The sequence below is a fragment of the Micromonospora sp. NPDC005707 genome, from assembly GCF_040631005.1.
Taxonomy (GTDB): domain Bacteria; phylum Actinomycetota; class Actinomycetes; order Mycobacteriales; family Micromonosporaceae; genus Micromonospora.
Genome location: NZ_JBEXYR010000008.1, coordinates 168,091 through 223,118, shown reverse-complemented (window position 1 = coordinate 223,118; position 55,028 = coordinate 168,091). Strand labels below are relative to the sequence as shown.

Below are 55,028 nucleotides of genomic sequence, written 5' to 3'. Positions count from 1 at the left end.
CGGGTGCCGCCGAGGTGGATCAGCATGGCGTCGATGTCCGGGAACCGTTCGGGGATCTGCGCGAGCTGCGGGCGGCGCAGCGTGTCCCCGGTGACGTAGAGCCGGAAGCGGCGCTCGCCGGCGTGTTCCAGGTCGAGCAGGGTGCCCATCACGTCGGGCAACAGCCGGTCCAACGCGCCGGGCCCGTGCTGGCCGGGCAGCGCGGTCAGCCGCAACGTCTCGTCGCCGCGGTGCAGCTCGTACGAGCGCCAGGTGGGCAGCCCCTCCGCCGCCTGGAACCCCCAGCGGCGCACCTTCCGTTCCGCCTGCGGTGTGGTGACGATCGGCAGGGCCCGGTCCAGCCCGCGCCGGGCCACCCGGTCGAAGTGGTCACCGTGCAGATGGGACAGGACCACGGCGTCCAACATGGGCAGTTCGGGAATCGTCAGCGCCGGGTCGGTGCTCCGCTTCGACCACAGCCCCCTGCCCAGGTAGGCCCGCTGGCCCCGGTGCAGGAAATTCGGGTCGGTGAGCAGGGTGAACCCGCCGATCCGCAACACGGTTGTCGCCGTACCGACGAAGGTCACCTCAGGCGTCATGCTCTTCGCCGTACCCCTGATCAGCCTCGCCATGCGGGCGGGCGTCGCGTTGGGGCAGGCGGTCGACCAGCCGGGTCAGGGCGCCGTTGGCGAAGGTGGCCCCGAGCGCCGAACCGGCGGCGATGCTCCAGCCCACCGGCCCGAGCGGGGTGCAGCCGAAGAACTGGCTGACCCCGGGGGTCTGCACCACGGCGACCAGGGCGCCGATCGAGGCGGCGGTGGAGGCCAGCACGGCGGGGCTGGTGCCGCCGGCCAGCACGGTCTGGCCGAGCTGGGTGCCGACGAGCGAGGCGAGCGCGACCGTGCCGGCCCGGCGCTCCCGGCCGGTCCACCGGGCGAGCGTCCAGCCGGCGGTCGCGCCCAGCGTGGTGGCGCCGGCCCGGAGCGCGATCTCCCGGGTCAGCGTCTCGCCGAGCGACGTGTCGGGCCCCTCCCGCAGCAGGTGGTCGGCCCCGTCGGAGGCGGGTGGACGGACCGCGATGGCCAGCGCCGGCACGAGATCGGTGAGCAGGTTGACCAGGAGCAGTTGCCGGCCGGTGAGCGCCGACCGTCCGGTGCCGGCGGCGGTCAGCACGCTGAACGCGATCTCACCGAGGTTGCCGCCGACCAGGATGCTCAGCGCGTGGCGGACCGACGACCACATGGCCCGTCCCTCCACAAGGGTGGCGATGATCGTCTCCAGCCGGTCGTCGGTGACCACCAGGTCGGCGGCGGCGCGGGCCGCCGGGGTGCCCCGCTGGCCGAGCGCGATGCCCACGTCGGCGAGGCGGATGGCCGGGGCGTCGTTGGCGCCGTCGCCGGTCATCGCCACCGTCCGGCCCCGGTGCTGCAACGCCTGGATGATCCGCACCTTGTGCGCCGGGGTGCAGCGGGCCACCACGTCCGTTGCCATGAGCCGTTCCGCGAGGGCCTCGTCGTCGAGCCGGTCCAGCTCGGTGGCGGTGACGACGCGCTGCTCGCCGTGGTCGGGGCTGATGGTGGCGGCGATCGCCTCGGCGGTGGCCGGGTGGTCCCCAGTGATCATCACGGTGTGCACGCCGGCCTGCCGGATCCGCCGCACCGCGGGCGCGGCGCTGTCCCGCACCCCGTCGGCGATGGCCAGGAAGCCGACGAAGACCAGCCCGTCGACCTGCTCGTCCGTCACCGACTCGACCCCCACCCGGCACTCGGCCACGGCCAGGATCCGGTGCCCGGCGCCGGCCCGCTCGGCCAGCATGGCCTGCAGCGCGTCCCGGCCGGCCGGGTCCAGCGGCATGTCACCCCCGGCGGTGCGCCGGGCCGCGCAGCGCGGCAGCACCGACTCGGGCGCGCCCTTCACGCTGAGCAGCAGCCCGTCCGTGGTCCGGCCGACGGTGGCGTGGTAGCCCCGGGACGGCTCGAACGGCAGCCCGCCCACCGCGGCCCAGTCCGGCGCGCCGGTCTGCTCCACGACGTCGGCGGTGCCCGCGCCGCGGCGTACCGCGCGGTCGGTCTGCTGGGGCAGCTCGTCCGGGTCGGCCGCCGCCGGGGTGGCCCGCAGCGCCGCGGCCAGGGTCAGCCGCAGCGGGCCGTCCAGCCGGTCCGGCGGGGCGTACTGGTCGTCTCCGCCGCCCACTCCGGCCAGCAGCAGCTTCCCCTCGGTGAGGGTGCCGGTCTTGTCGAAGCAGAGCACGTCGACCCGGCCCAACGCCTCGATGGTCCGCGGGTTGCGCACCAACGCGCCGTGCTCGGCCAGCCGCCGCGCCGCCGCGAGCTGCGCGGCGCTGACGAGGAACGGCAGTCCCTCGGGCACCGAGGCCACGGCCAGGTTCGCGGCGGTCGCCGCCGTCTCGACCAGGGGTACGCCCCGGAGCAGCCCCGCCCCGGCCACCGCGACGGCCGAGCCGGCGGCCAGCGGCAGGGCGGCGCTGGTCAGCTTCCCGAGCCGGGTCTCCACCCCGCTGGCCGGGGGCGCCTGCCGGGCCAGGGCGAGGCTGCGCCCCGCCTCGGTCTCCTCGCCGGTGGCCACCACCACGGCGGTGCCGTGGCCGGCGGCGACCGTGGTGCCCTCGTAGAGCATCGAGTGCCGCTCGGCGACCGCGGCGGCCACCACCGGTTCGACGCTCTTGCCCACGGGCAGCGACTCGCCGGTCAGGGACGACTCGTCGGCCTCCAGCCCGTCGCTGGTCAGCACCCGGCAGTCGGCCGGGACGGCGTCGCCGGAACCCAGCGTGACCACGTCCCCGGCGACCAGCTCCTCGGCGGCCACCACCCGCTCCGCGCCGTCGCGCAGCACCCGGGCGGTCACCGCCGAGCGGGACAGCAGCGAGGCCAGGGATCGTTCGGTGTTGCGCTGGTGCACCGCCCCGATCAGCGCGGAGCCGCCCACCACGCCGCCGACCAGGGCGGCGTCGACCAGCGAACCGAACGTCGCGGAGAGCACGGCCCCGGCGGCGAGCACCGGGGTGAGCGGGTTCGACAGCTCGTCCGCGAAGGCACGGAGCAGCCCGGCCGGCCCGTGCCCGTCCCCGGTCACGGCGCGCCGGCGGCGGGCCGCCTCCTCGCCGGCCAGCCCCTCGGCGTGGGTGCCGAGCTGGTCGAGGACGGTCTCCACGGGCATCAGGTGCCAGGCGCTGAGCGCGGGCACCGGCGTACGGGTCCGGTCCGGCAGCCGCTGGGCCCGCCAGACGCCGTGGGCGAAGGCGAGGGCGGCGGCGCCGTTCACCGCGGCGAGGGTCGGGCGGGGCAGCCGTTCCCGGTCGGCGGTGAACGCGCCGAGCGCACCCAGCCCGGTGCCGGCCATCGCGATCCGGATGTTCTGCGCGGTCATCCGCCGGGCCACCCCGGTCGCGTCGATGAGCAGGGCGGGGATCCGCAGGTCGTCGCCCACCAGCAGGTGAGCGCCCCAGGGCGGCAGGTCCTCCGGCGCGGAGACACCCAGGCCGCAGTCGGCGGCGCCCAGCGCGGCCCGGTCGCCGGAAACCACCATCACCACGGCGCCCTCGCGTTGCAGGTCGCGGACCGAGTCGGCGAGCCGGGCGCCGCCGGGCACGAGGGCGTCGGCGAAGTCGTACCGGCCGTCGTCGTCCCCGGCAACCACGAGCCGCAGGCCGGCTTGGCGGGCGGCGGTCGCCAGGGCGTCGACCCCGGGTACGGGCTCCGGCTCGACCCGCAGCACGGCGGCGAGCCGGCCGCCCTCGGCCAGCCCGAGCAGCCGGCCGCCGTCCTCGCGCAGCCGCGCGCTGTCCGGGGTGTCCCCGGGGTCGTCGGCGTCCAGCCGGTCCAGCGGGCCGAGCCGCCAGCCGTCGGCGTTGTGCACGGCCTCCGGGGCGGCCGGGTCGAACAGGGCGAACGCCCGGCCGGCCACCTGACCGGTGTCCGCGCCGGGCAGCGGCGCCAGGTCGGCCAGCACGCCCCGGTCGGAGCCGAGGACGGCGGCGTCCAGCAGCACCGTGTCGATCCGGTCCAGCTGGCGCAGAACGCTGCGGTCCATGGCGATCACGCCCCGCCGGGCGAGCATCCGGCCGAGCTGGGCGGCGTACCCCTCGCGGCCGCTGCCCGGCGCCTTGGGCAGTGACGACAGGGCCAGCGCGGCGGCACGCTTCCCGCCGGCCACCGGCAGCGCCGCCGCCCCGGCCGCCGCGCCCCCGGCGAGCATCCGGCTCACGTAGCGCTCGACCGGGCCGTCCGGGACCGGGCGGGGCCGCTCGCCGTCCGGCACCCGGGCGACCGCGCGGTCCGGATCACCGGTCAGCCTCGGCTCGGCCTTCGCCCACACGGCGAGCTGGGCGCGCGCCTCGCCCCACTGCACCACCCGCTGCGCGCCGTCGAGCACTATCCCGGCCCAGCCGCCCGTGAGCCCCTGGACCACCGCCTCGGCGAGCGGGAAGAGCACCTCGGCGCGGGGGTCGGCGCGCAGGCCCCGGTCGGCGAGCGCGTGCAGCTTCGGGTGCAGGTCGACCGCGGCGAGGAAACCGGCCGCCTCGCCGGGGACCGGGGTGAACGGCAGGATCCGGGTGGCCGCCGAGATGGTCAGGCCCAGCGCGTCCGAGGCCAGCGCGCCCATCGTGCGGGCCGTGCGCGGTCCCTCCTCGGGCGGATGCGGCGGCGGGATGTCCGGGTCCGGCTCGTGCGGGCAGACCCGCTCGGTCCGCGCCACGGTGGCGATCAGGTCGCGGAGCTTCGGTTCCGGCTGCTCGACCGCCACGATCACCCGGCCCGACGGCGCGTTGACCCGGGCCCAGGCCACGCCGGGCAGCGCCTCCAGCGCCGCCTCGACCTGCCGGGCCAGCCGGTCCCCGCCGTCCTGGCAGACGCCGTGCACCTCGATGTGGTGCCGGCCGTCGCGCGACCAGACCCGGCGCCGGGTCAGCCCGGCGAGGCGGGCCAGCCGGGCGACCCCCGCGCCCACCGTTCCCGCCGCGTCGGCGACGCTGTCCGGCACGACGTTCCTGGCGGTTCCCGGCAGGGCGGATCCGACGGTACGGGCGGTGTCCGGCACGGCGGTGGCGACGGTGCGCGCGACCCGGGCCACGGCGTCCGGCACGGCGACCGGCGACAGCAGGAGGCCGGCGACGCGGCCCAGCGAGGTCATCGAGGCGTACGGCCGGGTGGCCGGCCCCGCTCCCCAGTGCTTCCGCTGTGGTAGCCGTACGCCATCTCGCCTCCCCGCACCTCGTCCCGGCGAGCCCGACTTCCCGCCATGGCGTCCGTTATGCCCCTCCGGTGGGGGAAGTTTCCGCACTGCCCGGGGCATGGACGGGGAGGCCCGTGGAATGCCACTCGAAGATCGATGTCGTCGTCGGAGCCGGGGAGGCGCGGATGAGCACGCTGACACGCAACCTCAGCGGGTCGCGGGAAATGATCAAGACGTACTGCCGGCGGGTGGAGATTCCGCTCCTGGGCGAGGTGGCGGTGCCGCCGCCCGACAAACTGGCCTACTACGCGGGGCTGGGCGTGCTCGCCGCGCTCCAGGTCATCGAGTGGCCGCTGGCCATCGTCGTCACGGCCGGGCACCTCCTGGCCGACCAGCACTACTCGGGACTGGTGAAGGGGGTGGGTGAGGCGCTGGAGTCGGCCTGACGAGACGGGGCTCACCGTTGACCTCAATCCCGGTTGAGGTCCCAAGCTGTAGCCCATGTCGACCGCCACCGCCGCACCGCCCGCACCGCCCGCACACCTCTGGTCGCCGCGGCTGCGGGCGATGACCGTGGGCAGCGTCGCCCTGGTGTCGCTGCTCGCCTTCGAGTCGCTCGCGGTGGGCACCGCCATGCCGACGGTCGCCCGCACCCTGGACGGGCTCGGCCTCTACGCGCTCGCCTTCGGCGGCCCGTTCGCCTCCGGGGTGGTCGCGATGGTCGCCTCCGGCATCTGGTGCGACGCCCGGGGGCCGCGCCCGGCCATGTGGCACGGGGTGGCGTGGTTCGTGGCGGGCCTGGTGGTGGCGGGCGCCGCGCCCACCATGGAGGTACTGGTCGTTGGGCGAGTCGTGCAGGGCTTCGGCTCCGGGCTGCTCTCCGTCGCGCTCTACGTGATCGTGGGGCAGGCGTACCCGGAGGAGTTGCGGCGGCGGGTGTTCGCCGCGTTCGCCGCGGCCTGGGTCGTCCCGTCGCTGGTCGGCCCGGCGCTGGCCGGGCTGATCGTCGAGCACCTGGGCTGGCGCTGGGTGTTCCTCGCCGTGCCGGCGGTGGCGCTGCCGGCGGTGCTGCTGGTCCAGCCGGGGCTGCGGGCCCTGGGCGCGGCCGTGCCGACCCGGCCGCCGGCCGGTGCGCTGGCCCGGATCGGCTGGGCCTGCGGGGCGGGGGTGAGCGCCGCACTGCTGCACTACGGGGGGCAGCAGCGCGGCGCGCTCGCCGCCGGGCTGATCGGCGCGGCGCTGGTCGGGCTGCTGGTCTGCGTACCGCGGCTGCTGCCGGCGGGATTCCTGCGGGCCGCGCGGGGGCTCCCGACCGTGATCGGCCTGCGTGGCCTGGCCTCGGCGGCGTTCGCCGGGGCGGAGGTGGTGATCCCGCTGATGTTGTCCCGGGAGCGGGGCTTCTCGCCGACCGCGGCCGGGCTGGTGCTGACTGTCGGCGCGCTCTCCTGGTCGGTGGGCTCCTGGATCCAGGGCCGGATCGCCGCGCCCCGGTCCGCCGCCACCCTGCCCCGGGTCGGGCTGGCCTGCATCGCCGTCGGCACGGCCGGCGTCACGCTGGCCCTCCTGCCGGCCGTGCCGGTGGCGCTCGCGGTGCTCGCCTGGGCGGTCGCCGGCCTCGGCATGGGACTGCTCTACCCGTCCCTGTCGGTGCTCACCCTGGACCTGTCGGCCCCGGCCGAGCAGGGCCGGAACAGCTCGGCGCTGCAACTGGGCGACTCGCTCGCCGCCGCCACCGTGCTGGCGCTGACCGGGGCCGTGCTGGCCGCCGGCTCGGCGCCGGGCCCGGCGAGCTACGCGACGACGCTGGCCGTGGCGGCCGGCTGCGGGCTGCTCGGTGTGCTGCTCGCCGGCCGGGTGGTGCTCGCCCGCCGGTGATCCGGGCAAAGCGGCCCGGGCCGGCTGACGGGCCGGGAGGATGGGCGGGCGATGAACTTCCTGACCATCCTGCCGTTGGCCGTGGTGATGGTGGCCGGGACGCAGGTGGTCGCGGCGGTGCTCCTCGCGTCGGCCGAGCGGCCTCGGGCCGCCTCGCTCGGGTACCTGGCCGGGGCGGGAGCGGTGGTCCTCACCGGGGTGACGCTGAGCTGGCTGCTCACCAGACTGCTGCGCGGTCCGGAGGCGAGGGCGGAGAGCGACGTCGTCCGGTTCGAACGGACCGCGAGCCGGATCGACTGGGTGGTGCTGGCGCTGCTGGTCGTCCTCGCGGTGATCGTCTACCTGCGCCGGCACCAGACCCGCCCACCCCGCTGGATGGACCGGCTCCGGCGGGCCGGGCCCGGATACGCCCTGCGGCTCGGGGTGGTGCTCGTCGCCACCGCCCCGACCGACGACCTCACCATGGCGGCCGTCGGCGCCAGCGTCGCCCGGCACGACCTGGCGTGGTGGCACCTGCTGCCGTTCGTCCTGCTGACTCTCGGGCTGCTCGCCGTGCCCCTGCTCATCCTGCTGCTGGCCCGCGGGCGGGCCGCGACGGCGCTGCCCCGGCTCCGGGCCTGGACCGACCGGCACGGCTGGGTGGTCAGCGAGGTGGTGATCGCGTTCTTCGCGCTGGTGACCGTGCTCGACCTGCTGGAGTCCAGCCGCCGGGGGTGAGCCGCCGGGGGGTGCCGCCGGGGTGACCTGCCGCACAGCCGGTCACCTCCGGTCGGGCGTCACCGTCGAGGAAGGAGCGAGCGGCGTGGCGAGGGGAGAACGAGATGCGGGTGCTGGTGACCGGGGCGAGCGGACGGCTCGGGCGGGTGGCGCTGCCCCGGCTGCGCGACGAGGGGCACACCGTCCGCGCCGTGAGCCGGCAGCCCCGGAGCGACGCCGGAGTGGAGTGGGTGGCGGCCGACCTCGCCACCGGTGAAGGGCTGGCCGCGGCGGTCGACGGGGTCGATGCGGTGCTGCACCTGGCCTCCTCACCGAACCGGCGCACGCACGAGATCGACGTGCTGGGCACCCGCCGGCTGGTGCTGGCCGCCGGACACGCCGGGGTGGGCCACCTGGCCTACGTCTCGATCGTCGGCGTCGACCGGGTGCCGCTCGGCTACTACCGGCACAAGCTCGAGGCCGAGCAGGTGGTGGCCGCCGGACCGGTGCCGTGGAGCGTCCTGCGGGCGACCCAGTTCCCGGAGTTCCTGGAGGAGTTGCTGCGGGCCGCGAGCCGGCTCGGCCCGGTGCTCGGGGACCGGAAGGTGCTCGCCCAGCCGGTCGACCCCGGCGAGGTGGCGGGACGGCTCGCCGCGATGCTGACCGCCGGTCCGTCGGGCCGGATCGAGGAGTTCGGCGGCCCGGAGGTGCTCCGCTACGACGAGGCGGTCCGCGCCTGGCAGGCGGCCCGGCGGTCCCGCCGCCCGCTGCTGCCGGTGCGGATCCCGGGGCGGCTGGGCCGGGAGTTGCGCGCCGGCGGGCTCACCACCACCGCCACCCCGACCGGCACCCGCACCTGGGCCGACCACCTCGCGGACACGTACGGGGGATCCACCCGGAGATGAAACCTCTTGCGGTTCCGGGCCGCCCTACCGTGGCCGCATGCTGGTCTTCCTCACCACCGTGATCCTGTACGTCTTCGGCTTCGTCTTCCTCTACGGCGTGATCCGGCTCGGGGTCCGGCACGGCATCGAGGACGTGGAGACCCACCGCGTCAACCAGTTGCGGGCCGAGGAGCTGGCGGCCCACCAGGACCGCACGTTCGCCCGCGAGAACGCCTTCCTCACCGGCAGCTGACCCGCGGCCGGTCCAGGATTCGGGCCGGCCGGCACGTCGGTCAGCGGAGCCGTCCGCCGGGTGCGAGGATCGCACCCGTGATGGGGACGCTGAAGACCGAGCCCGCCCGTACCCGCCCGGACCTGCTGGCCGCGCCGGTGGCCGCCGCGATCGAGCGGTGGCCGGACGAGGCTCCCGTGGACGTGGACGACGTGCTGGTCGCCCCGATCGACGCCGAGCTGGCCGACACGGCGGCGTTCTGCGCGGCGTACGAGGTGGGGTTGGACGAGTCGGCCAACTGCGTGGTGGTCGCCGGCAAGCGGGGCGGCGAGACGCGCTACGCGGCCTGCATCGTGCTCGCCACCACCCGGGCCGACGTGAACGGCGTGGTCCGCCGGCTGCTCGACGTGCGGAAGGCGAGCTTCGCGCCGATGGCCGAGGCGGTCGAGCTGACCGGGATGGAGTACGGCGGGATCACCCCGATCGGGCTCCCCGAGGACTGGCCGATCCTGGTCGACTCGCGCGTGATCGCCATGCCGCACGTGATCATCGGGTCGGGCGTACGGCACAGCAAGATCGCGTTGCCCGGGCCGGCGCTCGGCGCGCTGCCCGGGGCAACGGTGGTGGAGGACCTGGCCCGACCGGCCTAGGCCGTCACCCGCATCGATCTTGTTCCACGTGAAACATCACGCTGAGGCCTCGCGCTGCGCCACCTCGTGGAGGGCGGCCAGCAGGGTCTCCGGCTCCTGGGCGCCGGTCACGGCGTACTTCCCGGCGAGCACGAAGGTCGGCACGCTGGAGACGCCGAGCTGGTGCGCGGCGCTCAGGTCGGCGGCCACCTCCCGGCGGCCGAGGTTCGACTCCAGGTACTCGCGCGCCTCGGTCTCGTCCAGGCCGACCTCGCCGGCCAGCTTGACCAGCGCGTCGGTCGACCCGACGTCGACACCGTCCTGGAAGTGCGCCCGGTAGAGCCGCTCGACCACCTCGGCGGCCCGGCCCCGCTCGGTGGCGAACCGGACCAGCCGGTGCGCCTCGAAGGTGTTCGCGGCCACCGCGCGGTCGAAGTGCATGTCGATCCCGGCGCCCTTGGCGACCTGGGTGACGTGGGTGGCCATGCCCTCGGCCTTGTCCCGGCCGCCGAACTTCGCGCCCAGCGCCTCGATGAGCGGCTTCGGCTCGGTCACCGGCGTCGGGTCGAGCTGGAACGGCCGGAACCGGATGCTCACCTCGCCGTCGTACCGCTCCAGAGCCTGCTCCAGACGGCGCTTGCCGATCCAGCACCAGGGGCAGACGACGTCGGCGTAGATCTCGATCTCCATGACCAGCGACAACCCGTCGATCAGGAGATCTGTTCCCGCACCTGGCGCTTCAGCCGGGCCAGGATGGCGGTGCCGCCGCGGATCCGCAGCGGGCTGATCGCCTGGGCCAGGCCCATCCGCTGGTAGAGGTCGTCCGGCACGGCCAGCACGTCCTCGGCGCTCGCCCCGGCCAGCCCCTCGGCGAGGATGCCGGCGAACGCCCGCGTCGTCGGCGCCTCCGGCGGGCAGTCGAAGATGGTGCTCACCGTCTTGTCCGGGTTGACCTCGGCGCGCAGGAAGAAAGCGGTCTGGCACTCCGGGACCTGCTCCAGGTCGCCCCGGTCCACGCCCTCGGGCAGCGGCGGGATCACGTCGGAGAACTCCAGCAGCATCTCCAGCACCACGTCGCGTGGGGCGGCCGCGAACTCGTCGACGATCTCGGCCAGCTTGCTCGGCATCTCGGACATGACCGCCAGGCTACCGCCGTGGACCCGGCGCCCTCCGGGGTCGGCCGGGAGGGCACCGGGTCGGGCGGGTCACATGTTCGGGGCGGCCTCACTGATGTCGCTCAGGGCGGAGTTCGGGTCGAGCTGCATGGCCAGGTCGCCGAGGGAGACGATGCCGACCAGCTTGCGGTCGCTGTCGCAGACCAGCACCCGCCGGATGTTGCGCTCGCGCATCAGCGCGGCCGCCTCGCCCGCCGTGCAGTGCTGCTCGATCATCACCACCTCGCGGGTGACGATCGCACCGATCGTGGTGCTGCCCGGGTCGGCCCGCTCGGCCACCGCCCGCACCACGATGTCGCGGTCGGTCAGCATGCCGGCCAGGGTGGCTCCGTCGGTGACCACGACATCGCCGATGTCCGACTCCTTCATCACCCTGGCCGCCTCGTCCAGGGGAGTCTCCGCGGGCAGGTAGACCACCTGCTTGGTCATCACGTCACTGACCCGGTACATGAGAGCCTCCGAAACACCTTGGTCGATCCGTCTGCGGTACCCCGTGGCGCGTCCGCTACACCCGGTCGCGGCGCGCCCCACGCGCCTCGTCGAGCAGGCGCTCGACCAGGCCGTCCACCGGCAACTCGATCCGCTCGCCGGAGGCCCGGTCGCGCAGCTCGACGTACCCCTCGGCCAGCCGGCGGCCGACCACGACGGCGCGCGGGATGCCGATCAGCTCGGCGTCGGTGAACTTCACCCCGGCCGAGACGTGGGTGCGGTCGTCGACCAGCACCCGCAGGCCGGCCGCGGAGAGGCGCCCGCCGAGCTCCAGCGCCGCGTCGAGCTGCGGACCCTTCCCGGCCGCCACGAGGTGTACGTCGCACGGCGCGACCTCGGCCGGCCACACCAGCCCCCGGTCGTCGTGGTGCTGCTCGGCCACCGACGCGACGGCCCGTGAGACGCCGATGCCGTAGCAGCCCATGGTCGGCCGGACCGGCTTGCCCTCCGGGCCGAGCACGTCGACCGCGAAGGCGTCGGTGAACCGGCGGCCGAGCTGGAAGATGTGCCCCACCTCGATGCCCCGCCGCATGGTCAGCTCGCCGTCGCCGCAGGCCGGGCAGGGGTCGCCCGGGCGCACCTCGGCCGCCTCGATGGTGCCGTCCGGCACGAAGTCCCGCCCGCACACCACGTCGGTGGCGTGCCGGCCCGGCTCGTTCGCCCCGGTCAACCAGGCGGTGCCGGTGACCACGCGCGGGTCGACCAGGTAGCGGACCCCGTGCTTGGCCAGGATCTGCGGCCCGAGGTAGCCGCGGACCAGCTCCGGATGCGCCGCCCAGTCCTCGAAGACCGCCACCGTGGCCGGGTGCAGCGCCGCCTCGACCCGCTTCAGGTCCACCTCGCGGTCCCCGGGCAGCCCAATCACCAGCAGATCCGCCTGCTCGGCGCCGGGCCGGCGCACGGCCAGCACGACGTTCTTCAAGGTGTCGGCGGCGGTCCAGTCGGTCCGGCCGGCGAGCGCGCGGGCGTTCGCCAGGTCGACCAGCGACGCGATGGTCGGCGTCTCCGGGGTGTCGTGCACCGCCACGGCCGGGTGGGCCTCGGGGTCGCCGGCCGCCGGCGCGCGGGTCACCACGGCCTCCGTGTTGGCCGCGTAGTCGCAGGCGGTGCAGCCGACATAGGTGTCCTCGCCCACCGGCGTGGCGGCCAGGAACTCCTCCGACGCCGAGCCCCCCATGGCCCCGGACATCGCGTGCACCACGGTGAAATCCAGCCCGAGCCGGGTGAAGATCCGCTGGTACGCGTCGCGGTGCCGGTCGTACGCCTTCTGGAGCCCGGCCTCGTCCAGGTCGAACGAGTAGGCGTCCTTCATGAGGAACTCGCGCCCGCGCAGCAGGCCCGCCCGCGGCCGGGCCTCGTCGCGGAACTTGGTCTGGATCTGGAACAGCGTCACCGGGAAATCCCGGTAGGAGCTGAACAGGTCCTTCACCAGCAGCGCGGCCATCTCCTCGTGGGTCGGGGCGAGCAGGTGCTCGGCGCCCTTCCGGTCCTCGAGGGTGAAGATGTCGTCGCCGTACTCCGCCCACCGCCCGCTGGTCCGGTACGGCTCGGCCGGGAGCAGCGCCGGGAAGTGCACCTCCTGGTCGCCGATCGCCGCCATCTCCGCGCGGACGATCTCGGTGACCCGGTCCAGCACCAGCTTGCCCAGCGGCAGCCAGGTGTAGCCGCCCGGTGCGGCGCGACGGACGTAGCCGGCGCGGAGCAGCAGCCGGTGGCTCGGCACCTCCGCGTCGGCCGGGTCCTCGCGCAGGGTCCGGAGCAGCAGGGTCGACATGCGCAGCAGCATTGAGGCAGCGTACGGCGGCGGGGATCGGCAGGCGATCATATTCGCCGCCGTGTGGGTAGTAGAGGGGTATGGATGAGAGGCCCCGGCTGACGATGACGACGACCGTGCTGGACGCGCCCGACGCGCGGCAACTGGCCGGCTTCTACGAACGGCTGCTCGGGTGGGCACGGGAAGAGGACGAGCCGGACTGGGTCGTCCTGGCCGCATCCGGGGGCGGCGCCGGGCTGGCGTTCCAGACCGAGCCCGCGTACGTGCGCCCGGTCTGGCCCGCGGGCCCCGGCGAGCCGCAGATGATGGCGCACCTCGACATCAAGGTCGACGACCTCGACGCGGCGTCGGCGTACGCGGTGTCCCTGGGCGCCACGGTCGCGGACTTCCAACCCCAGGACGACGTCCGGGTGCACCTGGACCCGGCCGGCCACCCGTTCTGCCTGTACCTCTGAACCGCGGCGAACGGCCTACGCTGCCGTCATGACCACGACGCCGTCGGCCCGCGCGGTCAGCCAGTACGCGACGACGACCGGCAACCTCACGGCCCGGATCGCGCTGCACGACCACGGCACGAACCCGCAGGGCTGGTTCGCCTGGCTCGACGAGCGGTTGCCGCTGGCCGGCGACGTCCTCGAAGTGGGCGCCGGCACGGGGAAGCTGTGGAGTCAGGTGGACCACCGCGGGCGCGGGCTCCGGCTCACCCTCACCGACTTCTCGGCGGCGATGTGCGTGCGGTTACGCGACGTCCCCGGTGCCCGGGTCGAACGGTGCGACGCCAGCCGGCTGCCGTTCGCCGACGCCAGCTTCGACACCGTCGTCGCCAACCACATGCTCTACCACCTGGACGATCCGGCCGCCGCGCTGCGCGAGTTCGCCCGGGTCCTCCGCCCCGGCGGCCGGCTCGCCGCCGCCCTCAACGGCAGTGACCACCTCGCGGAACTCAACGCCCTCGCGGTGGCCGTCGGCCGCCCCGATCTGGCGCTCGGCTTCCACCAGAACGACGTCACAGCCGAGACCGGACCGGGGTACGTGGCTCGCACCTTCACCGGCGTCACGGTCGAGCGCTATCCGTGCGACCTGGACGTGCCCACCGTGGAGCCCGTCCTCGCCTACCTCGCCAGCATGGCCGAGGAGCCACTAACGCCCGCGCAGCGGTCAGCCGCGGGCGACCTGGTCCAGGCCCGGATCGACGCCGAAGGCAGCTTCCGCGTGCGCAAGCACACGGTGCTGATCACCGCCTCTCGATCTGGCTGATAGCAGCGCGGGCTTCCGATCGGTGCGGCGCCGCCGAGTGGAACGCCATGGAGGTCACCGGCGCGTTTTGACCTCCATGGCGCTCCACCGACGGACGATCGCCCGTCCCGGCGCGCTCGGGCCGGTGGTCCGCCCCTCAGGCGGTCCCGGTCAGCGGAGAACGGTGATCGCCCGGTCCGCGACGACGTGCTTCCAGGGCACGATCACCACGACCCCGTCGCGCTCCATGACCTTGGCCGACTCGCCCTCGAAGCCGGCCGAGAGCGGCCCCTCCGCCACCACGCTGACCTTGCCGGTGGCCGGGTCGATGCGGACCAGGCGCGGCGGGAGCTTCTTCCGGTCGCCGGCCTCCCAGGCGAGCACGCCCTGCTCGTCCTGGCGGATCAGCTGGACCTTGCTGCCGCTGTGGCCGGAGGAGATCCAGCGCTTCTTGCCGGTGGCCAGGTCGATCGCGACGATCTGGTTGGCCGACCGCCCGGTGCCCGGCACCGGCTTGGGGAAGGTCGGGTAGTAGAGGGTGTCGTCGCTGACGAGGCACTCGTAGATCGCCGGACCGTCGATCGCGTTGGACCGGTTCGGCGGCACGTCCCACAGCTCGACGCCGTCGATCGGGTCGGTGAAGGAGGCCACCTCCTTGCCGGTCCGCGGGTCCCGGATCGTGTACGCGTCATGCCCGAGCCCCGGCAGGCCCACCGGCGGCTGCACGCCCAGCACACCGTCGATGAGCTTCGACTCGGGCAGCCGCTGCCGCCAGCGCACCTTGCCGGTGGCCGGGTCGAGGGCATCCACCTCGCCGCCGCGCGGACAGCCGTAGGTGACCACCACCAGCTCGTCGGCGGCCCGCATGTCCTTGAACCCGCAGTCCCGCCCCGGCAGCAGCTTCTTGCCGGTGGTGCGCCAGAGCTGTTTCCCGCTGGCGAGCGACAGCCCGATCATGGTGTCCTCGGAGCGGACGATCACCTGCTGACCGGCGACCGACAGGTCCGGCGCGGTCAGGGTGTCGCGCCCCTCGATGACCGGCGCGGGGAACCTGGCCTGCCAGGTCACCTTGCCGCTGTTCAGGTCGACCCCGGCGACGGTGTTGCAGGACTTGTCGGAGCCGACCGCGACCGCACCCCGCCCGTCGGTCACGGCCTGGGCCGCGACGCAGACCGAGGTTCCGTCGGGCGCGGGGGCACCCCAGGCCTGCCCGCCGTCGGAGAGCCGGTAGGCGAGCACCCCGTCCGCCTGCGCCCGAACCACGTTGTCGCCGACCAGCCAGGCGCCGAACATGTCCTCCTGGTCGAACGCGGTGAGCCCGGTCATGCTCTGCCGCTCGGGGAAGTCCAGCACCCAGGCGGTCTTCAGATCGCCGTCCCCGCCGGAGCCTCCGCCGATCAACCGGGAGACGCCGTAGGCGGTGCCGGCGCCGACGGCCAGCACGGCCACCAGGCCGCCGGCCAGCAGCAGCGCGAGACGTCCGCGCCGCTTGGGCGTCGCCGGGGGGCTACCGCCCGGCCCGGCCCAGCCGCTCGGCGGGTACGCGCCCTGCCCCGCCACCGGGTACGTCGGCTGCCCGGCCGCCGGGTAGGGCGACTGTCCGGCCACCTGATACGGCGGCTGCCCGGCCACCGGGTGCGGCGGCTGGCCGCCCACCGGGTAGGACGCCGGCTGGCCGGTCACCGGGTGCGGCGGCTGCGGCATTCCGGGGTACGGGACCTGTGGCGGTCCGGCCTGCGGCAGGCCCGGATGCGGCACGCTCGGCTGTGGCGGCTGCGGTGCCGTCGACTGCGGAGCCGGCGCAACCGGCGGCGCGAACGGCGCGCCGGGCTGCGGCGGGATCGACGGCTGAGGTGCTGTGGCCGGCTGCTGCGGCCACGGCTGCTGCGGCGCGGCTGGCCAGCCGCCGGATGCCGCGGGCTGGTCCGCGGGGACCTGTGGGTTCGTCATCTCGTTCGCTCCGTTCCCGCTCAGCGCGCCTGGGCCCGCACGTACGCCGCCCAACCCGTCTGGAACTGGGCCAGCGGGACGCCGAGCACCTGCCGGCTGGCCTGGTCGGCGGTGGCGCCCTGGTAGCGGGCGGTCACGAACTGGAACAGCTTCTGCTCGCCGTACTTCTCCGCGAGGTGGGTCATGGCCGCGTGCCCGAGCCAGTAGTGGAAGCTGGTCCGCCCCGAGAGGTCCCAGTCGGCGTTGCCCGGCAGCGTGCCCTCCCAGTCGCCGGAGCGGACGATCGACCGTGCCTGCGGGGTGCGGCCGCTGGACCGCAGCGGCTCACCCCGGTGGGCCAGGTACTCGGCGAAGCCCTCCACGATCCAGTTCTCGATGCCGTCGAAGAAGTCCTGCTTGTCGGCGTCCTCCAGGCTGGCGACCAGGGAGTGGCCCACCTCGTGCCGGAAGATCTCCCGGGGCCCCCGGGTGTTGCCGGCGGCGAAGAACGACCGGTCGGCCACGTCGATCACGATGCGGCTGCCGCCGATGTCAATGTCCTGCTTCCGGTCCGCGGAGATCATGCCGATCGAGACGCCGGCCTCGGTGGTCTTCTCCTTGTTGATCCGGTAGAGCGAGCCCAGGTCCTGCTTGCCCTTGACCAGGCTGATGACGAAGCCCTTCGGGATGTCCGCGGTGACCCCGCCGGCCCGCCACGCGGCGAAGTCGTCGGCCACCGCCGCCTCGGCGGCCGGTGCGTACCGCTTCGCCTCGGCGGCCAGCGCGGCGTCGGTGATGACCAGGGTGTGCGCGGTGCGCTCGACGTGGATCTCGCGCCACTTGTCCCAGGGGCCGGGGTAGTAGACCGTCTTCGAGCTGCCCAGCGCGGCGGGCGCCCCGGTGACCGCGGTGACCTTGAGCGGGGCGCCCTGGCCCTCCCGGACGACGGTCCAGCGGTACCACTCGGCGACCGGGGTGAGGTCGTACCCCTCGAACTGGTGCACGAAGGAGACGTCGAGCTGGAAGCTGACGCCGCGGCCGAAGCTGTCGGTGGTCCGCCCCTGCTGGGCGACGGTGCGGTACTGGCCGACCGCCAGCGGCAGCTTGCCCAGGTTGGCGAAGAGCCGGGTCTGCCCGGCGACCAGGTCCTTGCGGGCCGGGTCGAAGGGGGCCAGGTAGCCCTTCAGGTCCTTGTCGGCGAGGGCCTTGCTGTGCCGGGCCAGCAGCTCGTCCAGCTCCTGCTGGGTGACGGTCACCCCGTTGGCCGCGGCGGCGGCCTTCGGGGCCGCGTCCTCGCCGCGCTCGCTCAGCCCGACGCCCACGCCGATCGCCGTGCCGGCGCAGAGGGTCAGCACCAGCGCCCCGACGCCCAGCCCGATCCAGAGGCCGCGCCGCGACTTCGGCTGCGGCGGCGGGGCCGGCGGGTACGGCCCGAAGCCCGGCTGCCCCGGCCCACCGGGGTACGCCCCGAAGCCCGGCTGGCCCGGCCCGCCCGGCGGCCCGTAGCCGGGCGCGGCGGGGAAGGCCGGCGGTGCGACCGGGTACGCCTGGCCCGGCGGTGGGACCGGGTACGCCTGGCCCGGCGGGTGCGGCTGACCGTCGGCCGGGAAGGCGGCCGGGTGTCCCTGGGTCATGCGTTCCTCGTTCGCGCCGTCGCTGACCAGCCGCAGCGGCGGGTGCCTCCCACCTTCGGACCGGATGACGGGCAACATCATCCCCGGTCCGGCGGACGGATTCTGCCCCGGACCCACCAAGCGGGACATTTGTCCTGATGACTCTGCTCACGCTCGCCGCCGATGACCTCCGCCACGTCCGCGCAGGGGGCGGGCGGCGGGAGCCCGTTCGGTGCGAGACTGGCCGACGCAGCTCTGCCGGGTCAGGCAGCTCTGCCGGGTCGGTCAGAGGGAGGCGCAGTGCGCTGGCGCAACTTCGTGGCGGTGGGCGACAGCTTCACCGAGGGTATGGACGACGCCTACCCGGACGGCACCTACCGGGGCTGGGCCGACCTGGTCGCCACCCGGCTCGCCGCCGAGGCCGGCCCCGACTTCGGTTACGCCAACCTGGCCATCCGGGGCCGGCTGTTCCCGAACATCGTGGCCGAGCAGGTGCCGGCCGCCCTGGCCATGAAGCCCGATCTGATCAGCTTCGCGGCCGGCGGCAACGACGTGCTGCGCCGTACCTTCGATCCGGACGCCTTCGTGCCCCGCTTCGACGAGGTGATCGCCCGGCTGCGCGCCGGAGGCGCCGACGTGGTGCTGTTCCGGTTCGCCGACGTGATGGCCCGGCTGCCCGGCCAGCGGCTGGTGGCCCCCCGGGTGAACCTGCTCAACCGGGTGGTCGGCGAGGTCGCCGAGCGGCACGGTGCCACCCTGGTCGACCTGTACGCCGACGACACCTACCTCAACCCGCTGCTCTGGAGCACCGACCGCCTGCACCTGTCGGCGGCCGGGCACCGGCGGGTGGCCGGGCAGGTGCTCGCCGCGCTCGGCGTGGCGTGTGACGAGGATTGGCTGCTGGTGCCGCCGCATCCGGCGCCCACGCCCTGGCTTGCCGCCCGGGCCGCCGACCTGCGCTGGGCCGGCCGGCACCTGGCCCCGTGGATCAAGCGCCGGCTGACCGGCCGCTCCTCCGGCGACCTCGTCACCGCCAAGCGGCCGGTGCTCGGGCCGATCACTCTCGACTGACGGGTGCGGACCCTGCACGCCGCGCACCTGCTGCGGCTCACCCTCGACGACGAGCCCCGGCCGGGTCACGCCGTGCTGGTGAGCGGCGACCGGGTCGAGGCGGTCGCGCCGCTGGACGAGTTGACCGGGGCGTACCCCGGGGTGCGGCTGCGCCGGTGGGCCGCCGTGCTCGGGCCGGCGCTGGTGCACGACGGGCCGCTGCCGCCCGCGCCGACCCCACGCGAGCGGGTGCACGCCCTGTTCCGGCGGGGAGCCGCCGCGGTGCTCGCCGACCACGTCACCGATCCGGCGCTGCGGGCCGCCGCCGCGCGCAACGAGGTGGCGGTGCTCGCCACCGCCCGGCCGCCGGCGCTGGTGGTCGGCGGCCGGGCCGACCTGGCGGTCTTCGCGGCCGACGGTTCCTGCCTGGCCACGGTGGTCGCCGGCCGGCTGGTGCACCGCCGCGCCTGACCGGTGTTCGCCCCACCACACGGGATGGCCGGTCGCGGTGCGGTGATCCGGCGTACCTTGGGGCTCATGCCTGTGCCGAGCGATCCGAACCCGCACCTCCAGTCCTACGCCGACCCGCAGCGTCTGGTCACCACGGAGTGGCTGGCCGAGCACCTGGGGGACGAGGGCCTCGTGGTGGTCGAGTCCGACGAGGACGTGCTCCTCTACGACACCGGCCACATCCCCGGCGCGGTGAAGGTCGACTGGCACACCGAGCTGAACGACCAGGTGACCCGCGACTACCTGGACGCGAAGAGCTTCGCGGAGCTGTGCGCCGCCAAGGGCATCGGCCGCGGCGACACGGTGGTCTTCTACGGCGACAACTTCAACTGGTGGGCCGCGTACGCGCTCTGGGTGTTCGCGCTCTTCGGCCACGCCGACGTCCGGCTGCTCGACGGTGGCCGGCAGAAGTGGGTGGCCGAGGGACGCGAGATGTCGAAGGACGCGGTGACCCGGCCGCGCGCCGACTACCCGGTGCCGGACCGGAACGACGCGCCGATCCGGGCGTTCCGCGACGAGGTGATGGCGCACGTGACCGCCGGCCGGCCGCTGGTCGACGTGCGGTCGCCGGGTGAGTACACCGGCGAGATGCTGCACATGGCGGCCTACCCGCAGGAGGGCGCGCTGCGCGGCGGGCACATCCCGGGCGCGGTGAGCAAGCCGTGGAAGGCCGCCGCGAACGACGACGGCACCTTCAAGGCGGTGGACGAGCTGCGTGCGATCTACGTCGACCAGCTCGGGCTGAGCCCGTCCGACGACGTGGTGGCCTACTGCCGGATCGGCGAGCGGTCCAGCCACACCTGGTTCGTGCTGCACCACCTGCTCGGGTTCCCGCGGGTCCGCAACTACGACGGCTCGTGGACCGAGTGGGGCAACCTGGTCCGGGCCCCCGTCGTGCAGGGCGAGGAGCCGGGCAGCTTCTCCGGTTAGGCCGGTCGGCCGGTCAGGTAGCGCTGGAGGGTCGGGGCGACCCAGGCGACCACGTCCTCCGGCGTCATCTCCACCACCGGCGGCAGCCGGACGATATAGCGGGTGAAGGCCAGGCCGAGGGTCTGACTGGCCACCAGGCCGGCCCGGCGGGCGGTGGTCGCCGGGTCGGTGCCGAACCCGGCCACCGCCGCGGCGAGCTGGTCGGCGAAGAGCAGGCGCATCCGCTCGGCCGCTCCCGGGTTGGTGCTGGCGGCCCGGAGCAGCGCCGCGAGGGTCTCGTCCCCCTCCCACCGGGCGAGGAAGTGGCGCACCAGCGTCTCGCCGAGCCGGTCCGGCGGCACGGCGGCCAGGTCGGGCAGGCGCAGGTCGAACTCGGCCGCCGCGGCGAACAGCCCTTCCTTGCTGCCGTAGTAGCGCATCACCATGGACGGGTCGATATGCGCGTCGGCGGCGATGGCCCGGATGGTGGCGCGCTCGTAGCCGTCGGCGGCGAAGCGTTCGCGGGCTGCGCGCAGGATGGCTGCGCGGGTGGCGTCCGAGCGGCGGGCGCGGGGTGCCGTGTCGGTCATGCCCACAACTGTAGGCCAACAAGCGTTGACATCGAAACCGACGCGCGCCTACCGTTGTCAACACCTGTTGGCAAACAGTTGTTGGCAACCCTGGAGGTGGGCCATGCTGCCCGAGCGCACCGACGTCCTCGTGGTGGGGGCCGGGCCGACCGGCCTGGCCGTCGCCGCAACCCTGGCCGGGCACGGCGTGACCGCGACCGTGGTGGACCGGCTCGCCACCCCGCCGGTCACCTCGCGGGCGGCCGTGGTGCACGCCGGCACCCTGGAGGTGCTGGACCGGATCGGCGTCGCCGCCCCGCTGGCCGCCCGCGGGCTGCCGTCGACCCGGTTCACCGTCCGCGACCGCGACCGGGTGCTGCTCACCGTCCCCTTCGACCGGTTGCCGTCCCGCTACCCGTACGCGCTGCTCGTCTCCCAGGCCGAGACCGAGGCGGTGCTCGCCGACCGGCTCACCGCCCTCGGCGGCCGGGTGCTCCGGCCGTACGAGCTGACCGGCCTCGACCTCGACGGCGCCGGCGCCACCGCCACGTTCGCGGGCGGCGAGACGGTCCGGGCCCGGTGGGTGGTCGGCGCCGACGGCATGCGCAGCCCGGTCCGCGAACTGGCCGGCATCGACTTCGGCGGGCCGGCCGACCCCGGCGAGTCGTTCCTGCTCGCGGACGTCCGGGTGGACAGCACGCTGCCCCGCGATCAGGTCAACCTCTTCCTGGCCCGGCAGGGTCCACTGGTCTGGGCGCCGCTGCCCGGCGGACTGGTCCGGCTGGTCGCCGCGGTGGCCGACGCGCCGCCCGAGCCGGGGGCGCGGCACTTCCAGGCGCTGCTCGACGAGCGGGGGCCGGCCCGGCGCCCGGACCGGGTCACCGACGTGTGCTGGAGTTCCCGGTTCCGGATCCACCACCGGATCGCCGGCAGCTACCGGTCCGGCCCGGTGCTGCTCGCCGGGGACGCGGCGCACGTGCACAGCCCGGCCGGCGGGCAGGGGATGAACCTCGGGCTGCGCGACGCGATCGCCCTCGGCGACACGCTCGCCGCCGTGCTCGCCGGGGCCCCCGACACGCTCCTCGACGGGTACGCCGCCGCCCGCCGGCCGCTCGCCGAGGAGGTGCTGGGCTTCGCCGCCGGGCTCACCCGGCTCACCGCCGTCCCGCCGGCCGCCCGCCCGCTGCGCGACCTGCTGCTCCGGGCCGCCTCCGGGCTGCACCCGGTCCGGCAGCGGCTCGCCGTGCGGCTCGCCGGGTTCGAGCCGGCCGGCCGGTGACCCGGCTCAGGCGGTCCCGCGCAGCGTTCCCCACGCGCCGGCCGTGACCAGGGCGAACACGACCGCCGCCGCGCCGACCACCGGGCCCACCCCGTACGCCTCGCCGGCGAACCCGGCCAGCGCCGCCCCGAGCGGTGCGGCGGCCAGGCCGACCACGCGCTGCGCCGCGCCGACCCGCCCGAGCAGGTCCCGCGGCACGTGCCCCTGCCCGTACGCGGACCACAGGCTGTTCCAGATCGTGGTGCCCGCCGCGAACACGGCCAGCGCCACGCCCCCGGTCAGCGGGTTGCGGGCCAGGGCGAACCCGGCCAGCGCCACGGTCTGCCCGAGCAGCACCGCGCGCAGCGCGGGCAGCGTGCCGAACCGGGTCGCCACCCGCCCGGCGACCAGCGCCCCGAGCAGCCCACCGACCACCACTCCCGCCGCGAACAGCCCGTAGCCCTGCGGCGGCACCCGCAGCGCCCCGAGGGCGTAGAGCACCAGGACCGCCATCAGACCGCTGATCGCCAGGTTCGACCCGGCCGAGGCGACGGCGATCCCCCACAGCACCCGGTCCCGGCGCACCCACCGCATGCCGGCCCACGCCTCCTGCCACACGCCGGGCCCGGCCGGCCGGGGCGGTGCCGCCGGCAGCGGGCGGAGGGCGAGGACGAGGGCGGCGGCCAGGGCGAAGGTGAGCGCGTCCACGGCGAACGGGAGCGACGCGGCCAGGGCGAAGAGGACGCCGGCCAGCGGGGTGCCGAGGAGCCCGCCGGCCACCGCCGTGCCCGCCTGGAGCCGGCCGTTGGCGGTGGGCAGCGCCGCCGGCGACACCAGCGACGGGAGCAGCGCGAAGGCGGACGCGTCGAAGAGCGTGCCCAGGGTGGCGAGCAGGAACGCCGCGGCGGCCAGCGCGGCGACCCCGGCCCGGCCGGAGGCGACAAGCCCGGCCAGCGCGGCCACCACCACGGCCCGGGCCCCGTCCACCGCCGCCATCGTGCGGCGCCGGTCCCACCGGTCGGCGTACGCGCCGCCGAGCAGCCCGAACAGCAGCGGTGGGAGCTGCCCCGCCACGGTCACCGCGGCGATCGCCCGGGGGTCGCGGGTGAGCGCGGCGGCCAGCAGGGCAAGGGCCGGCGTACGCAGGGCGTCGCCGAACCGGGACGAGACGGCGGCGGACCAGAGCAGCCGGTAGTCCCGGCCGAGCGCGGTGGCGGTAGCGGTCATGCCGAGGGACCCTGCGGCCTGAACCGGGTCGAGGGTCAAGCGGCGGCGGGTGTGAGGCGACCGACGGGTAACCGAGGCTCCACCAGCTTGGGCGCGCGGACTAGGCTGGCCCGGTGGCGGTGGAACAGCAGGCGCGGGGCGCGGCGAACGGCGCGACGGGTGCGGGCCGGCGCCGGTCCCGGCGCGACGAGATCCTGGAGATCGCGGTCGGGCTCTTCGCGGCGCGCGGCTACCACGGTGTGTCGATGGACGACATCGGCGCCGCCGCCGGCGTCACCGGCCCGGCGCTCTACCACCACTTCGCCGGCAAGGAGGCGATGCTGGTCGCCGCGCTGATCCCGGTCAGCGAGGGGCTGCTCGCCGGTGGGAAGGAACGGGCCGCCAACCACCCCGACGACCCGCGCGGCACGCTGGAGTCGCTGATCGACTTCCACGTCGACTTCGCGCTGGCCAACCCGGCGGTGATCGCCCTGCACCTGCACGAGCTGGACCGCCTCCCGGACGAGCCGCGCCGCCGGATCCGCCGGCTCCAGCGGATGTACGTCGAGGAGTGGGTCGTCGTGCTGACCGCCCTGCACCCCGGGCTGCCGGACGGCGAGGCACGGGTGCTCGCGCACGCCGCGTTCGGCCTCATGAACTCCACCCCGTTCCTCGGCGGGGAGGTGGACCGCCGCCGCCGGGCCGAGCTGCTGCGCGGTGCGACGCTGGCCGCGCTCCTCGCCCCCACGGACCCGGCCTGACGCCCGACGTGCCTTAACGTCCGTTAAGCACGCGCGCCGTCCGCGTGTTATGAAGGGGCCCCTGCTATGCAAGAGGCGTCAAGAAGGGACCCTTCCTTGTTCGAATCGCTGTTGGTGGCCAACCGTGGCGAGATCGCGCGCCGGATCATCCGCACCACGAGGAAGCTCGGGATCCGCGCGATCGCGGTGCACTCGGAGGCCGACGCCGGGCTGCCCTTCGTGACCGAGGCCGACGAGGCGGTGTGCGTCGGCCCGGCCAATCCCGCGCTCAGCTACCGCAACGTCGAGGCGATCCTCGCCGCCGCGCGGGACACCGGCGCCCAGGCCATCCACCCCGGCTACGGCTTCCTGTCGGAGAACGCGGACTTCGCCCGTACCGTCGAGGCCGGCGGCCTGATCTGGGTCGGGCCCGGCGCGGACGCGATCACCGCGATGGGCGACAAGATCAACGCCCGGAACCTGATGGCGGCGGCCGGGGTGCCGGTGGCGCCCGGCACCACCGAGCCGGCGGCCGACCTGGCCGCGGCGGTCAGCGCCGCCGCGGAGATCGGCTACCCGGTGATGGTCAAGGCCGCGGCCGGTGGCGGCGGCATGGGCATGGGCGTGGCGACCGACGAGGCCGGGCTGCGCACCGAGTACGACAAGGTCCGCTCGTTCGCCGAGCGGATGTTCGGCGACGGCTCGGTGCTGATCGAGCGGTACTTCCCCCGGGTACGCCACGTCGAGGTGCAGATCCTCGGCCTGGCCGACGGCCGGGTGGTGGCCCTCGGTGAGCGCGAGTGCTCGGTGCAGCGGCGCAACCAGAAGCTGGTCGAGGAGTCCCCGTCCCCGGCGGTCTCGCCCGAGCTGCGTGAGCGGATCCTCGCGGCGGCCGTGCGGGCGGGCGAGGCGGTCAGCTACCGCAACGCGGGCACCGTGGAGTGCCTCCTCGATCCCACCACCGGTGAGTTCTTCTTCCTGGAGATGAACACGCGGCTGCAGGTCGAGCACCCGGTCACCGAGTACGTCTACGGCGTCGACCTGGTCGAGGAGCAGTTGCGGGTGGCGGCCGGCCTGGCACCGACCTTCGACCCGGACGCGCTCGCGCCGCGCGGGCACGCCATCGAGCTGCGGATCAACGCCGAGGACCCGAAGCGCTTCCTGCCCGGCCCGGGCGCGATCAGCACCTGGAACGAGCCCGCCGGCGAGGGCGTACGCGTCGACTCCGGCTACGTCGCCGGCAACACGGTCACCCCGTTCTACGACAGCCTGATGGCCAAGCTGATCGTCAGCGGCGCGATCCGGGACGAAGCGGTCGCGCGGGCGAGGGCGGCGGTGGCCCAGTTCGAGATCGCCGGCCCGAAGAACAACCTCCCGTTCTTCGCCGAGCTGCTGGAGAACCCGGAGTTCCTCTCCGGCGACTACGACACCGGCATCGTCTCCCGCATGCGCTGACCCCGCCGCCCTCTCCGGGTTGATCATGAAGTTAGCGGCGACAAATCGGGCAGAATTTGCCGCTAACTTCATGATCGCCGGCGGGGGCCGGCCGGGTGGGATGCTGGACTTCGACCCATCACGTAACACCGTCACAGTGAGGTGACCCCTTATGGCGGAACTGCCGGACTTCGTCTCCATCCGGGAGGTCGGGCCGCGGGACGGGCTCCAGAACGAGGAGCCGATCCCCACCGACGCCAAGGTGCGGCTGCTCGACGCGCTCTCCGGCACCGGCGTGCGGCGGATCGAGGCCGTCTCGTTCGTGCACCCGAAGGCGATCCCGCAGATGGCCGACGCCGACGAGGTGTGGCAGCGGGCCGCGAAGGCCGACGGGGTGCGCTATTCCGCGCTGGTGCCGAACACCCGCGGCGCGCAGCGCGCCCTCGCCGCCGGCTTCACCGAGATCGAGGTGGTGGTCTCGGCCAGCGACACCCACAACCGACGCAACGTCAACCGGTCCACCGAGGAGTCGCTCGACGACATCGCCGAGCTGATCGACCTGCTGCACGGCGCGGGCGCGACCGCCGAGGTGATCGTGGCGACGAGCTTCGGCTGCCCGTACGAGGGTGACGTCGACCCGAAGCGGGTGGCCGGCATCGTCGACCGGGTCGTCCGGGACGGCGCCGACCGGGTGGCCTTCGGCGACACCACCGGCATGGGGACGCCCCGGCGGGTCCGCGAACTGGTCACCGCGGTCCGCGACCGCAACGCCCACCTGCCGGTGCTCCTGCACTTCCACAACACCCGGGGCACCGCCCTGGCCAACATGCTCACCGCCATGGAGCTGGGCATCACCGAGTTCGACGCCAGCGTGGGCGGCCTCGGCGGCTGCCCGTACGCCCCGGGCGCCAGCGGCAACCTGGCCACCGAGGAGGCCGTGCACATGCTGCACGACATGGGCATCGACACCGGCATCGACCTGGCCGCCCTCATCGAGGCGGCCGAGCTGGCCGAGCACCTGGTCGGCAAGAAGCTCCCGTCCGGCGTCCTCCGCGCCGGCCCCCGCACCCGCCTGACCCCAATCCCCTCCTGACCCCCCCCGACCCTCCGCCCCGCCCCCCACGGGCCAGGGGCGTTGATCATGAAGTTATTGCCACGACACGCCGCGGCGGAGGGCAATAACTTCATGATCACCGGGGCGGCGGGGCGGGGTCGGCGGTGGGCGCCGGGTGTGCGCAAGGCGGGTAGGTCGCCGGAGGGGGCGGGAATGCGCTAGCCTAACGATCGTTCAGGTCGGTCGGTGCGCTCACGAGGCGGCCGGTGGCAATGGGAGTCGGCGTGACGCTCGACGGTGAGGCTTTGGAGCAGCTGCGCAAGCGCGCCCGGGCCGGCGGTGCGGACAAGTACCACGCGGCGAACGCCGCGAAGGGCAAGCTCTTCGCCCGCGAGCGGGTCGCGTACCTGGTCGACGAGGGGTCCTTCGTCGAGGACGGGCTCTACGCCAACGCGATGGCCGAGGGCCTGCCCGCCGACGGCGTCGTCACGGGCACGGCCACCATCGACGGCCGGCCGGTCTGCCTCATGGCGAACGACTCCACGGTGAAGGCCGGCAGCTGGGGCGCCCGGACCGTCGAGAAGATCATCCGGATCATCGAGCGGGCCTATTCGACAAGCGTCCCGATGGTCTACCTGGTCGACTCGGCCGGCGCCCGGATCACCGACCAGGTCGACCTCTTCCCCGGCCGGCGGGGCGCCGGCAAGATCTTCTGGAACCAGGTCCGCGCGTCCGGCGCCATCCCGCAGGTCTGCGCCCTGTTCGGGCCGAGCGCGGCGGGTGGGGCCTACATCCCGGCGTTCTGCGACGTGGTGGCCATGGTCGACGGCAACGCCAGCATGTACCTCGGCTCGGACCGGATGGTCGAGATGGTCACCGGCGAGAAGACCACGCTGGAGGCGATGGGCGGGGCCAAGGTGCACTGCGCCGAGTCCGGCGTGGGTCACTTCCTCTGCAAGACCGAGAACGACGCGCTCGACGTGGTGCGGACCTACCTGTCCTACCTGCCGTCGAACTGGCAGCAGGAGCCGCCGGCCGCCGAGGCCGTGGACGCGCCGGAGAAGGCCGACCTGGCCGCGCTGGTCCCGGCCAGCGAGCGGCAGGCGTTCGACATGCGCCGGTACGTGAAGGGCCTGCTCGACGAGGGCAGCTTCTTCGAGATCCAGGCGCTCTGGGCCAAGGAGCTGACCATCGGCTTCGGCCGGCTGAACGGCGAGGTCGTCGGCGTGGTCGGCAACAACTCGATGTTCAAGGGCGGCGTGCTCTTCGTCGACTCGGCCGACAAGGCGACCCGGTTCGTGCAGCTCTGCGACGCGTTCAACGTGCCGCTGCTGTTCCTGTCCGACGTGCCCGGGTTCATGGTCGGCAGCGCGGTGGAGAAGCAGGGCATCATCCGGCACGGCGCCAAGATGATCACCGCGATCTCCGAGGCGACCGTACCCAAGATCTGTGTGGTGGTCCGCAAGGCGTACGGCGCCGGCCTCTACGCGATGGCCGGCCCCGGTTTCGAGCCGGACGCGACGATCGCGCTGCCCACCGCGAAGATCGCGGTGATGGGGGCGGAGGCCGCGGTCAACGCCGTCTACGCCAACAAGATCGCCGCGATCGAGGACGAGGCCGAGCGGGCCGCGTTCGTCGCCGCGAAGCGCGAGGAGTACGAGCGCGACATCGACATCGTCCGGCTCGCCAGTGAGCTGGTGGTGGACGCCGTCGTCGAGCCGCACGAGCTGCGCGCCGAACTGGTCCGCCGGTTCGCCGCCGCGCGCGGCAAGGAGCGGCACTTCGCGAAGCGCCGGCACGGCGTCACCCCGGTCTGATCCACCCGGACCCGCACCACCCGACCCGGCGCCACGAGCGCTCGGCGGCCCGTCCACAGAGGCATCCCATCAGGAGGATCAGATGGACTTCCGGCTCAGCGAGGAACAAGAGGCGCTGCGGGAGAGCGTGCGGGACTTCGCCCGCGAGGTGGTCGCCCCGGCCATCGCCGAGCACTACGAGCAGCACACCTTCCCGTACGAGATCATCCGCCAGATGGGCAAGATGGGCCTGTTCGGCCTGCCCTTCCCCGAGGAGCACGGCGGCATGGGCGGCGACTACTTCGCGCTCTGCCTGGCCCTGGAGGAGCTGGCCCGGGTCGACTCCAGCGTGGCCATCACCCTGGAGGCGGCGGTCTCGCTCGGCGCGATGCCGATCCACCGCTTCGGCACCGACGAGCAGAAGGCCCGGTGGCTGCCGAAGCTGCTCAGCGGCGAGGCCCTCGCGGGCTTCGGGCTCACCGAGCCGGGCACCGGCTCGGACGCGGGGGGCACGCAGACGAGGGCGGTCCTGGACGGCGACGAGTGGGTGATCAACGGCTCGAAGGCGTTCATCACGAACTCCGGCACCGACATCACAGCGCTGGTCACGGTCACCGCGGTCACCGGCATCCGGCCGGACGGCTCGAAGGAGCTGTCGACCATCATCGTCCCGTCCGGCACGCCGGGCTTCACCGTGGCGCCCGGCTACTCCAAGGTCGGCTGGACCGCCTCCGACACCCACGAGCTGACCTTCGACGACTGCCGGGTGCCGGCGGCGAACCTGCTCGGCGAGCGCGGCCGGGGCTTCGCCCAGTTCCTGCGCATCCTCGACGAGGGGCGCATCGCCATCGCGGCCCTGGCCGTCGGCCTCGCTCAGGGCTGCGTCGACGAGTCGATTCGGTACGCGAAGGAGCGTGAGGCGTTCGGCCAGCCGATCGGCGCGTACCAGGCGATCCAGTTCAAGATCGCCGACATGGAGATGAAGGCGCACACCGCGCGGCTCGCCTACTACGACGCGGCCGCCCGGATGCTGGCCGGCGAGCCGTTCAAGCGGCAGGCGGCCATCGCCAAGCTGCACGCCAGCACCATCGCGGTGGACAACGCCCGCGAGGCCACCCAGATCCACGGTGGCTACGGCTTCATGAACGAGTACCCGGTGGCCCGCTTCTGGCGTGACTCCAAGATCCTGGAGATCGGCGAGGGCACCAGCGAGGTGCAGCGCATGATCATCGCCCGCGATCTCGGCATGTGAGCGGCGCCCGTCCGGGCCGGTCGGGCCCGGGCGGGTCCACCGTCTGTCGGATATCGGCAGTGGACGGTCGGCTGCCCGACGATGGGCTGTGGAGCGTCCGACCCGATCCGTACTCTTCGTGCCCATGACTCCCGATCATGATCGTTCGCGGAGCCCGGGCGGTCGTGTCCCGCTGCCCGACCTGTTGCGCGGGCATCGGCTCGCCGCCGGCCTCACCCAGGCCGAGCTGGCGACCCGGGCCGGCGTCGGTGTGCGGACGGTCCGTGACCTGGAGCGGGGCCGGGCCACCCGGCCCCAGCGCACCACCGTCGATCTGCTGGCGGACGCCCTGGGCCTGACCGGTCCGGCCCGGCAGGCGTTCCTCGCCGCCGCGCGCCCGGCGCAGACCGCCGCGCCCCACCTGCCGGCCGGTGATTCCGACGCCGTGGCGCCCCACCTGCCCGATGCCACCACCGCGCCGCGCCCGGCCGCGCGCCACCTCCCGGTCACCGGCTCCGCCACCACCGATTCGGGTACGCCCATCGCGCTGCCCCAGCCGGTCCCGCTGCTCGGCCGGGACCGGGACGTCGACGAGGTGGCCGCCCTGCTCTCCGAGCATCCGGTGGTGAGCCTGGTCGGGCTGGCCGGCGTGGGCAAGACCGCGCTCGCCCTCAGCGTCGCGTACGCGGCGGCCGCCGACCATCCGGCCGGCGTGACCGGGGTGCTGGTCGGCGAGGGCTCCGACGCCGCCGACGTGCTCGCCGCCTCGGTCGCGGTGCTCGGCGTCAACCGGTTGGCGGACCTTCCCTGCCGGCTCGGCGGCCGGTCCGCGCTGCTGCTGGTGGACGCGGTGGAACGGGCGCCCGGCCCGGTGGCCGAGGCCCTGCGCGCCCTGGTCGCGGCGGCGCCGACGCTGCGGGTGCTGGTCACCGGCCGGCGTCCGGTGGGGCTTCCCGGCGAGCTGGTCCGGCCGGTCGCGCCGCTCGATGTGCCGCCGCTCGGCCAGGAGCCGGCCGATGTGGCGGAGCTGGCCCGCTGGCCCGCGGCGACCCTGTTCATCGCCCGGCTCGCCCAGGCGCGCCGCGAGCCGCCCACCCGGGCCGAACTGCCGGCGCTCGCCGCGCTGGTGCGTCGCCTCGGCGGGCTGCCGCTGGCCATCGAGCTGATGGCCGCGCGCGGCCGGATCCTCGACGTCACCGAGCTGCTCGACCGCTACGGTGACCGGGTCCTCGACCTGGCGGGCGTCCGCCCCGGCTGGGAGGCCGCCGACCCCGCCGCCGGCACGGTGACCCTGCGCGAGGCGGTGGCGACCAGCTACCACCTGCTCGCACCCGCCGAACGGGCGGCGCTGCGCCGGCTCTCCGCCTTCCGCAACCGCTGGTCGGTGGAGCTGGCCGAGGACCTGCTGGCCGACGGCGGGGAGCGGCGGGACGCCGTTCCCCTGCTGGACCGGCTGCGGGAGCTCGGGCTGCTCAGCGTCCGGGGCACCGGCCGGTTGCGGTTCCGGCTCCTGGACGCGGTCCGCGACTTCGCCACCGAGCAGGCCGCCGTCGAGGGGGAACTGACCGGGATCCGCCGCCGGCACGCCGTGGTCGTCGCCGGGCTGGTACGGCGTACCGCCCCGAGCCTGGTCGGCGCCGAACTGCCCGCCGCCGTGCACCTGCTCGACGAGGCGACCAGCGACATCACGGCCGCCCTGGCGCACGCGGCCGAGGACGATCCGGCGACCGCGCTGCTCCTGGCGGCGGCACTGCCCCGGTGGTGGCGGCTGCGCGGGCGGGACGTCTCCGGTCGCCGCTGGCTGCGCCGGCTGCTGGCCGATCCGCGTACCGCGGACGCGTCGCCGGTGCTGCGGGCCTGGGCGCTGCTCGGGTCGGCCCGCCTGGCCGCCGAGCACGGCGCCGGCGGCGTGGAGCTGCCGGCGGCCCGGAACGCGCTGGCGATCTTCCAGGCGGCCGGGGACGTGACCGGGGAGCTGTCGGCCCGGTCGGTGCTCTGCACGCTGCTCAGCGCCGCCGGCACTCAAGGGCAGGCCCGGGAGCAGGCCGAGGCGGCGCTGGAGCTGGCCACCCGGCACGGCCGGATTCGCGAGACGGCCGTCGCCCACCAGCACCTCACCTGGCACGACGTACGCGCGGCGGACCTGGCCGCCGCCCGGCGCCGGCTGGCCACGGTCGACCGGCTGGCCACCCAGTGCGGCGAGCCGCGACTCCGCCTGCTGGCCCGGGCCGACCTGGCCGAGGTGACCCGGCTGGAGGGCCGGTACGTCGACGCGGTGGAGCAGGGCCGGCGGGTGGCGAGCGCGCTCGTCGAGCTGGGCGAGCCGGGGCGGTGGCGCCAGGTGTTCGGCACGGTCGGGCTGGCGCTCGCCCTGGACGGGCGGGCGGCGGAGGCGCTGGAGGTGGTGGCCGAGCTGCGGCCGGCGCGCCGGGTGCCGGGACAGCGCCGGCCGCCGGGCGTGGAGGTCCTCGATCCACCCGGCGAACGCCGGGACGTCCCGCCGGAGGAGGTGGTCTGCGCGCTGATCGAGGGTCATCTCGCGCTGCACCGGGGGGACCGGGAGCTGGCCGTCGAGTGGTTCTCGGCGGCGGCCGAGTCGGCGGGCGGTGGCGGGGAGCGGCGCGACCTGGTCGAGGCGCTGGTGGGGCTGGCGGCGAGCACCGGGGACGTGGCGGTGCTGGACCGGTTGGACCGGGCCTGCCGAGCGACCGGGATCAGGCTGCTGCCGCGGGAGGAGGCGCTGCTCTACGCGCTGGTGGCCCGCCGGGAACGCGCCGGCCGAGGCGACTGAACCGGGCGGGAGCAGAAGGCGCGGGGGTGGCGCGAGCGAAAAAGCCCCCTGGTGCTGCCCCTCGCTCATCGCTCGCGCCGGCACCCCCCGGTGCCCCCCCCGCTGCCCGGAAGACTATCCAGCCAGCGTGGGTGATTTAGGGGATATTGAGGTGGTATGCACCGGTGTCCCCGCGGTTCTGCCGGTCTTTCTGCCGGTGACCCACGGGTAGGCCCGAGCCGTCCGGCGATCAGCAGTCGGCGGGCTGCCCGGCGGGCACCGGCTCGGTGCTGCCGGCGGTCGCCCCCGGGTGCACCGCGTCGCGGACCCGGCGCAGGCCGTCCAGGAGCGCGTCCAGTTGGGCCGGGGCGAGCTGGCCGGTGAACCACTCCTCGATGATCCGCAGGTGGCCGGGCAGGGTGTCGTCCAGTCGGCTCAGGCCGGCCGCGGTGACCACCGCGTACGAGCTGCGCCGGTCGGACGGGCAGGCCCGGCGGCGGAGGAGGCCGTCGCGCTCCATCCGGTCGACCACGCGGGTGACCCCGCTGGTGGACAGGGAGGTCTGCGCCGCGAGGTCGGTCATCCGTAGCTGGTGGCCGGGCGACCGGGTGAGCCGCATCAGCACCTCGAACTCGACCGCGGAGAGGCCGTGCTCCTCGAACTGGGCGGCGAACCGGGCCGACAGCCCGGCGCTGGCCTCGAAGAGGAGGCCGATGGCGGTGATCCGGGGATCGTCGAACACGTTCTGGTCCACGCTGCCATCCTAGCAGTCCTTGACACGGGGAATATTGCTATGCCTATAGTTGCTTAGTCAGTCGTTGGGCTACTAAACAATCTCCCCTGGAGGACAGCACCATGACCAGCAGCACCGAAGCGGTTACCCGCGACTGGGAGGGTCTCACCATCCCGACCGCCGGCACCTACGTGCTGGACGCGGCTCACAAGCGCGTCGGGTTCGTCGCGCGGCACATGATGGTCAGCAAGGTACGCGGTGAGTTCGCCGACGCCACCGCCACCATCACCGTGGCCGAGGACCCCGCGCAGTCGTCGGTGACCGCCACCATCCAGGCGGCCAGCATCAACACCGCCCAGGCCGACCGCGACGCGCACCTGCGCAGCCCGGAGTTCCTCGACGTCGAGCAGTTCCCCACCCTGGAGTTCCGCAGCACCGGCGTGAAGTCCCGCGACGGCAACGAGTTCGTCCTCTCCGGTGAGCTCACGATCAAGGGCGTGACCCGTCCGGTCGACCTGGACGTCGAGTTCGAGGGCGTCGGCCGCAGCCCCTTCGGCCAGGACATCTTCGGCTTCTCGGCGTCCACCGAGATCGACCGTGAGGAGTTCGGCCTGACCTGGAACGTCGCCCTGGAGACCGGCGGCGTCCTGGTCGGCAAGAAGATCAAGATCGAGATCGAGGGCGAGGCCGTCCGCCAGGCCTGATCCTCCGCGTACGACCCCACGGGCCCGCGCCGTCACCCGACGGCGCGGGCCCGTTCGTCGTACGCCGGGGTGCGAATTGTCACGTGTTGTTCGCAGGTTGGTCGCGGTGCCGCGGCCCCCGGCTGGGTAGGAGTGCAGACCTGCGCCCAGCCACCGATCCGGCGGCCCCGGGCGCACTTACGCACTCAACGTGAATGGTTCACAATGCGTTGCGGAACCGTACGGTTCCGTGGCGCCGGCGCCGGGAGGACAGATGGGCAGAGACGTCGAGCAGGGCGCCTTCTCCCGGGAGGACCGGTTCCGCTACCGGCAGAAGGTCCGGCGGTGCCTGGACGTCTTCGCGCTGATGCTGGACGACTTCGGCTTCGACGCCGACCGGCCGATGACCGGGCTGGAGATCGAGCTCAACCTGGTCGACGCCGCCGCCGAACCGGCCATGCGCAACGACCAGATCCTGGCCGACATCGCCGACCCGCTCTTCCAGACCGAGCTGGGGCAGTTCAACCTGGAGCTGAACGCCTCGCCCCGGCTGATCGAGGGGACCGGCTTCGCCGACTACGCGCACGACCTGCGCAGCAGCCTGAGCCGCGCCGACGAGCGGGCCGCGAAGTCCGACGCGAAGATCGTCATGGTCGGCATCCTGCCCACCCTCACCGAGCGACACCTGGTCGCCGACAACCTGTCCACCGACGAGCGCTACCGGGTGCTCAACGACCAGATCGTCGGAGCCCGCGGCGAGGACATCGAGCTGGACATCCGCGGCGTCGAGCGGCTGCGTACGCACACCGACTCGATCGCGCCCGAGGCCGCCTGCACGAGCCTCCAGTTCCACCTCCAGGTCGCGCCGGACAGCTTCGCCGACTACTGGAACGCGTCCCAGGCCATCGCCGGCGTGCAGGTGGCGATCGGCGCCAACTCGCCGTTCCTCTACGGCCGGCAGCTCTGGGCGGAGACCCGGATCGCCCTGTTCGAGCAGGCCACCGACACCCGCCCGGACGAGCTGAAGGCCCAGGGTGTACGCCCGCGGGTGTGGTTCGGCGAGCGCTGGATCACCTCGATCTTCGACCTGTTCGAGGAGAACGTCCGCTACTTCCCGCCGCTGCTGCCCATCTGCGAGGACGAGGACCCGGTCGAGGTGCTGCACGCCGGCGGCGTGCCCCAGCTCGGCGAGCTGCGTCTGCACAACGGCACCGTCTACCGCTGGAACCGCCCGGTCTACGACATCATGGACGGCCGCCCACACCTGCGCGTCGAGAACCGGGTGCTGCCGGCCGGGCCGACCGTGGTGGACATGCTCGCCAACGCGGCCTTCTACTTCGGATTGGCCCGCGGCCTGGCCGAGGCGGACCGGCCGATCTGGAGCCAGCTCACCTTCAGCTCGGCCGAGGAGAACTTCCACGCCGCCGCCCGGCGCGGCATCGACGCCGTGCTGCACTGGCCCGGGCTCGGCGACGTGCCGGTCACCACGCTCGTCCTCGACACGCTGCTGCCCACCGCCGCCGAAGGGCTGGACCGGTTCGGCGTCGCCCCGGCCGAGCGCGACCGCCTCCTCGGGGTGATCGAGGGACGCTGCCGCACCGGCCGCAACGGCGCGGTCTGGCAGACCGAGACGGTGTGGGCGGCCGAGCGCCACCGGGGCATGGACCGGAAGGCCGCGCTGCACCACATGGTCCAGCGCTACGCCGAGCTGCAACGCGGCAACGAACCCGTACACACCTGGCCGGTCGACTGACGGCCGCCGGTCCGGCGGGTCGGCCTCAGCGGTTGCGGCGGCGGGCCTTGGGCCCGGTGGTCGGCGCGCTCGCGCCGCCCTCCGGTGCGGCGGCCGGCTCGCTTCCGCCCGGCGGCTCCGCCGTCGGGTCGGTCGTCGCCGAATCGTCCCCGGCCCGGGCCGGCTCGGTACGGATTCCGGACTCCGGTCGCCGCTGGGGCGGCACGGCCCGGCCGCGCCGGGCACCCGCCACCCCCCTCGTGGGCTCGTCCGGTGCGTCGGCCGGCGCGGATCCGCGCTGCGAGCCGGCGGGTGCCGTCGCATCCCGCTGCCCCACCGCCGTCGCGTCGCCGAGCCCGCCCGTTACGGGGCCCGGCCCGCTGAGCGTGCCCGTCGACCGGTCCGGTGCCGGCTCCGCCCCGCCGGCCGTGCGTTCGCCATCCGGCGTGGCCGGCCCGGTGCCGGCCGGGCGGCGCCCGAAGAGCCGGCGTGCCGGCTTCGCCTCGGCGGGCCTGTCCTCAGCGGATCCGCTGGTCGGCCCCTCGTCGGGGGCCGTCAGCTCGTCCGGCTCCCCGGTGCGCTGGCGGGGCAGGCGCACGTCGGCGGGCCCGGTGTGCTCGGCGGCGCGGCGGGCGGCCCGCTGGGCCAGCGCGGCCACCAGGGCCGAGCCGCCGACCCCGGCGATCACCGCGTACGGAGCGATGAGGTGGGCCGACACCTGCTCGGCGGCGATCCCGGCGAGCCTCGGCACGGCAAGCAGGTAGGCCAGCGCGACCAGCAGTGGTCCGGCCGCCCCCGAGGCCGCCGCACCGACCCGTCGCTCCGGTGCGCGGACCGCCCGCCGGGCGGCCAGCACCCCGATCACCAGGGCGGAACCGAGCGAGAGCAGCGCACCCGGCCAGTAGAAGTAGTCGCGGATCCAGAACCGGCCGCTGTCCGCGCTGATCTGCCAGATGCCGAGCTGGGCGGTGGTCAGGCCACGGCCGGAGAGCACCCCGTCGACCACCGACACCACGGCGAGCAGCCAGAGCCAGCCGGTGGTGGCGATGAGGTTGGTGGCGGCGGCGCGGGTGTGCAGCGCCCATGTCGCGAGCAGCACGCCGAGCAGCAGTCCGGCGGCGGCGTACCCGGCGGCCACGGCCTGCGGCGAGGACGTGTCCGGCACCCGGGCGGCCCGGGCCGGCACGGCCACCAGCAGCACGGTGACCACCGCGCCCACCCCGGCGGCGAGCGCCAGGCCGAGGCGCGGCAGGGTGCCCGCCGGCTCGTCGTCGTCCGCGCCGCGCAGCCGCTGGGCGCAGACCGCGCCGGCGATCACCGAGGTCGCGGAGATCCAGGTCGCCCAGGCGAGGCTGGCCACCCAGGCCGCGTCGACCCGGGCCGCGGCGTCCGGCGCCCAGTTGATGATGCCCAGCCCGTAGCCGAAGCCGAGCTGCGCCGCGCCCGCACCGGCGGCGACGCCGAGTGCGGCGGCGGTCGATCCTCCCCAGCCCCGTCTGGCCATGCCGGGGAGCGTAGCGTCCCAAGGTCCACGCGGCGAGTGCTGGCGGAGGCCGGATCGGCAGCGAGGGGTTTGGCGGCGCCGGATACGGTCGCCGGTGACTGAGGCGAGGGACGCGAATGACGGACGAGGGGTACCCGGACCGGCAGCCGGGAGTGCGCGCCGAACCGGGGCGTGACCGGACCCGGCTGCTCCTCGGTGGCGGCCTGGCGACGGTCCTGCTGGCGGTGATCGGGGCGAGCGGCGGCTGGGTCCTGGCCGGCGAGCCGGACGCGCCGACCCCACCGCCGGCCGCCGGCCCCACCACACCCGCCGTCGACGCCACCACGCCGACCGCCGCGCCGCCGAGCCCCACCGACGACCGGCCGACCGGTACGCGCACCACCACTCCCGCCGGCCTGACCGTGCCGCAGGTGGTGGGCACCGACTTCGAGCAGGCCCGACAGGAACTGCGGGACCGCAGGCTCGGCTGGCGGCTGGTGTTCGGCAACGGCTCCGGCCGTACCGTCCAGCGCACCTCGCCCGAACCCGGTAGGCCGGTGAAGCGCGGCGTGACCGTCACCCTCTGGGTCGCCGGCCCGGCGCCGACGGTCGCCGTGCCCGACCTGCTCGCCCAGGGCTGCGCCGACGCGGCGGACGACCTGGTGGCCGCCGGCCTCTACCCCCGCTACCGCAGCGGACGCAAGGGTCCGGTCACCGCGCAGGACCCCGTCCCCGGCGGCGCGGCCCGGTGGAACGACCCGGTCGTCCTCACCTGCGGCGAGGAGCCCTCCACCGCGCCGACCGCCAGCCTGCTTCCCGCGCCGTGACGGGCGGCCCGGCGCGCTGATGCCTGCCGATGGTCGGGCGGACGGCTACCGTGGACGGCGGAGGGCCAGGCCGCCCTGTCCCGGTGGGGAAAGGACGTGCGATGAGCGACGACCGCCAGGAGCCGCCCGCCGAGGACCCGGACGCCACCAGGGCCCTGCCTCCCGACCCGGACGCCACCCGCGCCACGCCGCCCGACCGCCCCACCGCGCCCCAGGACGCCGATGCGACCCGCGCGATGCCGCGTGAACCGTCCCCGGGCGAGGACGCCGACGCCACCCGCGCGATGCCGCGTGAACCATCCCGGGGCGAGGACGCCGACGCCACCCGCGCGATGCCGTCGAACCCGTCCGGGAGCGGAGATGCCGACGCGACCCGCGCGATGCCGCCCGCAGGGTCCGGCGGTGAGGACGCGACCCGGGCCATGCCGCGAGGCCCGTCCGGCGGCGGGGACGCGGACGCGACCCGCCCGATGCCCCGCGGGGACGGCGGGGCCGGAGCGCGGCGGCCGGTCGACGCCACGACCCGCCAGGAGCCGGTCAGCCCCGCCTGGTCCGGGCGCGCCGGAGTGCCGCCACCGCGGCCGGCCGGATACCCGGAGGCCGGCAACGAGTGGTACACGGAGGAGCAGGCGGGCCGCCGCTGGTGGATGCCGATCCTGCTGGGCGTCCTCGCGCTGCTGCTGATCGCGTTGATCGGCCTGGGCGTCTGGCTGGCGCTCCGTGCGGCGGACCGCGACGCCGAGCCGGGACTGTCGCCGTCGGCCGTGCCGACCACCGCTCCACAGACCAGCGCGACGCCGAGCACGGCCGCGCCGAGCAGCTCGCCGCCGAGCAGCCCGCCGACCACCACGGCGGCCGCCGAGGTGCCGATGCCGCCGCTGGTGGGGCTGCCGGAGTCCGCGGCCCGGGCGGCCCTCGACCAACTGGGCGTGGACTACCGGGTGCGGTACCGGACGTCGGACCGACCGGCCGGGACGGTGATCGACACCAACCCGGGGGCCGGTGAGCCGGTCGCCGAGGGGGACCGGGTCAGCCTCGTGGTGGCCCGCGCCGCGGACCCGACGACGGCCCCGACCACCTCGACGCCCTCGCCCACGGCCACCACCACGCCCTGAGCGTTCACCACTGTCGGCGCCGGGTGCCGACCAGGCCCAGCCCGGCCAGCGAGATGGCGAGGCCGAGCAGGCCGGAGTAGAACAGCGACCGGCTGAGTTCGGTGGCGGCCGACGGGCGCTCGGCGAGCGCGGCCTCCCCGGCCCCGGCCCCGCCCCCGGCCTGGTCGGGGCTGGACGGCGCGACGAGGTCCCCGCCCCGCGCGCCGGCCACCGGTGGATCGACCCAGTCGGGCTCGTCGTCCTCCGGGTCGGCGGCCGGCCGGTTGCCCTCCCCGGCCACGGTGATCTCCGGAGCCGGGACCGGCTCCGTCAACTCATGGGTCGCGGAGAAGGCGGGGTGGCGGACCACGAGCGCAAGTGCGGTCGCGGCGCCGAGGAAGGCGAGGAGCCCGAGGGCGTAGCCGATGCGGGACCGGTGGTGCCGCCGCGCGGCGGGCAGATTGACCATGACCATCCCAGGTTCAGGGTCTGGAGCGCGCGGGGTGGAGCGTTGCCGGGGTGGGCGTACCGATTCTATGGCGGCGGTACGCCCCCCGACCGGGATTCGTGAGGTCAGCCGACCCGGACCGGGGTCCGGGCCACCGGACGGCGGGCCGTCCGGACGGTGTGTGGGCGCGGCGCCGGCGCGGCCTGCAGGTGCCCCAGCCCTTCCTGCTGTACGAAGATCGACCGCCGGTTGACCGCGTCCCCCGCCGCGTTCAACTCGTAGCCGTCGAGCCAGAGCCAACCGTCGTAGGTCGGCCAGTCGAGCACCCGGATCACCCGGAACATGATCGGTCGGAGGAACTGGACACTCGCCGCGCGCGTCACGTGCAGTACGTCACCGGAGCGGGGAAGCACATGGGCTCCTGGGAAAGGATCGGCCGGCGGGCGGGCCGGCGAGGCTGATCGGGGGACGGGTCGGTCCGGCGACGGGGGATCTACCTCGTGGACCGGCTGATCAGTGGGTCGGTGCTGGTCGGGCCGTACCCACGGTGGCGGACCGCCACCCGACCATCACCCGGCTGCTCCCGGTTACCGCTCCCGCCGCCACAGCCAAACTGGCGTGCAGCGGCGGGGTCTTCATCCCGGGGCAGGTCGCAGGGCGCGGGACGGCTCCCCTCCCGCCGTCCCGCGGCCCGTGGTGCGACCACGCCCGGAGATCATGCGAAGACGGTGAGTAACCCGTGCCATACCGACAGAGTGCATCAGCGACGTGCTTCATGCAAGTTGCACGTCGACTTTTGCCGATACGCGAGCAGGACACGTGAACGGGACGCTTGAAGCCTCAGGTCTCGGGACGGCACACTGGACGCCGGTTTCGCCCGACGCGGCCGGTCGACGACCGGCACCACCCCTGCCGCGAACGCTCGCCCGCCGTAAGCCGGTCGCGCCCCCGGCGGGTGTGAAACCGGGCGCGACCGACCGGAGGTAGCCGGGTGCGCGCGAGGAGTGGGAATCCCCGTCCATCAACCCGTGGGGTGACGTCGTGAGCGAGCGGCGCAGTCCGACCATCCGGCGTCGACGCCTGGGGGCGGAACTCCGGCGGCAGCGAGAAGCCGCCGGCATCACCATCGAGACGGTCGCCGAGCAGTTGGAGTGCTCGGCCTCCAAGATCTCCCGTATCGAGACCGGTCACACCACCGCGACACCCCGGGACGTGCGGGACATGCTCCGCATCTACGGGGTGGTCGGCGCCGAGAGCGACGAGCTGGTGCAGATCGCCCGTGAGGCCCGGCAGAAGGGCTGGTGGCATCCGTACAGCACGGTGCTGGTCGGGGCGTACGTGGGACTGGAGGCGGCGGCCAGCTCGATCCGGGCGTACGAACAACAGGTCGTGCCGGGCCTGTTGGAGACCGAGGAGTACGCGGGGGCGATGATCCGGGCCGCTCGGCCCGACTTCACCGCCGAACAGGTCGAACAGCGGGTGCGTGTCCGACTGGGCCGCCAGTCGTTGTTGACCCAGGACGATCCGGTCGATCTGTGGGTGGTGCTCGATGAGGCGGTGCTGAGCCGGCCGGTTGGCGGCGACGCGGTGATGCGTGGCCAGCTCAAACGGCTGGTGGAGGTGGCCGAACTGCCGAACGTGACGTTGCAGGTCCTGCCCTTCGAGGTGGGCGCGCACGCCGGCATGGACGGGACCTTCACGATCCTCAGCTTCCCCGAACCGAGTGATCCCGATGTCGTGTACGCGGAGAACGCCACGGGTGGGCTCTTCCTCGAGAAGAGCGACGAGCTACAGAAGTACAGCTTCATCTTCGATCACATTCGAGCAGCGGCCATTCGCCCGGAGGAATCCATCGCACACATCGCAAAACTGGCAGAGGAGCCGTTGTGGAAATGGCGACCAAGGAGTTCCCCGTGGACCTGACGCAGGCGACGTGGTTCAAGAGCTCGAAGAGCGGGCCGAACTGTGACAACTGCGTGGAGGTCGCGTATGTGACCGGGGCGGTCGGCGTCCGGGACTCAAAGGACAGGACGGGCCCGGCCCTGGTCTTCGCCCCGGGTGACTGGCACGCCTTCGTCGCCGGCGCCAGGGGCGGTGCGTTCACCGGACACTGATCCGGCGACCCGTCCCCAGAAGCTGGTCCCGCCCGGCAGCGTCGCCGGGCGGGACCATTTCGTCTGCGCCCGGCTGGTCGCGGGCACCCGTCGCCAGTTCCGTTCCGCCTCGTTGAACCGCACAGATCGGCAACCGAGCGAGGCAGGCGAGACGGATGACGACGATCGGTTCAGAGAATCTGACCAACGGCCCGGGCAAGCCCGAGCGGTTCGGTGGCAAGTACCGCGGGGCGCGCCGGGACAGCGTCCTCACCGAGGTGGGCTCGGGCGACGCCGAGATCGGCCGGGACGCCGCCGCACCGGAACAGTCCGGCCCGCCGCTCTCGCTGCCGTCGCTCGACCCGAACCCGCTCACCGAGCCGTCCTTCCCGCCGACCGGCTGGCCGATGGAGCAGCAGGAGTCCCTCGTGGACCATCCGCTGCTGCGCGGGCTGCTGATGGAGTTGCCGCCGAAGGGCAGTGTGCCCCCGCCGGGCTGGCTGGACCGCTGGTTCGAGGCGACCCGGGCGATCCTGGAGCTGCTATACGTGCAGGGGACGGCCCGCCCGCGCTGACGCCGCGGCCGCCGGCGGCAGCGCCCGCTCGGCGAGGCGGTTGTGCCGCAGGGCGTGGCGTACCCCGATCGCGATCACACCGAGCACCGCGACGGTGATGGCGGGCCCGGCGACGGCCGGCCCCGCGAACAGGTCGACGCCCGCGGCCGGCAGCACCGCGCCGAGCGCCGCCAGCGCGGTCACCTGGAGCGGCAGCCCGATCAGCGGATGCGCCGCGGCGGCCCGCAGCCCGTGCGGGGCCGGGGTGTCCGGCGCGGCGGCGAACGCGCCCGCGCCGGCCCGGAGCCACCGGACCCGGCGGACCGTGCAGACCGCGACGACCAGCGCCGGGGCGGCCGCGACGGTGAGCCCGGCGGCGGCCCGGTCGAGCGCCGTCGTGCCGGCGCTCTGCAGGCCCACCGCCAGCACGGCGGCGGTCAGCGCCAGGCCGGTGAGGACCAGGACGGACAACCATCCGGTACGCCGTCGCAGCGCGCGGGCGCGGTCCAGCCGGGGCAGCCCGTCCGCCACCACACCGGCGGCCAGCCAGACGGCGGCGACGGGAAGCAGCACGGTGAGAGGCTCGTCCATGCTGCCAGCCTGGCCCGGATCGACGTCCACCGAATCCGGGGCGGCACCCCGGTTCCTCCCGTACGCCTCCCGTAGGGGTCATCCTGTCGGCGTTATGGCGGATCCGGCATGTTCACAGCGTCTCCACCGCTGACCTAGCCTCTTAACGATCGGTCAGTTTCCATTCGCCCGCTGCAGATCTCGTTCGTCGACGACAGGGCGGTGAAGTCCCCTGAGCCAACCTCTCCCACCGGCGTCCGGCGGTCCCCCTCAGGGGTGGCCGCCGGGCGTCGTTGCGGGCTCAGACGTCGAAGGTGGCGGGGCGTTCCGTGGCCGGCGGCGGCGGGGTGGCCTTCCACACGCCGGTCTTCTGCGCGGCCAGCCGGGCCAGGTAGGCCGGGTTGAGGATGACGTAGCGGCGCCAGAGCCGCTTCGGCTCCAGGCCGAGCCGCCAGAACCACTCCAGCCCGGCCCGCTGCATCCACGGCGGCGGGTTGCGCAGCAGCCCCGCGTGGTAGTCGAACGCCGCGCCGACGGCCATCAGCGGCATGTCCAGCAGCGGCCGCATGGCGTACGTGAAGACCTCCTGCCGGGGGCAGCCCAGCCCGACCAGCACGAGCCGTGCGCCACTGGCCTTGATCCGGTCGGCGATCTCGGTGTCCTCACCCGGCTGGAGCGACCGGAACTTGGACGGCTCGACACCGGCGATCTTCAGCGCCGGGAACTTCCGCTCCAGGGCCGGGACCAGGCGGGACAGGGTCGCCTCGGTGGAGCCGTAGAGGTAGACCGGCAGGCCCTCCTCCGCGAAGCGGGCGAGCACCCGGAGGGTGAGTTCCGGCCCGTATACCCGGTCGGTGAGGCCGGCGCCGTGCAGCAGGTTGAGCGCCCAGCGCACCGGCTGCCCGTCGGGGGTGACCACGTCGAAGGAGTTGAGCCGCGCGTTGTGCGCCCGGTCGAGCACCCCGGTCATCACGCCGTGGACGGCCAGCGCCGTGAGGGCCAGCGGACGGCGGTCGTGCGCGGCCGCCACCACGGCCTCGGTCGCCCGGGCGTAGTCGGTCGCGTCGACGAGTACGCCGAGCACGTTCCGCTTGGTGCCGGTGGTCATGCCTTCGGCACCCACTTGTCGGCGTTCGCCTCGTAGATCTCGCGGAGGATCATCGGCACGTCGTAGGTGATCTTCCAGTTCGGGTAGTGCTCCTCGAACCGGGCCATGCTGCTGACGTACCACTGGTGGTCGCCGGTGCGGGCCTGGTCGACGTAGTTGATCTTCGCCACCCGGCCGGTGATCTCCTCGGCGATCCGGAACGCCTCGATGTGCGAGGTGTTCGAGTGCCGGCCACCGCCGAGGTTGTAGACCTGGGCCGAGCGCGGCTCGCGGAAGAACGCCTCGAACGCGGTGAGCACGTCCCGCGAGTGGATGGCGTCCCGGACCATCTTCCCCTTGTAGCCGAAGAGGTTGTACGTCCGGCCCTCCATCACGCACCGCATGAGGTAGGCCAGGAAGCCGTGCAGCTCGGCCGCGGAGTGCGCCGGGCCGGTCAGCGTGCCGCCCCGGAAGCAGGCCGTCTTCATGTCGAAGTAGCGGCCGTACTCCTGGACCATCACGTCCGAGGCGACCTTGGAGGCGCCGAAGATCGAGTGCAGGGACTCGTCGATCGACATGTCCTCGGTGATGCCGTCGTACCAGTGGTGGTCCTCGGGCAGCTCGTAGCGCGTCTCCAGCTCGATCAGCGGCAGGGTGTTCGGGCGGTCGCCGTAGACCTTGTTGGTCGAGCAGTGGATGAACGGCGCGTCGATGGCGTGCCGCCGGGTGTTCTCCAGCACGTTGAGGGTGCCGCCGGCGTTGACGTCGAAGTCGGTGTACGGCTCCTTGGCGGCCCAGTCGTGGCTCGGCTGGGCGGCGCTGTGGATCACCACGGCGATGTCCGACCCGTACTTCTTGAAGACCTGCTCCAGGCCGTCCCGGTCGCGGATGTCCACCGCGTGGTGGGTGTAGGCGCTACCCAGCTCGCCGGCGAGACGGTCGAGGCTCCAGGCGGTCGAGCCGTCCTCGCCGAAGAAGTACCGCCGCATGTCGTTGTCGATGCCGACCACGTCGAGACCGAGGCCGGCGAAGTGCCGGGCCGCCTCGGAGCCGATCAGACCGCCCGAACCGGTCACCAACGCGACACTCACACGCCACTCCTGGTCCATCGGAGGCAGGGAAACCATCGGAGCATAGCGTGATGTCCGGCACGCCCCGATATGGCGCGAGGGCCCCGCTGATTGCGGAGCCCTCGTGATGGTGGGGAAGGGGGGAGTTGAACCCCCACGCCCTTTCGGGCACACGGACCTGAACCGTGCGCGTCTGCCATTCCGCCACTTCCCCGTGGCTTGACCTGCAACACCGTATCTCATCCCGCTCCCACCGTCTGCGGCGGGTGCCCGGACATATTACGCTGTTCCCGGTCATCGCCACGAGCGATCACCGTTCGTGGCGGACGAAACTTTAGCACGATCGCGGGGCTGGTCACGAACGGGCCGCCGGCAGCCGGCCGAGCGGCGTGTGAGCTGCGGAGGCGGTGTCCGGATACCATCATTGCCTCGGGACCCGAGGAGGAGCCGGTGAGCGTGCTGCAACGCTTCGAGAAGCGTCTGGAAGGCCTGGTCGAGGGGGCCTTCGCCAAGGTCTTCAAAGGGGTGGTCCACCCCGTGGAGATCCTCAACGCCATGCAGCGGGAGGCCGAGGCGCACAAGGCGATCCTGGCCGGTGGGCGCACGTTGGTGCCCAACCGCTACGTGATCGATCTCTCGCCCTACGACCACAGTCGTCTGGCGCCGTACGCCGCCGCGCTGGCCCAGGAGCTGGCCCAGTCGCAGGCGGAGTTCATCGGCGAGCAGGCGTGGACGGTCTACGGCGACGTGATCGTCGAGGTCGAGCGTGGTGAGGGGCTGGACACCGGGATGTTCCGGGTCACCGCGGAGGTCTACACCGGTGGCGACGTCGCCCCGGTCTCCGCGCCCGGCGGCTACGACGCCGGCCCGGCCTACCCCGCCTACGACCAGGGTGGCGGCTACGGCCCGCCGCCGGGGCAGGGCGGTGGCCGCAACGTCCGCCTGGTCTCCGGCGACGGCCGCACCTACCCGCTCCAGATGGGCTCGACCGTGATCGGCCGCGGCGACCAGGCCAACCTGCGCCTGCCCGACGTCGGCATCTCCCGGCGCCACGCCCGGCTGGACTTCGACGGCGGCCAGGTCGTGCTGACCGACCTCGGCTCCACCAACGGCACGATGGTCAACGGCCAGCGCGTCTCCGCCGTCGCCCTCAACCCGGGCGACATGATCCAGCTCGGCACGACGACCCTGACCTTCCGCGTGGACGGCTGACCCGCGTTGCCGGAACTCGTCATCACCGTCGCCCGGTTCGGGTTCCTCATCCTGTTGTGGATCTTCGTGTTCACGGTGGTCGGGGTGATCCGCCGGGACCTCTTCGCGGGAGCCCGGTCGGGTCGCCTGGTGGCCGCGCCGCGCGCGGTCGGGGCATCGACCGGGCAGGCGGCGAAGCCGGCGAAGGTGAAGCGGGGCAGGGCCGCGCACCAGCTGGTGGTCACCGCCGGTCAGCTGGCCGGCACCCGGATCACCCTCGGCGAGGCCCAGATCACCATCGGCCGGGCCGAGGACTCGACTCTGGTGATCACCGACGACTACGCTTCGGCGCGGCACGCCCGGCTCGTGCCGCGCGATGGGCAGTGGTTCGTCGAGGACCTCGGATCGACTAACGGCACCTACCTGGATCGCGCTAAGGTCACCGGACCAACCCCCGTCCCCCTCGGCGTGCCGATCCGGATCGGCCGCACTTCCCTCGAATTACGGCCATGACTCTGACCCTGCGCTATGCGGCCCACAGCGACCGCGGTCTGATCCGAGACGGTAATCAGGATTCCGTCTACGCCGGGCCGCGGCTGCTCGCCGTTGCCGACGGCATGGGCGGTATGGCCGCCGGTGACGTCGCCAGCAACATCGTCATCGGTGCCATGGCGCCCCTCGACGAGGACGTCCCTGGTGACGCCCTCGTTGACGCGCTGCGTTCCGCCGTCGGCACCGCCAACCAACAACTCCGCGACACCGTGGACGCCAACCCGCAGCTGGAGGGGATGGGCACCACGCTGACCGCGACCCTCTTCTCGGGCAGCAAGCTCGGCATGGTCCACATCGGTGACTCGCGGGCCTACCTCCTGCGCAACGGCGAGTTCGCCCAGATCACCAAGGACGACACGTACGTCCAGATGCTCGTCGACGAGGGCCGGATCAGCGCGGAGGAGGCGAGCAGCCACCCCCAGCGCTCGCTGCTCACCCGGGCGCTGGACGGCCGGGACATCGACCCGGAATACAGCGTCCGGCAGGTGCTCCCCGGCGACCGCTACCTGATCTGCTCGGACGGCCTGTCCGGCGTGGTCAGCGCGGACACCATCGGCGACACGATGCGCGAATACACCGACCCGCAGCAGTGCGTGGAGCGCCTGGTGCAGCTCGCCCTGCGCGGCGGCGGCCCGGACAACATCACGGTGATCATCGCGGACGCCACCGACCAGGACATCGTCGAGGCGTCCCCGATCGTCGGCGGCGCCGCCGCCCGCGACCGCGGCATGGCCACCTCGGCCGACGTCTCCACCCCGGCGGCCCGCGCCTCGGCGTTGTCGGCGCCCCGTGCGCCCGCGCCCGAGGAACCGGCGGACAACCGCGACGACGAGCCCGAGCGGCGTCGCGGGCACCCGCTGCGCACCGCGGCGATGCTGCTGGCGTTGCTGGTCATCGTCGGCGGCGGCGTCTTCGGCGGGTGGAGCTACACCCAGCGCCAGTACTACGTCGGTGCCACCGACGAGGGGCAGCTGGCCGTGTTCCGCGGGGTCCCGGGCCAGGTCGCCGGGCTCGACCTGTCGAACGTGCACGCCACCAGCGACGCGAAGCTCGACGACCTCACCCAGGCCGCCCAGGAGCAGGTCAAGCAGGGCATCCAGGCGAAGAGCGAGCCGGACGCCGAGCGCCGGCTGGCCGAGCTGACCAGCGACGACCCGGCCAACCCGAACCTCAAGCCGCTCTGCCCGCCCAGCCCGACGGCCGGTCCGGTGAGCCCGACTCCGTCCGCGGCCGGCGGCTCGCTGGCCCCGGCGGCCAGCGGCAGCGCCGTCCCGCCGGCCACCGCCACGGCCACGGCCACCGCGGTGCCGACGCCGACGCCGACGCCGACCACCACGCCCGACGCCGTCCCCTCGGACACGGTTGCGCCGGTGGACCCGGCCGGCTGCCGGTCGCCCGAGTGAGCGCCGGTTCGACCCCGAGGACACATCCGTGACCGCAGCCGCCGCACCGGCCGCCTCGCCCGCCTCGACGGGCGAGCAGCCCGGCGTGCGCCTGGCCCGGTCCCGGCGTAACGCCGAGCTGTCCCTGCTCCTGCTCGCCATGGTCCTGGTGGCGGCGTACGCGGCGACGGTCGAGGCGAACGTGCTGGACACCGTCACCCCGGACTTCTGGATCCCGGCCGCCGCGCTGGGGCTGGTCTTCCTGGGCCTGCACCTGGTGATCCGCTGGCTGGCGCCGTTCGCCGACCCGGCGCTGCTGCCGGCGGTAGCCCTGCTCAACGGCATCGGCGTCGGGTTCCTGCGCCGCTACGACCTGGCCCAGGCCGCTCCCGAGGAGCGGGAGAGCCTGGCCATCTTCGCCGGCACGGGCGGCCGGCAGCTCGCCTGGACGCTCGCCGCGGTGGTGCTGGCCGCCGCGCTGCTGGCGATCATGCGGGACCACCGGTCGCTGTCGCGGTACGCGTACACCCTGGGTCTGGCCGGCATCGTGCTGGTGATGATCCCGGCGGTGCTGCCGGGCCGGTTCTCCGAGGTCAACGGGGCGAAGCTCTGGATCCGCCTCGGCGGCTTCCAGATCCAGCCCGGTGAGTTCGCCAAGCTCGCCCTGCTCACCTTCTTCGCGTACTACCTGGTCCGTAAGCGGGAGGTGCTGTCGCTGGCCAGCCGGCGGGTGCTCGGCGTCGACTTCCCGCGGGGCCGCGACCTCGGCCCGGTCCTCGTGGTCTGGCTGATCAGCATCCTGGTCCTGGTGTTCGAGAAGGACCTGGGCACGTCGCTGCTCTACTTCGGCATGTTCGTGGTGACGCTCTACATCGCCACGGAACGAGTGAGCTGGCTGCTCATCGGTCTGATCCTGTTCTTCGGCGGCGCCTACCTGGCGTACGTGCTGGGCAGCACGGTGGGCGGCCCGTTCGCCAACTTCTACGACCGGGCCCAGATCTGGCTGGACCCCTTCGCCGAGCCGTACGACCGGGGCTACCAGTTGGTCCAGGGCCTGCTCACGCTCGGCACCGGCGGCCTGTTCGGGGCCGGCCCGGGTGGCGGCCAGCCCACCCTGCTGCCCGAGGTGCAGACCGACTTCATCTTCGCCGGCATCGGTGAGGAGATCGGCCTGTTCGGCCTCTCCGCGCTGCTGGTGGTCTACCTGCTCATCGTCGAGCGGGGTCTGCGGGCCGCGCTGGCGGTGCGGGACTCGTTCGGCAAGCTGCTCGCCGGCGGCCTGGCCTTCACCCTGGGCCTGCAGGTCTTCGTCATCGTCGGCGGGATCAGCAAGCTCATCCCGCTGACCGGCCAGACCACGCCGTTCCTCTCCGCCGGCGGCTCCTCGCTGATGGCGAACTGGCTGTTGATCGCGGTCCTGCTTCGGGTCTCCGACGGCGCCCGCCGGCCGGTGACCGGAGGCGGCCCGGCGGCCCGGCCCTCGGGTGCTCCGCCGGAACAGCTGCACGGTGCCCCCACGGAGGTGATCCGGCCGTGAACGCACCGCTGCGCCGCGTCGGCGTGGTCGTCATGATCCTGTTCGGGCTGCTCTTCGCCAACCTGAACTGGATCCAGGCCTACAAGGCGGACGAGTACCGCAACAGCGACTACAACGGCCGGGTCCAGGTCGCCGCGTACGACCGGAAGCGGGGCAACATCGAGGTCGGCGGCACCGCGTACGCCCTCAGCAAGGACACCAGCGGCAGGCTGCGCTTCCTGCGCACCTACCCGGCCGGCGAGGAGTACGCGCACGTGCTCGGCTACCAGCCGGTCAACGGGACCGCGACCGGCATCGAGCGGACCGAGAACCAGTTCCTCGCCGGCACCAGCGACCAGCTCATCGGCGACCGGGTGAAGGACATGTTCACCGGGAACAAGACCGGCGGCGGCAACGTGCTGCTGACCCTCTCCAAGCGGGCCCAGGACGCCGCGTACAAGCAGCTCCAGAACAACGAGGTCGGGGCGACCAGGGGCGCGGCGATCGCGATCGACCCGCGCACCGGCGCGGTGCAGGCGCTGGTCTCCATGCCGAGCTTCGACCCGAACCCGCTGGTCAGCCACGACACCGGTGCGGCGGCGAAGGCGTACAACGCGCTGGACAAGGACCCGAACCGCCCGCTGGCGAACCGGGCGCTCTCCGAGACGCTGCCGCCCGGCTCCACCTTCAAGGTCATCATGTCGGCGGCGGCGCTGGAGAGCGGCTACACCAAGCAGACCAAGATCCCCGCCGGGGCGAGCTGGACCCCGCCGACGTCCGGTACGCCGATCAAGAACGCGGCCGACTCGATCTGCCCGCAGGAAGAGGTGACGCTGATCCAGGCGCTCACCGAGTCCTGCAACACCGGCTTCGCGCAGCTCGGCGTGAAGCTCGGCGCGGACAAGGTCAAGGAGAAGGCCCGGCAGTTCGGATTCGAGCAGGAGGACCTGGCCGTCGGCCAGCTGGGCGAGGGTGGCCTGCCGGTGGCGGCCAGCAAGACCGGGGAGATCACCGGCCCGGACGGCGCGACCGACCCCGCCGCACTGGCCCAGTCCTCGATCGGCCAGCGGGATGTCCGGATGACCCCGTTGCAGGGTGCGCTGATCGCCGCCTCGGTCGCCAACGGCGGTAGCCAGATGCGGCCGTACCTGGTCAAGCAGCTGCTCGCCCCGGACCGCACCACCAGCTACTACACGGCCAAGCCGCGCGAGCTGCGCCAGCCGGTGAGCGGCCAGGTCGCCGCCGACCTGCGCGACATGATGGTCAGCGTGGTGGTGAACGGCACCGGCAAGTCGGCCCGGATCCAGGGCTACACGGTCGGCGGCAAGACCGGCACCGCCCAGTCCGGCCCGGGCACCCCCGACCACGGCTGGTTCATCGGCTTCGCCCTGGACAAGAACGGCACCCCGATCTCGGCGGTCTGCGTGGAGCTGGAACAGGCTGGCTCCGGCGGCAGCCACGAGGCGGCCCGGATCGCCGGCAAGATCATGGCGGCGGCCATCGCGGACTCCGGGGGCCGCTGACATGCTCAGCCCGGGTGTGCAGCTCGGCAACCGCTACCGCCTCGACGAGCGGATCGCCAGCGGTGGCATGGGCGACGTGTGGCGCGGCACCGACCAGGTGCTGGGCCGCACCGTCGCCGTCAAGAGCCTGCTCCCCGCCCTGCTCGACGAGCCGGGCTTCGCCGAGCGGTTCCGCGGCGAGGCGCGCACCATGGCCACCATCAACCACCCGGGCGTGGTCGACGTCTACGACTTCGGCAGCGACCAGCAGATCGCCTTCCTGGTCATGGAGTACGTGGAGGGCGACGCGCTCTCCTCGACGCTCAGCCGGGTCGGGCGGCTCACCCCGGCCCGCACCATGGCCCTGCTCGCCCAGGCCGCCGACGCGCTGCACGCCGCGCACGAGAAGGGCATCGTGCACCGCGACGTGAAGCCCGGCAACCTGCTGGTCCGGCCCAACGGCACGCTGGTGCTCACCGACTTCGGCATCGCCCGCTCCGACCTGGTCGGCCAGCTCACCGCCGCCGGTTCGGTGCTCGGCACCGCCTCCTACATCTCGCCCGAGCAGGCCACCGGCGCCGTCGCCACCCCCGCCTCCGACGTGTACGCGCTCGGCGTCGTCGCGTACCAGTGCCTGGCCGGCCGGCGGCCGTTCGAGGGGGACAACCCGCTCGAGATCGCCATGAAGCACGTGCGCGAGACGCCCCGGCCGCTCCCCGCCGACATCCCGCCGCAGGTCCGGGCCATCGTCGAGCGGGCCCTCGCGAAGGACCCGGCGGCCCGCTGGCCCAGCTCCGCCGCCCTGGCAAGCGTCGCCCGGCAGGCCAAGCTCGCCCTGTCGCAGCAGGCCCGGGGCGGCCACCCGATCTCCGGCGTACCCGCCTCCCCGGCCGCACCGGCCGCGCGGGCGCAGGTCCCGACGGCCACGCGACCGCAGCCCCGCCCGCCCGCGGTGGCCGCCCGCCCGCCGATGGCGTCACGCCCGACCGCGGTGGCGCCGCCCCCGCAGCAGCGCCCACCGGTGGCGCCGCCCCCGCAGCAGCGTCCACCGGTGGCGCCGCGCGGGGCGGCGGCCGTTCCGCCGCCCCGGCAGCACAACCCCCTCGGGTACGCCCAACCGCCGGTCGCGCCCGCCCCGCGCCGGTCCCACGCCGGGCGGTGGCTGCTGGCCATCGTGTTGGCCGTGCTGGTCCTTGTCTGTTCCGGGGTGATTTCCTACAAAATCCGGGACAACGCGGCGGCCGGTGACCCCGGCGCACTTGCTCCGGTGAGCGTGACCTCCGGCGCGGTGCGGGCCCACGGGGGCGACTATCCGGTTTCCACGTCGTACCGTCGGGAGGTACGGCTCCAGCCGGCTGGCGGCGAGACGACGACGAGCGAAGGACGAGAGACGCGATGACAGCGCAGGCCCGCCTGCTCGGTGGCAGGTACCAGGTCGGCGAGCTGCTCGGCTACGGCGGCATGGCGGAGGTGCACCGCGGTCGCGATCTCCGGCTCGGTCGGGATGTCGCGATCAAGATGCTCCGCGCCGACCTGGCCCGGGACGCGACCTTCCAGATGCGGTTCCGCCGGGAGGCGCAGAACGCCGCCTCGCTGAACCACCCGGCCATCGTCGCCGTGTACGACACCGGCGAGGAGACCGCCCCGACCGGCGAGACGCTGCCGTTCATCGTCATGGAGTTCGTCAACGGGCGGACCCTCAAGGAGGTGCTCGGCGCCGAGGGCCGGCTCCAGCCGCGCCGGGCGCTGGAGATCTGCGCCGACATGTGCGCGGCGCTGGAGTTCAGCCACCGGCACGGCATCATCCACCGGGACATCAAGCCCGGCAACGTGATGCTCACCCAGACCGGCCAGGTCAAGGTGATGGACTTCGGCATCGCCCGGGCCCTGGCCAGCGGCGCCACCACGATGACGCAGACCAGCGCGGTCATCGGCACGGCGCAGTACCTCTCCCCGGAGCAGGCGCGCGGCGAGGCGGTCGACGCCCGCTCCGACGTCTACGCGGCCGGCTGCGTGCTGTTCGAGCTGCTCTGCGGGCACCCGCCGTTCGTCGGGGACAGCCCGGTCAGCGTCGCCTACCAGCACGTGCGGGAGACGCCGCCGACGCCGAGCACCATCAACCCGGACGTCAACCCGGCCGTGGACGCCATCGTCCTCAAGGCGCTGTCCAAGAACCCGCTGAACCGCTACCAGAGCGCCGGCGAGATGCGGGCGGACCTGCTCCGCGCCGCCGCGGGCCGGCCCGTGCTGGCCACCCCGGTCATGCCGGCCGAGGAGACCATGCCGATGGCGCCGGCCGCGGCCGGCGGCGGCTACCAGCAGACCCAGGTGATGGGCCCGCAGAACCGCCAGCAGCCGCCGGCCCGGGTCGGCGACGCGCGCAAGCGGAAGAGCTCGGCCTGGGTGATCGCCACCTTCGCGGCGCTCGGCGTGCTCGCGGTGATCGCCCTGGCCACCGCGCTCTGGCTCAACCAGACCGGCGCCGAGAAGGTCTCCGTGCCGCAGCTGCAGGGCCGCACTCAGGCCGAGGCGCAGGCCGCGCTCACCCAGGCCGGGCTGCGGTTCACGCCCGGCGAGCCGGTGCAGAACACCACGTGCGACAGGGGCACGGTGGTCGGCCAGAACCCGGCGTTCGGTCAGCGGGTGGACAAGAACAGCGTGGTCTCGGTCCAGATCTGTGGCGGCCCGAAGCAGGTCACCATTCCGGACGGGCTGGTGAACTCCCAGTTCACCAACGTGAGGCAGCAGCTGGAGAAGTTGGACCTCAAGGTCGATTCCGACGACGTCGACAGCAGCCTGCCCAAGGGGACCGTTGTCGACGTCGACCCCCAAGAGGGCAGCACGGTCTCCGCGGGGACCGAGGTGAAGGTCAAGGTTTCCCGGGGCAACGTCAACGAGGTGCCGGACGTTATCGGCTTCCCCGAGGACCAGGCGGTCCGGCTGCTGAAGAACGCGGGTTACCAGGTGCGGACGCTGGACGGCGAGGAGGTCACACCGGACAAGGCCGGCAAGGTCAGCCGACAGACCCCCAAGGGCAATCAGAAGCTGCCTCGGGGCGAGCGGGTGACTATCTACGTGGACGTCCCCTTGCCGGAGCCGACCGACAGCGCCAGCCCGGGCACCCCGTCGCCGGGCACGACGCCGACCACCCCCGGCAGCGGCGGTGGCGGGGGCTTCCCGTTCCCGACCATGACGCCGCCGACGAGGTTCAGCCAGCCCTGACCCGACAGCTCCAGACAGGCGAAGTGGCGGTGCCCGGTCGACCCGGAACACCGCCACTTCGCGCATCGGGCGTAAGGCGAAGCCTCAGGCGGCGGCGAACGCGGCCCGGCGGCGGGCGTCCACCTCGGCGGCCAGCTCCGGGGCCCGCTCCAGCGCCTCCGGGTAGCCGCACACGGCCAGCCAGTTGGCCAGCATGAGGTGGCCGCCCTCGGTCAGCACCGACTCGGGGTGGAACTGGACGCCCTCGATGGGCAGGGTGCGGTGCCGCATGGCCATCACCACGCCGGAGCCGGTCCGGCCGGTGACCTCCAGCTCGTCGGGCAGCGTCTCGGGCAGCACGGCGAGCGAGTGGTACCGGGTGGCGGTGAACGGGTCAGGCAGGCCGGCGAGCACCCCCACCCCGTTGTGCCGCACCTCGGACGTCTTGCCGTGCAGCAGCTCCGGCGCCCGTGTCACGGTCGCGCCGAACGCCTCACCGATGGCCTGGTGACCGAGGCAGACCCCGAAGAGGGGGAGCTTGCCGGCGTACTCCTTGATCACGTCGAGGCAGATGCCGGCGCGGTCGGGGCTGCCCGGCCCCGGCGAGAGCAGCACGCCGTCGGCGCCCGCCCGGCCCACCTCGGCCACCTCGATCTCGTCGTTGCGCCGCACCTCGCAGTCCACGCCGAGCTGGCCGAGGTACTGCACGAGGTTGAAGACGAACGAGTCGTAGTTGTCGATCACGAGGACGCGCATCGGGTCACCTGCTCGGGGTGGAGGGCGGGGCGTTGTTCGACTCGGTGCTGTACGGGATCTCCTCCTCGGAGGGCCGCTCGGTCGGCTCGGTGAGCCCGCCGCCGTCGTCGCCCGGCACGCCGGAGTCCTGGGTGACCTGCACGTCGTCGAAGGGGAGGAGGGGTTCGGCCCACGGGAAGACCACGAACCAGAGCAGGGCGACCGTCGCGGCCGCCAGCAGCACCGAGCCGATCAGCTTTCCGGGGAGCCCGAGCGGGAGCTTCCGCCAGATCCATCCGTACACGCTCAGCCCTCCAGCTCGGCCGGGCGGCCCGCCGTCTTGG

The 55,028-nt window shown here is 74.0% G+C and carries 51 protein-coding genes, 1 tRNA gene and 1 pseudogene (2 of these 53 only partly in view); 32 read left to right on the top strand and 21 right to left on the bottom strand.

The genetic code is table 11. From position 1 onward, the window contains the following. Together ABZ452_RS18450 and ABZ452_RS18445 are read right to left on the bottom strand one after the other, a co-directional pair. Window positions 1-578: the 5' portion of an MBL fold metallo-hydrolase gene (locus ABZ452_RS18450; RefSeq protein WP_357944096.1), read on the bottom strand. 211 nt of this gene lie to the left of the window's left edge; 578 of the gene's 789 nt are visible here — the first part of the coding sequence; the start codon lies at window positions 576-578; its stop codon lies beyond the left edge, outside the window. Further along, window positions 568-5,130 (bottom strand): HAD-IC family P-type ATPase, encoded by a 4,563-nt coding sequence (locus ABZ452_RS18445; RefSeq protein WP_357944094.1) that lies wholly within the window; start codon window positions 5,128-5,130, stop codon window positions 568-570. The genes ABZ452_RS18450 and ABZ452_RS18445 overlap by 11 nt, the downstream gene beginning before the upstream one ends. Before the next feature lie 227 nt (window positions 5,131-5,357). Here ABZ452_RS18445 and ABZ452_RS18440 point away from each other — a divergent pair, with 227 nt between their 5' ends. The 6 genes from ABZ452_RS18440 to ABZ452_RS18415 all read left to right on the top strand — a co-directional run bounded on the left by ABZ452_RS18440 (window position 5,358) and on the right by ABZ452_RS18415 (window position 9,509). Continuing rightward, window positions 5,358-5,618, top strand: a complete 261-nt coding sequence (locus tag ABZ452_RS18440; RefSeq protein WP_357944092.1) for a hypothetical protein — start codon at window positions 5,358-5,360, stop codon at window positions 5,616-5,618. Window positions 5,619-5,673: 55 nt separating this feature from the next. Then, window positions 5,674-7,047 (top strand): MFS transporter, encoded by a 1,374-nt coding sequence (locus tag ABZ452_RS18435; protein WP_357944090.1) that lies wholly within the window; start codon window positions 5,674-5,676, stop codon window positions 7,045-7,047. A 51-nt stretch (window positions 7,048-7,098) separates the two neighbouring features. Beyond that, a complete protein-coding gene (locus ABZ452_RS18430; RefSeq protein WP_357944088.1) occupies window positions 7,099-7,764 on the top strand; it encodes a GAP family protein in 666 nt (221 codons plus the stop codon). 104 nt (window positions 7,765-7,868) lie between these two features. Then, window positions 7,869-8,648 (top strand): NAD(P)H-binding protein, encoded by a 780-nt coding sequence (locus ABZ452_RS18425; protein ID WP_357944086.1) that lies wholly within the window; start codon window positions 7,869-7,871, stop codon window positions 8,646-8,648. A 37-nt stretch (window positions 8,649-8,685) separates the two neighbouring features. Beyond that, complete coding sequence (locus ABZ452_RS18420) at window positions 8,686-8,880, top strand: hypothetical protein (protein ID WP_357944084.1); 195 nt, start codon at window positions 8,686-8,688, stop codon at window positions 8,878-8,880. Between the two features lie 80 nt (window positions 8,881-8,960). After that, window positions 8,961-9,509 carry a YbaK/EbsC family protein gene (locus tag ABZ452_RS18415; protein ID WP_357944082.1) on the top strand — a complete coding sequence of 183 codons (549 nt, stop codon included), beginning with the start codon at window positions 8,961-8,963 and terminating at the stop codon, window positions 9,507-9,509. Window positions 9,510-9,545: 36 nt separating this feature from the next. Here ABZ452_RS18415 and ABZ452_RS18410 read toward each other — a convergent pair whose 3' ends face one another. The 4 genes from ABZ452_RS18410 to ABZ452_RS18395 all read right to left on the bottom strand — a co-directional run bounded on the left by ABZ452_RS18410 (window position 9,546) and on the right by ABZ452_RS18395 (window position 12,938). Then, the gene (locus tag ABZ452_RS18410; RefSeq protein WP_357944080.1) at window positions 9,546-10,178 is read right to left on the bottom strand and encodes a DsbA family oxidoreductase; all 633 of its coding nucleotides are present in this window, start codon (window positions 10,176-10,178) and stop codon (window positions 9,546-9,548) included. Between the two features lie 20 nt (window positions 10,179-10,198). Further along, the gene (locus tag ABZ452_RS18405; RefSeq protein ID WP_357944078.1) at window positions 10,199-10,624 is read right to left on the bottom strand and encodes a SufE family protein; all 426 of its coding nucleotides are present in this window, start codon (window positions 10,622-10,624) and stop codon (window positions 10,199-10,201) included. Window positions 10,625-10,693: 69 nt separating this feature from the next. After that, on the bottom strand, window positions 10,694-11,113 hold the full coding sequence (locus ABZ452_RS18400) for a CBS domain-containing protein (RefSeq protein ID WP_357944076.1): 420 nt from the start codon (window positions 11,111-11,113) through the stop codon (window positions 10,694-10,696). Between the two features lie 55 nt (window positions 11,114-11,168). Continuing rightward, on the bottom strand, window positions 11,169-12,938 hold the full coding sequence (locus ABZ452_RS18395) for a proline--tRNA ligase (RefSeq protein WP_357944074.1): 1,770 nt from the start codon (window positions 12,936-12,938) through the stop codon (window positions 11,169-11,171). Between the two features lie 68 nt (window positions 12,939-13,006). Between ABZ452_RS18395 and ABZ452_RS18390 the strand changes: the two genes are divergently transcribed. Both ABZ452_RS18390 and ABZ452_RS18385 read left to right on the top strand, forming a co-directional pair. Further along, window positions 13,007-13,381 carry a VOC family protein gene (locus ABZ452_RS18390; RefSeq protein ID WP_357944072.1) on the top strand — a complete coding sequence of 125 codons (375 nt, stop codon included), beginning with the start codon at window positions 13,007-13,009 and terminating at the stop codon, window positions 13,379-13,381. A gap of 28 nt (window positions 13,382-13,409) precedes the next feature. Beyond that, window positions 13,410-14,183 (top strand): class I SAM-dependent methyltransferase, encoded by a 774-nt coding sequence (locus ABZ452_RS18385; RefSeq protein ID WP_357944070.1) that lies wholly within the window; start codon window positions 13,410-13,412, stop codon window positions 14,181-14,183. A 150-nt stretch (window positions 14,184-14,333) separates the two neighbouring features. Here the strand turns inward: ABZ452_RS18385 and ABZ452_RS18380 are convergent, their stop codons facing one another. Beyond that, entirely contained in the window at window positions 14,334-15,866 is a 1,533-nt protein-coding gene (locus tag ABZ452_RS18380; RefSeq protein WP_357944068.1) for a PQQ-binding-like beta-propeller repeat protein, read from the bottom strand. A gap of 266 nt (window positions 15,867-16,132) precedes the next feature. After that, a complete protein-coding gene (locus ABZ452_RS18375) occupies window positions 16,133-17,725 on the bottom strand; it encodes a hypothetical protein (protein WP_357944066.1) in 1,593 nt (530 codons plus the stop codon). 279 nt (window positions 17,726-18,004) lie between these two features. Here ABZ452_RS18375 and ABZ452_RS18370 point away from each other — a divergent pair, with 279 nt between their 5' ends. The 3 genes from ABZ452_RS18370 (at window position 18,005) to ABZ452_RS18360 (ending at window position 20,194) form a co-directional block, all read left to right on the top strand. Continuing rightward, entirely contained in the window at window positions 18,005-18,775 is a 771-nt protein-coding gene (locus tag ABZ452_RS18370; RefSeq protein ID WP_357944064.1) for an SGNH/GDSL hydrolase family protein, read from the top strand. Window positions 18,776-18,778: 3 nt separating this feature from the next. Beyond that, the gene (locus tag ABZ452_RS18365) at window positions 18,779-19,225 is read left to right on the top strand and encodes a hypothetical protein (RefSeq protein ID WP_357944062.1); all 447 of its coding nucleotides are present in this window, start codon (window positions 18,779-18,781) and stop codon (window positions 19,223-19,225) included. Between the two features lie 66 nt (window positions 19,226-19,291). After that, window positions 19,292-20,194 (top strand): sulfurtransferase, encoded by a 903-nt coding sequence (locus tag ABZ452_RS18360; RefSeq protein WP_357944061.1) that lies wholly within the window; start codon window positions 19,292-19,294, stop codon window positions 20,192-20,194. Here ABZ452_RS18360 and ABZ452_RS18355 read toward each other — a convergent pair. Next, on the bottom strand, window positions 20,191-20,763 hold the full coding sequence (locus tag ABZ452_RS18355) for a TetR family transcriptional regulator (RefSeq protein ID WP_357944059.1): 573 nt from the start codon (window positions 20,761-20,763) through the stop codon (window positions 20,191-20,193). The genes ABZ452_RS18360 and ABZ452_RS18355 overlap by 4 nt on opposite strands. Before the next feature lie 103 nt (window positions 20,764-20,866). Between ABZ452_RS18355 and ABZ452_RS18350 the strand changes: the two genes are divergently transcribed. Continuing rightward, on the top strand, window positions 20,867-22,021 hold the full coding sequence (locus ABZ452_RS18350; RefSeq protein WP_357944057.1) for an FAD-dependent monooxygenase: 1,155 nt from the start codon (window positions 20,867-20,869) through the stop codon (window positions 22,019-22,021). A 6-nt stretch (window positions 22,022-22,027) separates the two neighbouring features. On the opposite strand, the gene ABZ452_RS18345 is transcribed toward ABZ452_RS18350, so the two are convergent. After that, on the bottom strand, window positions 22,028-23,227 hold the full coding sequence (locus tag ABZ452_RS18345; protein ID WP_357944055.1) for an MFS transporter: 1,200 nt from the start codon (window positions 23,225-23,227) through the stop codon (window positions 22,028-22,030). Between the two features lie 113 nt (window positions 23,228-23,340). Between ABZ452_RS18345 and ABZ452_RS18340 the strand changes: the two genes are divergently transcribed. The 6 genes from ABZ452_RS18340 (at window position 23,341) to ABZ452_RS18315 (ending at window position 32,252) form a co-directional block, all read left to right on the top strand. Then, a complete protein-coding gene (locus ABZ452_RS18340) occupies window positions 23,341-23,967 on the top strand; it encodes a TetR/AcrR family transcriptional regulator (RefSeq protein WP_357944053.1) in 627 nt (208 codons plus the stop codon). 96 nt (window positions 23,968-24,063) lie between these two features. Further along, on the top strand, window positions 24,064-25,401 hold the full coding sequence (locus ABZ452_RS18335; protein WP_357944051.1) for a biotin carboxylase N-terminal domain-containing protein: 1,338 nt from the start codon (window positions 24,064-24,066) through the stop codon (window positions 25,399-25,401). 151 nt (window positions 25,402-25,552) lie between these two features. After that, complete coding sequence (locus ABZ452_RS18330; RefSeq protein ID WP_357944049.1) at window positions 25,553-26,473, top strand: hydroxymethylglutaryl-CoA lyase; 921 nt, start codon at window positions 25,553-25,555, stop codon at window positions 26,471-26,473. Between the two features lie 245 nt (window positions 26,474-26,718). Beyond that, window positions 26,719-28,251, top strand: coding sequence for an acyl-CoA carboxylase subunit beta (locus ABZ452_RS18325; protein WP_357944047.1), 1,533 nt, complete (start codon window positions 26,719-26,721; stop codon window positions 28,249-28,251). Between the two features lie 82 nt (window positions 28,252-28,333). Next, window positions 28,334-29,482, top strand: coding sequence for an acyl-CoA dehydrogenase family protein (locus ABZ452_RS18320; protein ID WP_357944045.1), 1,149 nt, complete (start codon window positions 28,334-28,336; stop codon window positions 29,480-29,482). 124 nt (window positions 29,483-29,606) lie between these two features. Next, entirely contained in the window at window positions 29,607-32,252 is a 2,646-nt protein-coding gene (locus ABZ452_RS18315) for a helix-turn-helix domain-containing protein (RefSeq protein WP_357944043.1), read from the top strand. A 229-nt stretch (window positions 32,253-32,481) separates the two neighbouring features. Here ABZ452_RS18315 and ABZ452_RS18310 read toward each other — a convergent pair whose 3' ends face one another. Further along, entirely contained in the window at window positions 32,482-32,985 is a 504-nt protein-coding gene (locus ABZ452_RS18310) for a MarR family transcriptional regulator (protein WP_357944041.1), read from the bottom strand. 101 nt (window positions 32,986-33,086) lie between these two features. On the opposite strand from ABZ452_RS18310, the gene ABZ452_RS18305 reads away from it, so the two are divergent. Both ABZ452_RS18305 and ABZ452_RS18300 read left to right on the top strand, forming a co-directional pair. Continuing rightward, window positions 33,087-33,668: a YceI family protein gene (locus tag ABZ452_RS18305; protein WP_357944039.1), complete on the top strand. Its 582-nt coding sequence runs from the start codon at window positions 33,087-33,089 to the stop codon at window positions 33,666-33,668. A gap of 253 nt (window positions 33,669-33,921) precedes the next feature. Beyond that, window positions 33,922-35,400, top strand: a complete 1,479-nt coding sequence (locus ABZ452_RS18300) for a glutamate--cysteine ligase (protein ID WP_357944037.1) — start codon at window positions 33,922-33,924, stop codon at window positions 35,398-35,400. Window positions 35,401-36,004: 604 nt separating this feature from the next. On the opposite strand, the pseudogene ABZ452_RS18295 reads toward ABZ452_RS18300, so the two are convergent. Continuing rightward, window positions 36,005-36,883, bottom strand: a pseudogene (locus ABZ452_RS18295) (hypothetical protein); the annotation flags it as partial. Window positions 36,884-36,999: 116 nt separating this feature from the next. On the opposite strand from ABZ452_RS18295, the gene ABZ452_RS18290 reads away from it, so the two are divergent. Together ABZ452_RS18290 and ABZ452_RS18285 are read left to right on the top strand one after the other, a co-directional pair. After that, entirely contained in the window at window positions 37,000-37,689 is a 690-nt protein-coding gene (locus tag ABZ452_RS18290; RefSeq protein WP_357944035.1) for a PASTA domain-containing protein, read from the top strand. 101 nt (window positions 37,690-37,790) lie between these two features. After that, a complete protein-coding gene (locus ABZ452_RS18285; protein ID WP_357944033.1) occupies window positions 37,791-38,804 on the top strand; it encodes a PASTA domain-containing protein in 1,014 nt (337 codons plus the stop codon). 4 nt (window positions 38,805-38,808) lie between these two features. Here ABZ452_RS18285 and ABZ452_RS18280 read toward each other — a convergent pair whose 3' ends face one another. Next, complete coding sequence (locus ABZ452_RS18280) at window positions 38,809-39,258, bottom strand: hypothetical protein (protein ID WP_357944031.1); 450 nt, start codon at window positions 39,256-39,258, stop codon at window positions 38,809-38,811. Window positions 39,259-39,356: 98 nt separating this feature from the next. Further along, window positions 39,357-39,644 (bottom strand): hypothetical protein, encoded by a 288-nt coding sequence (locus ABZ452_RS18275; protein WP_357944029.1) that lies wholly within the window; start codon window positions 39,642-39,644, stop codon window positions 39,357-39,359. Between the two features lie 628 nt (window positions 39,645-40,272). Between ABZ452_RS18275 and ABZ452_RS18270 the strand changes: the two genes are divergently transcribed. The 3 genes from ABZ452_RS18270 to ABZ452_RS18260 all read left to right on the top strand — a co-directional run bounded on the left by ABZ452_RS18270 (window position 40,273) and on the right by ABZ452_RS18260 (window position 41,899). After that, window positions 40,273-41,154, top strand: a complete 882-nt coding sequence (locus ABZ452_RS18270; RefSeq protein ID WP_189197556.1) for a helix-turn-helix transcriptional regulator — start codon at window positions 40,273-40,275, stop codon at window positions 41,152-41,154. After that, window positions 41,124-41,345, top strand: coding sequence for a DUF397 domain-containing protein (locus tag ABZ452_RS18265; protein ID WP_357944026.1), 222 nt, complete (start codon window positions 41,124-41,126; stop codon window positions 41,343-41,345). The genes ABZ452_RS18270 and ABZ452_RS18265 overlap by 31 nt, the downstream gene beginning before the upstream one ends. Window positions 41,346-41,500: 155 nt before the next feature. Continuing rightward, window positions 41,501-41,899, top strand: coding sequence for a hypothetical protein (locus ABZ452_RS18260; RefSeq protein WP_357944024.1), 399 nt, complete (start codon window positions 41,501-41,503; stop codon window positions 41,897-41,899). Here the strand turns inward: ABZ452_RS18260 and ABZ452_RS18255 are convergent. The 4 genes from ABZ452_RS18255 to ABZ452_RS18240 all read right to left on the bottom strand — a co-directional run bounded on the left by ABZ452_RS18255 (window position 41,867) and on the right by ABZ452_RS18240 (window position 44,819). Further along, a complete protein-coding gene (locus tag ABZ452_RS18255; protein ID WP_357944022.1) occupies window positions 41,867-42,469 on the bottom strand; it encodes a hypothetical protein in 603 nt (200 codons plus the stop codon). The two genes, ABZ452_RS18260 and ABZ452_RS18255, sit on opposite strands and share 33 nt — an antisense overlap. 280 nt (window positions 42,470-42,749) lie before the next feature. Further along, window positions 42,750-43,556 (bottom strand): WecB/TagA/CpsF family glycosyltransferase, encoded by an 807-nt coding sequence (locus ABZ452_RS18250; protein ID WP_357944020.1) that lies wholly within the window; start codon window positions 43,554-43,556, stop codon window positions 42,750-42,752. Next, window positions 43,553-44,662: an NAD-dependent epimerase/dehydratase family protein gene (locus ABZ452_RS18245; RefSeq protein ID WP_357944018.1), complete on the bottom strand. Its 1,110-nt coding sequence runs from the start codon at window positions 44,660-44,662 to the stop codon at window positions 43,553-43,555. Before ABZ452_RS18245 ends, ABZ452_RS18250 begins: the two co-directional genes overlap by 4 nt. A 71-nt stretch (window positions 44,663-44,733) precedes the next feature. After that, window positions 44,734-44,819, bottom strand: a tRNA-Leu gene (locus ABZ452_RS18240). Between the two features lie 209 nt (window positions 44,820-45,028). Between ABZ452_RS18240 and ABZ452_RS18235 the strand changes: the two genes are divergently transcribed. From ABZ452_RS18235 to pknB, 7 genes are all read left to right on the top strand, one after another. Next, window positions 45,029-45,817, top strand: coding sequence for a DUF3662 and FHA domain-containing protein (locus ABZ452_RS18235; protein WP_151464078.1), 789 nt, complete (start codon window positions 45,029-45,031; stop codon window positions 45,815-45,817). A gap of 6 nt (window positions 45,818-45,823) precedes the next feature. Beyond that, the gene (locus ABZ452_RS18230) at window positions 45,824-46,309 is read left to right on the top strand and encodes an FHA domain-containing protein (RefSeq protein ID WP_074315675.1); all 486 of its coding nucleotides are present in this window, start codon (window positions 45,824-45,826) and stop codon (window positions 46,307-46,309) included. Then, window positions 46,306-47,751, top strand: a complete 1,446-nt coding sequence (locus tag ABZ452_RS18225; protein WP_357944016.1) for a PP2C family serine/threonine-protein phosphatase — start codon at window positions 46,306-46,308, stop codon at window positions 47,749-47,751. Before ABZ452_RS18230 ends, ABZ452_RS18225 begins: the two co-directional genes overlap by 4 nt. Window positions 47,752-47,890: 139 nt before the next feature. After that, a complete protein-coding gene (locus ABZ452_RS18220) occupies window positions 47,891-49,267 on the top strand; it encodes an FtsW/RodA/SpoVE family cell cycle protein (RefSeq protein ID WP_357944581.1) in 1,377 nt (458 codons plus the stop codon). After that, a complete protein-coding gene (locus ABZ452_RS18215; RefSeq protein WP_357944014.1) occupies window positions 49,264-50,769 on the top strand; it encodes a penicillin-binding transpeptidase domain-containing protein in 1,506 nt (501 codons plus the stop codon). The genes ABZ452_RS18220 and ABZ452_RS18215 overlap by 4 nt, the downstream gene beginning before the upstream one ends. A 1-nt stretch (window position 50,770) precedes the next feature. Next, window positions 50,771-52,147 (top strand): protein kinase, encoded by a 1,377-nt coding sequence (locus ABZ452_RS18210; RefSeq protein WP_357944012.1) that lies wholly within the window; start codon window positions 50,771-50,773, stop codon window positions 52,145-52,147. Then, the gene (pknB, locus tag ABZ452_RS18205; RefSeq protein WP_357944010.1) at window positions 52,144-53,970 is read left to right on the top strand and encodes a Stk1 family PASTA domain-containing Ser/Thr kinase; all 1,827 of its coding nucleotides are present in this window, start codon (window positions 52,144-52,146) and stop codon (window positions 53,968-53,970) included. The genes ABZ452_RS18210 and pknB overlap by 4 nt, the downstream gene beginning before the upstream one ends. Before the next feature lie 84 nt (window positions 53,971-54,054). On the opposite strand, the gene ABZ452_RS18200 is transcribed toward pknB, so the two are convergent. The 3 genes in view from ABZ452_RS18200 to ABZ452_RS18190 are tightly spaced (at most 4 nt apart) and all read right to left on the bottom strand, a layout consistent with a single transcriptional unit that may run on beyond the window. Continuing rightward, a complete protein-coding gene (locus ABZ452_RS18200; protein ID WP_357944008.1) occupies window positions 54,055-54,705 on the bottom strand; it encodes an aminodeoxychorismate/anthranilate synthase component II in 651 nt (216 codons plus the stop codon). A 4-nt stretch (window positions 54,706-54,709) separates the two neighbouring features. Continuing rightward, on the bottom strand, window positions 54,710-54,988 hold the full coding sequence (locus ABZ452_RS18195; protein ID WP_357944006.1) for a hypothetical protein: 279 nt from the start codon (window positions 54,986-54,988) through the stop codon (window positions 54,710-54,712). A gap of 2 nt (window positions 54,989-54,990) precedes the next feature. Then, on the bottom strand, window positions 54,991-55,028 hold the 3' end of the coding sequence (locus tag ABZ452_RS18190; RefSeq protein ID WP_357944004.1) for a class E sortase. It continues 1,444 nt past the right edge of the window; 38 of the gene's 1,482 nt are visible here — the last part of the coding sequence; its start codon lies beyond the right edge, outside the window; its stop codon occupies window positions 54,991-54,993.

Bases quoted from the DNA above. Each gene is read 5' to 3' on its own strand.
- ABZ452_RS18210 (WP_357944012.1), top strand. From the start codon at position 50,771: ATGCTCAGCCCGGGTGTGCAGCTCGGCAACCGCTACCGCCTCGACGAG.
- ABZ452_RS18300 (WP_357944037.1), top strand. From the start codon at position 33,922: ATGGGCAGAGACGTCGAGCAGGGCGCCTTCTCCCGGGAGGACCGGTTC.
- ABZ452_RS18435 (WP_357944090.1), top strand. From the start codon at position 5,674: ATGTCGACCGCCACCGCCGCACCGCCCGCACCGCCCGCACACCTCTGG.
- ABZ452_RS18400 (WP_357944076.1), bottom strand. From the start codon at position 11,113: ATGTACCGGGTCAGTGACGTGATGACCAAGCAGGTGGTCTACCTGCCC.
- ABZ452_RS18290 (WP_357944035.1), top strand. From the start codon at position 37,000: ATGACGGACGAGGGGTACCCGGACCGGCAGCCGGGAGTGCGCGCCGAA.
- ABZ452_RS18255 (WP_357944022.1), bottom strand. From the start codon at position 42,469: ATGGACGAGCCTCTCACCGTGCTGCTTCCCGTCGCCGCCGTCTGGCTG.
- ABZ452_RS18385 (WP_357944070.1), top strand. From the start codon at position 13,410: ATGACCACGACGCCGTCGGCCCGCGCGGTCAGCCAGTACGCGACGACG.
- ABZ452_RS18355 (WP_357944059.1), bottom strand. From the start codon at position 20,763: ATGACCGACACGGCACCCCGCGCCCGCCGCTCGGACGCCACCCGCGCA.
- ABZ452_RS18345 (WP_357944055.1), bottom strand. From the start codon at position 23,227: ATGACCGCTACCGCCACCGCGCTCGGCCGGGACTACCGGCTGCTCTGG.
- ABZ452_RS18445 (WP_357944094.1), bottom strand. From the start codon at position 5,130: ATGACCTCGCTGGGCCGCGTCGCCGGCCTCCTGCTGTCGCCGGTCGCC.
- ABZ452_RS18225 (WP_357944016.1), top strand. From the start codon at position 46,306: ATGACTCTGACCCTGCGCTATGCGGCCCACAGCGACCGCGGTCTGATC.
- ABZ452_RS18360 (WP_357944061.1), top strand. From the start codon at position 19,292: ATGCCTGTGCCGAGCGATCCGAACCCGCACCTCCAGTCCTACGCCGAC.
- ABZ452_RS18405 (WP_357944078.1), bottom strand. From the start codon at position 10,624: ATGTCCGAGATGCCGAGCAAGCTGGCCGAGATCGTCGACGAGTTCGCG.
- ABZ452_RS18260 (WP_357944024.1), top strand. From the start codon at position 41,501: ATGACGACGATCGGTTCAGAGAATCTGACCAACGGCCCGGGCAAGCCC.
- ABZ452_RS18305 (WP_357944039.1), top strand. From the start codon at position 33,087: ATGACCAGCAGCACCGAAGCGGTTACCCGCGACTGGGAGGGTCTCACC.
- ABZ452_RS18350 (WP_357944057.1), top strand. From the start codon at position 20,867: ATGCTGCCCGAGCGCACCGACGTCCTCGTGGTGGGGGCCGGGCCGACC.
- ABZ452_RS18315 (WP_357944043.1), top strand. From the start codon at position 29,607: ATGACTCCCGATCATGATCGTTCGCGGAGCCCGGGCGGTCGTGTCCCG.
- ABZ452_RS18440 (WP_357944092.1), top strand. From the start codon at position 5,358: ATGAGCACGCTGACACGCAACCTCAGCGGGTCGCGGGAAATGATCAAG.
- ABZ452_RS18200 (WP_357944008.1), bottom strand. From the start codon at position 54,705: ATGCGCGTCCTCGTGATCGACAACTACGACTCGTTCGTCTTCAACCTC.
- ABZ452_RS18395 (WP_357944074.1), bottom strand. From the start codon at position 12,938: ATGCTGCTGCGCATGTCGACCCTGCTGCTCCGGACCCTGCGCGAGGAC.
- ABZ452_RS18380 (WP_357944068.1), bottom strand. From the start codon at position 15,866: ATGCCGCAGCCGCCGCACCCGGTGACCGGCCAGCCGGCGTCCTACCCG.
- ABZ452_RS18330 (WP_357944049.1), top strand. From the start codon at position 25,553: ATGGCGGAACTGCCGGACTTCGTCTCCATCCGGGAGGTCGGGCCGCGG.
- ABZ452_RS18375 (WP_357944066.1), bottom strand. From the start codon at position 17,725: ATGACCCAGGGACACCCGGCCGCCTTCCCGGCCGACGGTCAGCCGCAC.
- ABZ452_RS18245 (WP_357944018.1), bottom strand. From the start codon at position 44,662: ATGGTTTCCCTGCCTCCGATGGACCAGGAGTGGCGTGTGAGTGTCGCG.
- ABZ452_RS18390 (WP_357944072.1), top strand. From the start codon at position 13,007: ATGGATGAGAGGCCCCGGCTGACGATGACGACGACCGTGCTGGACGCG.
- ABZ452_RS18410 (WP_357944080.1), bottom strand. From the start codon at position 10,178: ATGGAGATCGAGATCTACGCCGACGTCGTCTGCCCCTGGTGCTGGATC.
- ABZ452_RS18320 (WP_357944045.1), top strand. From the start codon at position 28,334: ATGGACTTCCGGCTCAGCGAGGAACAAGAGGCGCTGCGGGAGAGCGTG.
- ABZ452_RS18415 (WP_357944082.1), top strand. From the start codon at position 8,961: ATGGGGACGCTGAAGACCGAGCCCGCCCGTACCCGCCCGGACCTGCTG.
- ABZ452_RS18280 (WP_357944031.1), bottom strand. From the start codon at position 39,258: ATGGTCATGGTCAATCTGCCCGCCGCGCGGCGGCACCACCGGTCCCGC.
- ABZ452_RS18265 (WP_357944026.1), top strand. From the start codon at position 41,124: ATGGCGACCAAGGAGTTCCCCGTGGACCTGACGCAGGCGACGTGGTTC.
- ABZ452_RS18285 (WP_357944033.1), top strand. From the start codon at position 37,791: ATGAGCGACGACCGCCAGGAGCCGCCCGCCGAGGACCCGGACGCCACC.
- ABZ452_RS18420 (WP_357944084.1), top strand. From the start codon at position 8,686: ATGCTGGTCTTCCTCACCACCGTGATCCTGTACGTCTTCGGCTTCGTC.
- pknB (WP_357944010.1), top strand. From the start codon at position 52,144: ATGACAGCGCAGGCCCGCCTGCTCGGTGGCAGGTACCAGGTCGGCGAG.
- ABZ452_RS18425 (WP_357944086.1), top strand. From the start codon at position 7,869: ATGCGGGTGCTGGTGACCGGGGCGAGCGGACGGCTCGGGCGGGTGGCG.
- ABZ452_RS18250 (WP_357944020.1), bottom strand. From the start codon at position 43,556: ATGACCACCGGCACCAAGCGGAACGTGCTCGGCGTACTCGTCGACGCG.
- ABZ452_RS18430 (WP_357944088.1), top strand. From the start codon at position 7,099: ATGAACTTCCTGACCATCCTGCCGTTGGCCGTGGTGATGGTGGCCGGG.
- ABZ452_RS18220 (WP_357944581.1), top strand. From the start codon at position 47,891: ATGGTCCTGGTGGCGGCGTACGCGGCGACGGTCGAGGCGAACGTGCTG.